Source organism: Acinetobacter sp. YH12205 (assembly GCF_013418125.1).
Taxonomy (GTDB): Bacteria; Pseudomonadota; Gammaproteobacteria; order Pseudomonadales; family Moraxellaceae; genus Acinetobacter; species Acinetobacter towneri.
The window spans coordinates 57,549-115,219 of sequence record NZ_VPCQ01000008.1 but is presented as its reverse complement, the minus strand read 5'-3'; the positions used below and the strand labels follow the sequence as shown (position 1 = coordinate 115,219).

Here is a 57,671-nt window from a genome sequence, read left to right as displayed (position 1 = left end):
CAAGTAATACACTGGAATACTGGCCTGCAAATGCACACCTGAACGATCCTTAAGTTCAACTTGCTCGGTATGCTGCATTTGTGGTGCTTTAATGGCTTTTGCTATACGCAAATAAGCAACAAGTTCTTCAAGCCCCGCTTGTAAAGGATGTTCATGTGTTAAGTGGGCAATACTCATCACCCCTTTCTGTGCGAGCGTTTGATATACTTTTTCAGCAACAGCACGAACCCGTACATTGTCTAAGTACTTCAGCATCTGATCACTAGGTTCAGTCTTGTTTTGTTGCTCTTCGACCTCACGTGTATCCATATGTTCTGTGGGACTTTTTAAAGCAAGACTTTCAGGCGAATTCAGCTGGATGGAACCCACGGCTAAATCCACTTGTACTTCTGTTTTTAAATCACACTCCGATTCCAACAATGCCACTGCATTTTTTTCTAATTCCGACAACAACTGATCAATCAAACGGTTTTCCAATGCTGCACCACTTTCAATATAAGCTCTCAAACCTTCTTCTGTACGACGTCGGACTTGGAAAACTCGGCTACTTTCGCGTCCTAACTCACGCATTAACTGACCTAAATATTTACGTTGAGATTCGCTTAATTGTTGTGCAATAGGATGATTCAAAATACTGCGTAACTGCTCTCTAAACTCAGTAGAACGATCTTGATCCTGAAGTAATTGACAAAACCCATCAAAAGCACTGCCTGCATCACTTTGGGCAAGCAACTGCTCTTTTTCCATTAAGCTCAGCAATACTTCTCCACGTGAATAAGCACCACTAATCATATCTAGACGCAACTCTTTATCTCGTAGACGAATCTCATCTTCGACCCGTCTAAAATCGCCTGTAAGAATGGAAGCAAGTTGATAAATTTCTCGTATTCTTTCTTTTTGTTCTGATTCTTCTAATTGTGTAACAACACCCGCCAACAAAGCATCTATTTCATTTTGAATCACTAATTTTTTTTGTTCGAGCAACTCCACTCGTTCTTCAATATTTTCACTCAATGCGACCACAAAATCACGAACCGCATCCTGCACAATTCTTAAATGTGATGCTGTGGTATGGGTTGCTCGCTCATCCAAGCCCTGACAAAAACGTAATACGGTTTCGCTAATATCCGTTTTACTCAGCTTGCCATCTATTTCTCTGAGCCAGCCTGAATGAATCCAATGATTTAAATAATGCGCTGCATTATTTTCTGTCTGCCAAATACCCTGCTCACGACTAGATTTAATCAACTCATCCAAGACATTTCTTGCACGGCCATAAGGGACTTCATTTTGTTCTGCAAATAAGTCAACAATGAACGCTAAAATATGTGGTGCGTTATCTGCTCTTAATAATTTCCAAATTGAGTTTTCATGATATAAACGCCGATACTTGGCCTGTAACCCTAGAATATTCATGCCATTCCACATCATCTGTATGATGGTTATTTATTCTACAGTTATTTTTTAATCACCCAAGCAAATTACCAAGCAAGACGACACGAGTTGTCGCATAAAGTAAGATAATATAAACAATCACCTTACTTCATCGAAAAAAATAAAAAACAAACCTTATCTAACTTCTTTGTGTACAGTGACAGCAACCTTAACCTACCTCTCCCCATACACCGTTGCAATCAAATGCTCCACCACTTGCGGCTCAGCCAAAGTAGATGTATCTCCTAAACTATCCAATTCATTCGCTGCAATTTTCCGCAAAATACGGCGCATAATTTTACCTGAACGGGTTTTGGGTAAAGCAGGTGCCCAATGCAGCGCATCAGGCGTTGCCACAGGTCCCAAAATTTTGCGAACCCAATTGACTAATTCTTCACGCAACTCCTCTGACTCAGGTGTACCAACTTGCAAGGTTACAAAGGTGCAAATCCCCTGTCCTTTAATCTCATGGGGCATACCCACCACTGCCGCTTCAGCCACAGCTTCATGTGCCACCAAGGCACTTTCAATTTCTGCGGTACCTAAACGGTGCCCCGAAATATTCAAGACATCATCCACACGCCCTGTAATCCAGTAATAGCCATCTTCATCACGGCGTGCACCATCTCCTGTAAAATACGCACCCGGATAGGTCGAAAAATACGCTTCAATAAAACGTGCAGGGTCGCCCCAAATACCGCGCATTTGCCCTGGCCATGAATCTTTCATAATTAAATTGCCTTCGGTCGCGCCTTCCAGTTCATTACCTTCGGCATCGACAATTGCGGGTTGTACCCCAAATAAAGGGCGCGTCGCCGAACCGGGTTTCAGTGGCGTTGCACCTGGCAATGCTGAAATTAATATGCCCCCTGTTTCGGTTTGCCACCATGTATCTACAATTGGGCAACGTCCTTCACCTACCACGTTGTAATACCAGTTCCATGCTTCAGGATTAATCGGCTCACCGACTGAACCGAGTAAACGCAAACTGCTACGGTCACTCTCACGTACAAAACGATCTCCCTCTCGCATCATGGCGCGAATGGCAGTCGGCGCGGTATATAGAATGGTGATGTTGTGTTTATCGACAATATGCCCTGTGCGCGCCCAACTTGGATAGTTCGGCACCCCTTCAAACATCACGGTTGATGTACCATTCGACAATGGCCCGTATAAGACATAAGAATGCCCTGTAATCCAGCCTACATCTGCGGTACACCAAAACACATCATCTTGTTTCAGATCAAAGACTTCTCGAAACGTGCTGTTCACATAGGTCAAATAACCGCCTGTGGTATGCAAAACGCCTTTGGGTTTTCCTGTCGAACCCGAAGTATATAAAATGAATAATGGGTCTTCGGCATTCATCGGCTCGGGTGGGCAGATGTCATTGACCGACATAATTTCCATGTGATACCACACGTCGCGTTCAGGTAACATCTCAATCGGATTTCCTGTACGGTGCACCACAATCACATTTTGCACACAGTCGGTACCTGCTACTTTTAGAGCAGCATCAACATTGGCTTTTAAATAAATTGGCTTGCCACCACGCATGGCCGAGTCTGCAGTGACAATTAACTTGGCCTGACAGTCTTCAATTCGGCTAGCCAAAGCATCGGGAGAAAAACCACCAAAAACCACACAATGCACTGCACCAATCCGCGCGCAGGCTAGCATGGCAATCGCAGCTTCGGAAACCATTGGCATGTACAGCACCACCCGATCACCTTTTTGCACCCCGTTCTTTTTCAGCACGTTGGCAAAACGACAGGTTTCATCATGCAAAGAAGCAAAAGAAACCACTTTATGCCGAGATGGATGATCTCCTTCCCAAATAATTGCAGGTTTATGCGGATGTTCTTTTAAATGACGGTCTAAGCAATTGGCACTGACATTCAGTTGCCCATCGGCAAACCATTCAATTTTAAAATGCTCGGGGTCAAAGTTGGTATTTTTGACTTGGGTAAAAGGTTTAATCCAATCTAAGCGTTGGGCCTGCTCTGCCCAATAAGTATCAGGGTCATCTATAGATTGTTGATAGCGTTGAAAATATTCTGCCTCAGTGGTGCGGGCAGTCTTTTTAAATTCATCTGGAACAGGATATACGTCTTTCATCTGCTACTTCCTTGATGTTCTTGCATCTCATCACGAGATGTATGCCACGTTATTGATTATTATTTCTGCATATTCACAGTATGAACTTTCTTTTTTATGGCTCACCATTCGGCTTTAGTCGCATAAATTTTATACAAACAATAGCATGCCAAAGCGTTGATCGAATGCCATATTCTTGCATTCATACTTTCAGGTTTACATTCCACTGTACTGCGCATTGCATTATTTTTAAAGAAAATATCGTCTAATAACCGTGAGTATTAACATTTTTTTACGCAGCCAATCATTCATACCTGCGACCCTGTCTTACAGATAAAACCACATACAACTCGCAGTTTAAATGCTACAAAATAGTACGCTCATCACTTCTATCCAAGTTGTCTAAAATACTGGCAAGTAAGCATTGCTCATTAACCAAATTGAGTTTTTCAGGCAAAATAGTCGCTTCATTTTGAATTCGGAATTATCGTGGCAGAATCCAAACCCTCACTCAGTGAAGTTTCTGAAAACACCAGTCAGCTGTTGCAGGAAGCCACTGAAAAAACCACGCAAACCGTGATCAATCATACGGCCAAGTACAATGACGCCTACTCCACCATCGACAAAATTATGGAAGGATTTTGGGAACGTGTGCCGTATTTGATGATTGCAGCCGTGGTGCTGATTCTGTTTTGGCTGCTTGCCCGACTGTTTAAATGGTTTATTCGCAAGACCCTGAACAATCGTTCCTATACCCGACAAAATTTGGTTTTGGTGCTGAATCGGGTCGGTAGCTCTGCAATTATTTTCTTTGGTTTTCTAATTGCGATGGTGATTGCAATTCCAGGTTTTACCCCAAGCCAACTGATGAGTGCTTTAGGTCTAGGCTCCGTGGCAATTGGTTTTGCTTTTAAAGATATTTTCCAGAATTTATTATCGGGTGTGCTCATTTTGATTGGAGAACCATTTAAAATTGGTGATGACATTATCGTAAATAATATGGAAGGTACGGTAGAAGATATTCAGATTCGTGCCACCTTCCTGCGCTCTCCCGATGGGCGTCGAATCGTGATTCCAAATGCTACGGTGTATACCAGTGCCGTAACGGTCAATACGGCTTATACCCGTCGTCGTTGCGAGTTTGTGGTCGGTATTGGTTATGAAGATGACGTACAAAAAGCCAAAGATATTATTTTGGCCATTTTAGACCGTGACATAAAAATCTTGAGCCAACCTGCATTTAGCGTCAATGTCACTGCCTTGGCCGATTTTTCGATTAATTTAAATGTGCGTTGGTGGGTAAATACGACGGAAACCACCACTTCAGCATCCATCAGTGAAGTGCAGGAACGGGTGATTGCCGCGTTTGCCGAACATCACATTTCGATTCCTTATCCTGTGCAGGAAGTGAAAGTTTATCGTGGTGATGCAGCAGTCAATGAAGATGATTCAGCCCGCACTAAACAAACGCCCTAAAACATAAGCAATCACAGTTTCAGTACGAATAATACGGTTGCCCAAGTGCCGCGCTTGGCAGCCGTTTTTTTCGAGCAAATCAATTTCGTAGGGAATAAATCCACCTTCTGGGCCAATCACAATACTGCATGGATGTTGGATGGCATGTGGCATAGCTTGATCGGTATAAGGATGCGCCACATAAGCAGAACAATCGGCAGAAATCAAACCGGGCAAAACATCTTCCACAAAGGGTTTAAAGCGTTTATAAAGTTGGATCTCAGGTGCAATGGTATCGCCTGCTTGCTCCAAACCCAACGTCACATATTGATCCAACTGCTGTAAAAAAGGCGTTTGCCAATAGCTTTTATCGACTCGATAGCTGTGCAGTAAAATAATTTTTTCCACACCTAGCGTCACGCTATCCATAATTAAACGACGTAATACTTTAGGGCGTGGTAAAGCCACAATCAGGGTCACAGGCAGTTTTTTCGGTACAGCTTCTTCATACAGGGCTTTGACTTGAATCCGCTGCTCACTAACGTCCACCACTTCGGTCAAATAACGCTTGCCACCGCGAATCCCGACTTTCAAGGTGTCACCGACTTGTACACCGACATGCGTGTGTAAATGCTGCACTTGGCGCTGGGCGCTAATAGACCACACTTCATTTGTGGTCTGCCGAGGGTCAAGCAAAACGATATTCATATTTAAAGATACTGATTAATCACGTGAATATGCTCAGTCAAAGAGCCACGATTTTTATACATAATCACTTGAGCATTTTGATTCAGCTGAGCACGCAACGCAGGTTCAAACAACAATTGCGTTAACGTATTTACAGCTTGTTCAGCATCTTCGACCACATACACGGCTTCTGCTGCAACAAACTCATCCACAATACTTTGAAAGTTAAAATAATTTTTGCCCAATACCGTGGCGACATTTAAGGCCAAAGGCTCTAAAATATTATGCCCACCGCCAGGTTCATTCAGCGAACCACCAACATAACAGGCCTGACTTAAGGCGTACCACAACCACATTTCACCCATGCTATCGGCTAAATACACTTGTGTTTCGGGTTGAATCGCTTCAGCCAAACTACGGCGCTGCATATTGAGTTGCAGTTTTTTCACCTGCACAGCCACTTCATCAAAACGCTCTGGATGGCGCGGCACAACAATACATAACAGTTCAGGATGCTGTGCGAAATAAGGTTTCAAAGCAGTCAATAATTGCTGTTCTTCAGGCGCATGGGTACTGGCAAGGGTGATAATTTTGCGATGTGCCAATTGCCATGTCTGTTGCAACTGCGCGGCTTGCTCTACAAAATCTTCTGGCGCAGTAATATCAAATTTAATATTACCCACCACGTTTGTACGCTCGGCAGGCATCCCCAATGCGATAAAACGCTGCTGTGTGGCAGAGTCTTGCGCCAAAAGTTGCTGCAAATTTTGCAACATGCCGCGAGTTAATCCTTTAACTTTGGCATAACCTTTGGCCGATTTTTCCGAAAGCCGCGCATTAATCAACAAACACGGGACTTGAAAATGCTGCGCCTGATCAATCAAATTAGGCCACAATTCTGTTTCGACCAGTGCCAATAATTTAGGCTGATATTTCTGATAAAACTCACGAATTAAATGCACCTGATCGGCAGGTAAATACACGGCTTGAAATAAATCTAAATACGGTGCTTTTAAAAATAATGATTTGGCGCGTGCCTGCCCCGTTTTGGTGGTATTGGTGACTAAAACGGGATGTCCCACTTTTAAATAATGTTCAATTAAAGGTTGTGCGGCATTAGTTTCCCCCACCGACACCACATGAAACCAAATGGCATGTAAATTTTTAGCAGGCTGAAATGGGCCAAAACGCTCAAGCAGTTCTTGTTGTAATTGCTCAGGATATTCGGCACGTTTACGAATACGTGACTGATAAATCGGTTTTAACAGCGCCAAGGCTGCGTTATACCAAAATGGAGTAGCCAAAAGATGCGCCCCAAAGAAAGATTATCGGCAAAATATAACAGAGCCACACGCGCATGTTAATTGCATGTGGCGCTATACTGGCTTTTATTCTACAGCGTGTTGTGTTTCCGCCAAAGTTGGATAATCGATATAGCCTTCTGCAACGGCTGTACCAATCATGTTTTCCAGCTTGAGTTCGTTTAAAGGTACATCTGCCAATAAACGCTCATACAAGTCTGGATTGGCAATATACGCCTTACCAAATGACACCGCATCGGCCTTGCCCGAAGCCAATAATTCCACGGCATCAGCACGACTTAAACGCATGTTCGCGATATATGGCACACCGCCTGAACGTACTTTCATTTCTTGGGAAATGCTGTCTTCGGCTAAATATTCGCGGGTAAAGAAAAAGGCGATTTTACGCTGCCCCAATTGCTGCATGACATAGCCAAAGGTTTCACGTGGATCATCATCTCCCATGTCGTGCTCATCGCCACGTGGTGCTAAATGCACACCGACTCGACCTGCGCCCCAGACTTCAATTAAGGCGTCCATCACTTCTAACAAGAAACGCGCACGATTTTCAACCGAACCACCGTATTCATCGTCACGTTGGTTGGTTTTGCTTTGCAGGAATTGATCAATCAAATAACCATTGGCTGCATGCAACTCTACCCCATCAAATCCTGCTTCTTTGGCACGGATGGCGGCTTGTTTATATTGCTCGGTAATGGTGTGGATTTCTGCAATTTCTAAGGCACGTGGCAACACATATTCACGTTTAGGACGCAACAAACTGACATAACCCGCTTGTTGTACCGCACTTGCCGATACTGGTGTTGCGCCATTGAGTAAATTTGGATGTGAAACACGACCTACATGCCACAGTTGCGCCACAATCAAACCACCTTTGGCATGCACGGCATCGGTAACGAGTTTCCAACCCTGCACTTGAGCATCGGTAAACAATCCTGGGGTATTTAAATAACCATTGGCTTCTTCAGAAATTACCGTTGCTTCTGAAAGAATCAAACCTGCACTGGCACGCTGTGCATAATATTCTGCCATCATTGGCGTTGGAACACGGTCATCGCTGGCGCGGCTACGGGTTAAAGGTGCCATCACCACACGGTTTTTTAGATGCAGATCACCCAAAACTAAAGGAGAGTCTAATTCAGCCATTTTTGCCTCTAATCTCACAGTTAAAGTGAGTGTTTTAAATATTCGACATATTGCTGAATGAGTGCTTCATTACGAGAAAAATACGACCATTGTCCATATTTTTCTGCACGAATAAGACCTGCCTGTTGCAGTACCGATAAATGATTTGACATGGTCGATTGCGACACGTTGCCCAAACGCTCAATGTGTCCTGCACATACGCCACGCTTAAAGTCGCCACACTCATCTACCGACAAAAATTGTTCTGGTGCTTTTAACCATTCTAAAATTTGCCGACGGGTAGGATTGGCTAAGGCTTTAAAGATTAAATCGACATCCATCATTCAGACACATATTCGTAAATATAAGCCCAATTCAGCAGCTGCTTTTAATATATCGTATTTTTTCGATATTAATATCGTTTTTTTACGATTTATATAATTTTTTAAGCAACTTCACTGAATTGGGCAGGCTCATTAGGATCTTACAGACCGTAACTTATAGACCCTGCTTTAAACTGGCTTCAATAAACTTGTCTAAATCACCATCTAAAACCGCACCTGTATTTGAAGTTTCCACGCCTGTACGCAAGTCTTTAATACGTGAATCATCCAATACATAAGAGCGAATTTGGCTGCCCCAACCAATATCAGACTTCGAGTCTTCTAAAGCTTGAGCCGCCTCATTACGTTTACTCATTTCCAGTTCATACAACTTAGCACGTAACTGTTTCCACGCATGGTCACGGTTGGCGTGTTGCGAACGCTGGTTCTGACATGCCACCACAATACCTGTAGGTGCGTGGGTTAAACGTACCGCAGAGTCAGTTTTGTTAATGTGCTGACCACCCGCACCTGAAGCACGGTAAGTATCGGTACGAACATCGGCAGGGTTAATATCAATTTCAATGTTGTCATCAACTTCTGGCGAAACAAACACCGCAGAGAATGACGTATGACGACGGTTACCTGAGTCAAATGGCGATTTACGCACTAAACGATGCACGCCCGATTCGGTACGCAACCAACCATACGCATATTCACCTTCAACGCGAATAGTCGCAGATTTAATCCCTGCTACATCACCATCCGACTCTTCCATCAATTCTGCTTTAAAGCCGTGACGTTCAATCCAACGCATATACATACGCAACAGCATCGATGCCCAGTCTTGTGCTTCTGTACCACCCGAACCTGCCTGAATTTCGACATAGCATGGGTTTGGATCCATTGGATTGCTGAACATACGGCGGAATTCTAATTTCGCCAGTTCTTCTTCTGCAGAAGTCAATTCAGACTGCACATCCACCAATAAATCTTCATCATCGGCTTCAACGGCTAAATCCAGCATGGCTTGGGCATCTTCTAACTGGGTCGCCAAACCTTCTAGAACATGAATCACGTTTTCAAGCTCGCCCTTTTCTTTGGCCATGGCTTGCGCACGACTTTGATCATTCCAGATTGCAGGATCTTCTAACTCGCGGAGAACCTCTTCTAAACGCTCTTTTTTCAGATCGTAGTCAAAGATACCCCCGTAGTGTTTGACTACGTTCGTTCAAGTCTTTTAATTGGTTTAGATAAGGATTAATTTCCACGTAAATTCTCTCAATTAACAATGAAGCTTATTAACTGATAATTGTAGCACAGACATGTTCTGGCATTTCTATCCTGCTGTAAATTCCAGCATAACTTTTCAGCTTTTATAAGTTGAATGCTAAATGTGGTTAAAAATAAAGATCGCTTTAAACTTTTAAAGTGAAAGCCTGATGATATCCAACCTAAAATAGCATGCACGATTAACACGGATATTTATCTTAATGGCCGATCTATCGCCCTGATTTTTTGCCTGACACATTCAGCTGAAAACATGCTTAAAAAGTGGTGTATGGTAATTGCTTCAACCCGCCAAAATAAAACAAAGATGAAACAAGTTTGATGATTTAATGATCAACTTTAGTAAAATTCACAAAATACACATAGTTTTAATAAAACAAAACATTTAATTATTTCATTTTTATTTCAATCACTTAAACTCAAAATATTACACAAATTTACGCTTGTAACAAAGCGGCAACTTTCCTGTGATTGACGCTGATTTTTTTTCGCCTAGACTGAAAGTTGTAACAAAAAGTTTAACTGTTAACCACATTTCGGAGGGGTACTTTCCATGAAAAAATTAGCAATCGCATCAGCCCTACTTTCAGCTTTGGCTATCACTGGTACTGCGAACGCATACCAAGCTGAAATTGGTGCATCAGCAGCTTATGTCGATCCAGACAATGGTAGCTCAGGCAACGCTTTTGGTGTAGATGGTACTTATTACTTTAACCCTGTACAAACCCGTAATGCGCCTTTGGCTGAAGCGGCTTATCTTGATCGTGCAAGCAATATTGGTGCATATGCAACTTTTGCAGACCGTGATAATATCGACAGCAATACTTACGGTGCTAATGTAGAAGTATTTGTACCTAATTCTGATTTTTATTTATCGGGTGGTGTGAGCCAAAATGAGCGCGAATATGTAAACCCACTTGGTCAAAAATATGATTGGGATACAACTTATTATCAAGCAGAAGTCGGTTATTTACCAGCACCAGGCTTACTAATTGCCGCAGGTCTTAAAGGCTATGATGATGACAACGACGATGGCGTAGACCCGACTTTACGTGCCAAATATGTAACTACACTTTCGAATGGTAAAGACATCAACCTTGAAGCAGGTGCTGCTTTTGGTGATCTCGATGAATACAATCTGGCAGCAGACTACTTCATTGATAAAACTCTAAGTGTAGGTGTGGATTATTACGACAATGATCTTCATGATACTAATGAATTTGGTATTAATGCACGTAAATTCTTTACCCCACAGGTTAGCCTAGAAGGCCGTGTAGGTTTTGGTGAAGATAGAGGTGTTGACTACAACAGCTTTGGCTTAGCGGCAAAATATCGCTTCTAATCCCTCACATTAAAAGCAAAAAAATCCGCTCAAATTTGAGCGGATTTTTTTATTTGGATTACTGCTCCAAATGCACAATCTGCAACTGCAAACTCACATTGCCATTAAACACATTGCGCTCTAACTCATAAACCAAACGCACATCATCCCGCATCGGGTTAAATTCAAATTTATCTTTAGCACCAAACGCAATCGCATCAACCACTTGTCCATTGTCCAATGCCAAACGCAATTTTAAATGAGCGTCCTTCAACCATCTAAAATCAACCACTTTAAACCGTCCCTCAAACACAGGCTGCGGAAACTTTTGTCCCCACGGCGCCAAATGCTGTAATAAATCTACCGTGTGTAAATCAAAAGCTTCTTGCGGCAATTCACCATCTGTCCATAGCACAGCATGAAATAAATCCGCATCCATTTGCGCAATGATCTGTTCAAAGACCTGTTTAAATTCTGCAAAGTGCACCTTTTTTATGGTCAAACCTGCCGCAGCCGCATGTCCACCAAAATGACTCACCAAATGTGGATATTGCTCTGCAACCAATTCAATGGTGTCACGTATGTGAATCCCCTCAATTGAACGGGCAGAGCCTTTAATATGCTCACCATCTTCATCGGCAGCAAATACAATCGCAGGGCGATGAAACTGTTCCTTTAAGCGTCCTGCAACAATTCCAATTACACCTTGGTGCCAATGTTCTTCAAACATGATCAAGGCATGCGGTAAATCGCTTTGATCTAACTGCAGCTTTTCCAACTCTGCCAGCGCATCCTGTTTAATTTGCCCTTCAACCTGACGGCGTTCCTGATTCAAAGCATTTAACTGACGCGCCAAAGCATAAGCACTTTGCATATCCGCTGCCAGTAAACACTCGATTCCAATGTCCATGGTTTCCATGCGCCCTGCAGCATTGATACGTGGCCCCAAGACAAAACCCAAATCCTGCGCTTTGAGCTGTGCGGGTTCACGTCCTGCCAAATCCAGCAATGCGCTAATCCCAGGACGACATAAATTCTGCTGTATCCGTTTCAAGCCTGCATCCACCAAAATACGGTTGTTATAATCCAGACTAGCGACATCGGCATAGGTGCCCAAAGCCACCAAATCTAAATATTGCGTTAAATTTGCAGCAGATTTACCCTGTTTTTTACGCTGACTGGATAAGTTGGCCAACACATAAAATGCCACGCCCACACCTGCCAAGGCTTTACTTGGGAAATCACAACCCAATTGATTCGGATTCACCACAGCCTCTGCATTTGGAGTGGCTTTTGTGGTGAGGTGGTGATCGGTAATGATGACCTGCATCCCCAAAGCTTGCGCACGCTCCACACCTTCATGACTGGAAATTCCGTTATCTACCGTAATTAATAAATCAGGTGCATAACGCTCAAAAGCCAAATCGGCAATGGCGGGGGTTAAGCCATAACCATATTTAAAACGGTCAGGTACTAAATACTGCACGTGTGCGCCCATTTCGCGCAATGCCAAAATCATAAGTGTGGTACTGGTCGCGCCATCGGCATCGTAATCGCCCACAATTACAATTTTTTTCTGCTGATCAATCGCCTGATCCATCAGCTGAATTGCTTCTGGTAGACCTTTCATGCTTGGAGCAAGCAAGTGCTTCAGTTTAAGTTCCAGCTCCTGCTCAGACGCAACGCCACGGCGCGCTAAAATTTGGGCAACAAATGTAGAGACGCCCTGAAAGTTTTCAGGGCGTGTAAGTAAAGGTCTTTGCTTTATTAGAATTTTTGACATAATTTCCAGTCATTTAAGGCATCAAGCGTTGTAGTTTCCAGTCACCTTCAATTTTTTCATAAGCTAAGCGGTCATGCAAACGGTTCGGACGGCCTTGCCAAAATTCGTAATAATCAGACTGCAAGCGGTAGCCACCCCAAAATACGGGTTTTTGCAATTCAGATTGATCACCCACTTGGGCATGCAAGTCTTGGAAACGCGCCTGTAGTTCTTCACGACTGGCAATCACACCACTTTGCGGAGTGCTAATATGCGCAGCGATCTGATTATCACGCGGGCGTTTGTGATAATACGCAGTCGATTCTTGCTCATCAATTTTTTCGACATAGCCACTGACACGAATCTGACGTTCCAGTTCAGGCCAGTAAAATAACAATTCAGCATAAGGATTGGCCGCTAAATCCAACCCTTTTTGACTGTCATAATTGGTATAAAAGTCATAGCCTGCTTCGGTGGCTCCACGCAGCAACACAGTACGCACATGCGGACGACCTTGCGCATTGGCAGTCGCCAATGACATCGCATACGGTTCATGCAGCTTGGCTTCTAAGGCATGGTTAAACCAATTCAAAAACTGAATATGCGGATTGGCACTGACCTGTGCTTCTAGCAATTCACCTTTTTGGTAACTTAAACGCAGCTCACTTAAATCTTTAATTAAATCACTCACGATTTACCCCCCTTTTAGACGGCATGACGACGTACAGCATCTGCTAAATCTTTCGCCATTGCCTTCACTTCAGCCAAATCATCACCTTCCACCATGACACGAATCACAGGTTCAGTGCCCGATTTACGAATCAATAAGCGTCCACGACCTTTCAGCTGTTCCGTAGCACGGTCAAACTCTTCCACCAAGGCAGGAACGGTATACGGATCAAACATATTTGCTAAGCGCACGTTTTCCAGCACATTTGGCAACAGTTTAAAATCTGCCACCAATTCATGTAGGGCTTTATTTTGTTCGACCATCACCGTTAACACTTGCAAGGCAGCAATAATTGCATCACCTGTGGTGCTCTTGTCCAAAGTCAAAATATGCCCCGATGGCTCACCACCAATAACCCAGCCATTTTCTTCCAGACCTTGTAGCACGTAACGGTCACCGACATTGGCACGGAGTAATGGTACTTGGGCTTTTTCTAACGCCAATTCCAGCGCCATATTGCTCATTAACGTCCCAACAATACCTGCAGGTTTTTTCGAGCCTTGTGTGGCAAGAATATATAAAATGTGGTCACCATCAATTTGCTTGCCTTGACTATCCACCAAAATCACACGGTCTGCATCACCATCAAATGCAACACCCAAGTCCGCCTGATGCTCAAGCACTGCTTTTTGCAAACTTTCAGGATGGGTTGAGCCGCAATTTTCGTTGATGTTTAAACCATTTGGCTCATTGTGAATGGCAATCACTTTCCCACCTAATTCACGGAATACCGCAGGGCCAACATTGTAGGCAGCACCATTGGCGCAATCGACCACAATGGTGAGGTCATTTAAATCTAAATGATATGGAAAGGTCGATTTACAAAACTCGATGTAACGCCCATTGGCATCTTTAACACGAACGCTTTTACCCAAGTTGGCCGTATCATCAATTTTTAATTCTTGCTGCAATTCTTGGTTAATTTCTTCTTGCAAGGCATCTGGCAGCTTTTTCCCTTCGCCCGAGAAAAATTTAATCCCGTTATCAAAATACGGATTATGCGATGCTGAAATCACAATGCCTAAACTGGCATGCAAAGCGCGGGTTAAGTGCGCAATAGCGGGCGTCGGCAATGGGCCGAGCAAATGCACATAGACACCTGCGGCATTTAAACCCGCTTGTAATGCTGCTTCTAAAATATAGCCTGAAAGACGTGTATCTTTACCTAATACCACAATAGGTTTATTTTTTTTGGTGTGTTTTTTTAAAACTTTACCTGCTGCAAAACCTAGTTTTAATGCAAAATCAGGTGTAATTGGTAACTCTCCAAACTTCCCTCGAATGCCGTCTGTACCAAAATAACTCATATTGTTCTCACTTCTTAGGGGTGATCTTTATCATCACTTTTTTACTGCGAGTTACTTTACACCAAAAATGAAAAAGCCGTCACATTGATGACGGCTTTTATTTGAAAATGCTACTAAATATCAACCAACGCGATAGTTCATATTAACCAACGCGATAGTTCGGCGCTTCTTTAGTAATCGTCACATCATGCACGTGAGATTCCTGCATACCTGCTGCAGTAATTTTCACGAATTTAGCATTTTGGCGTAGATCTTCAATGGTTGAAGAACCTGTATAACCCATAGATGAACGTAAACCACCCATCATCTGATGCACGATGTTGCCCATTGGGCCTTTGTACGGTACACGACCTTCAATACCTTCTGGTACAAGTTTTTCTGCACCTGCTTTCGAGTCTTGGAAATAACGGTCTGCAGAACCTGTTGCACCCGCCATTGCACCCAATGAACCCATACCACGGTATGCTTTGTAGTAACGACCTTGGAAGAATTCAACTTCGCCCGGTGCTTCTTCAGTACCAGCAAGCAATGAACCCACCATAATGGTACTTGCACCTGCACCAATCGCTTTGGCCATATCACCAGAGAAGCGAATACCACCATCGGCAATTAATGGAATCTGTTCTTTCAATGCATTGGCAACAGCGTCAATTGCAGAGATTTGCGGCATACCAATACCTGCCACAATACGTGTGGTACAGATTGAACCTGGGCCAATCCCCACTTTCACTGCGTCTGCGCCTGCATCTAACAATGCCAAAGCAGCATCGCCAGTTGCAATGTTACCGCCAATTACTTGAACTTGTGGATAGTTAGCTTTTACCCAACGTACACGCTCAATTACGCCTGCAGAGTGACCGTGTGCAGTATCAACCACAATCGCATCGACACCTGCTTCAACCAATGCTTCTACACGGCTTGGTGTTTCTGCGCCTGTACCCACTGCAGCACCCACGCGTAAACGACCTAAGTCATCTTTACAGCTGTTTGGATACAATTCTGCTTTACGGAAATCAGTGACCGTAATTAAGCCTTTTAATTCCTGCTGGTCATTCACCACCAAGACTTTTTCAATACGATGCTGTTGCAATAAAGCTTGAATGTTTTCTTTAGATTCGTCTTCGCGTACTGTCACTAAACGATCTTGACCTGTCATGATATTGCTGACAGGTTGTTCAAGGTTGGTTTCAAAACGTGTATCACGTCCTGTCACAATACCGACAACTTTGCCATCTTTTACTACAGGTACACCGCTAATATTATTGGCTTGAGTCAGCGCAATCAATTCACGTACTGTAGTTTCTGGCGTTACGGTAATCGGGTCTTTCACCATACCCGCTTCAAATTTTTTCACACGGCGCACTTCGGCTGCTTGCGCAACGATGTCCATGTTTTTATGCAAAATACCAATACCACCGTTTTGCGCCATCGCAATTGCCATACGAGATTCAGTCACCGTATCCATTGCTGCTGAAACCAAAGGAATATTCAGGTCAATGCCGCGCGTAAAACGTGTCTTTAAGGAGACATCTTTTGGGAGAACAGTAGAATAGGCAGGGAGTAATAAGACATCATCGAAGGTTAACGCTTCTTGAACGATGGTCAGCATAACAGTCTCACTGGTAATTTCCGTGAGCCATTATAAACAAATCTGGGCACAAATTTCATTTGTTCTCTAAGAAATATTTTTTATTCTGCCCTTCTGGGGGATGCAGCATGAAAAAATCGGTAATTTTCATCTAAAAATTGAGGTTTTCACTCCTAGTTTGCTTTTTAGCCACGCAAGTTTAAAACTTGCGAGGTTTCATTTTTCAGGCAGATAAAGCCGCTTCAATCTGAATCATGATTTGGCTATCTACCCAAAATTGAGCCACAAAAAAAGCAAAGCCGCAGCTTTGCTTTTCCAATCTGGATTGCGATCAACAACTTAAAGCACCATTAAACCACTTGATCGAAGTCATCATCATTCACAGAAATGGCTGGATCGACTTGCACAAATGGAATCATGTTATGCGCACGACGTGCTTTATTGCATTGATCATCGGCAATTTGCACTTCTTTACAAGAGCTGCTGCGTAATTCATAAATCCCGCAGCTCACTTGCTGTCCAACTTCACCTTCTAAAGCGACACAACGCGGCTGACTCTGATTGGTACCACACATGCATGAATAGACTGCTGTTACTGGTTCCGTGTAGTGCTCAGGCATATTCATGCCTTCAGCCCAATAAAATGAAACACGGAAATAAGCGCAACACGCGCCGCAGCTTAAGCAGGCATCGGCTGTAGGTACTTGAGACAACATTCGTTAAGTTCTCGTCATCAAAAAAATCGTTTTTGGGCGAAAATCTTAAAAAAAGTTGTTTTTGCACTCAAGTTTTTTTTACAGTTTTTTCAGCTTTTTTGTCGCTTATTCAGGGCAGCTAAAAACGTGTTCATCCATCAAATCGACGCCACATTCCAATGTTTCAATCCAGTCTAGGAATTGGTTCACCTGTTCTTTGCCCACAAATGGCGTACCGTGTTGCGGCACAATCATTTCAACGTCCATGGTGCGTACCATATTCACCCATAGGCGAATCACTTTATTGGAACACATATAGCGCTGATGGAAACCTTTCATCGCAGGAATATGCGCAGCAAAATCAGTCAATGGAATTGAAGCATCTTCCACCATTGACGCACCCATATCACCAGAAAATAAAATTTTGGCGATAGGATCATAAAACTGGAAATTACCAACAGAGTGTAAGAAATGCGCAGGCACAGCAATAATTTTAGACTCGCCCAAAGGAATTGCCTGACCTTCATCTGGCAGTTCCACCAAACGATCTAACCAGTTGCCTTTCATACGGTCGCTCATAAAAGATGAGCTTAAGTGCGGCAAGAAACGCGCCCACAATTTTGATGCTACGATTTTTGCTTCGGTATAGACCAACCAACGCGGCATTGAAGTGATGATGTCTGGGTCTTGGTGCGATGCCATGACATAGTCAAGATTGGTCAAACGGGTATATTTGTTTAATTCCATGGTCAGTGGTACATAGGTCAGGTCGCCACCTGGGTCTAGCACTGCGGCACGGTTATTATCAATGATCAGAAATTGGTTGGCCTGAACACCTTCACCTTTGACCAAACTGGTAAAACTAATACATTTATGTGTCCCATTATCAAATAAGACCTGCGATGTTGTACGGTCAAATGCCATAACCAATCCCCAATTTTTTCATTTTAAAAATAGATTTTCTATCATTGAATAACATATAGCTATTTATGGAAAGTTACAATAAATAAAATGGCTCAGATTATCTGAAATATCAGTGAATTGCAGTACCATTCACATAAATAAATCCCGAGCAGTTTGCTCAGGATTTATGCATTTTAATGAATAATTTAGAATAAATAATGTTGCGCCAAAGTCGACACACCAATAATTAGGAAAATCAGTGCACCAATTTTATGAATTAAAGCAATTGGCAATCGGGTCGCTAATTTATTGCCAATAAATACCGCAGGTGCATTGGCCAGCATCATCCCCAAAGTGGTTCCAAGCATGACCCAAAACACGCTGTCATAACGTGCGGCTAAAGCCACTGTGGCAATTTGAGTTTTATCGCCAATTTCTGCCAAAAAGAACAATACAAAGGTCGCGCCAAATACACCGTATTTTTGCCACTTGTTGATGCTTTCAGTTTCATCATCTAGCTGGTCTGGAATAAGCATCCAAATCGCCATGCCAATAAAACCTAAAGACAAAATCCACAATAAAATTTCTGGGCTAAGTACCGTGGTAATCCACTGCCCTAAAACTGCAGAAAGTCCGTGGTTAATGAGTGTTGCCAGTAAAATAGCAACCAAGATTGGAGCAGGTTTACGAAAACGTGCCGCGAGTAATAAAGCCAATAGTTGGGTTTTATCACCCATTTCGGCTAAGGCGACAATGGCAGTCGAGATGAGGAATTCATACATGATGTTTTTCTCTGGCTAGCACACATACCAATGACCTATCCCTCCTGCTAGCCAAAATCTGCAGAGTGATAAATCAAAGGTCTTGCCAACAAAAGAAAGCTTGAAAAAGCAGACTTGGTTCTTTGCTATGATGACCATGTTCTGTGGAACAAATATGTTGACCATCACCTTTTTACTGCATTCAGTTGAAACAGAAATTAGTAAAAAGCGGCTACTCCCCAATGAAGTACAGCTATTCTAAACGGAATACTGCGGTTAAGCAAATTTAGCCGAATAACGGCAGTGACAAAAAACCCTGCCGCAGCAGGGTTTTATAAAGCTTTTCTGAGTTTAGAGCAGCAAGCTACGAATATCTGCCAACAACTGGGTCAGTTTATGGGTAAAACGTGCTGCATCTGCGCCATTAATTACCCGATGGTCATACGACAATGACAATGGCAACATCAAGCGCGGATCAAAGCCTTCACCATTCCAGACAGGCTGCATGGTCGCTGGTGAAATACCCAAAATCGCAACCTGCGGCCAGTTCACCAACGGCGTAAATGCCGTACCGCCAATCGAACCTAAACTGGTGATGGTAAAGTTTGCACCTTGTAAATCTTTAGGCGACAACTTTTTATCACGCGCTTTTTGGCTCAACTCGCCCAGTTCGATCGCAATTTGTTTAATCGATTTCTGATCTGGATTGCGTAGCACAGGCACGGTTAAACCATCAGGGGTTGCCACCGCAATGCCCATGTGGATTTCTTTACGCAGCAGCACAGACTTTTGATCATCTGCCAGATGCGCAGCGAAATATGGCTCATCTTTCAGCAAATGCGCTACTGCTTTGGCAATGAACGCCAAAATGGTCAGGCTGACACCTTCTTTTTTGAAGTTGGCTTTCAATTCACCGCGCCACGCTTCTAGCTCGGTAATATCGGCCAAATCAAATTGCGTGACTTGTGGGATGTAATTGTTCAGGGACAATTGCGGAATTGACACTTGTTGTAAGCGCGTCAAATCTTTTTCTTCCACACCACCAAATGCACTAAAGTCAGGTAGCTTTGGCAAACCTGTAACTTGCTGTGTTGTAGCAGCGACAGGAACAGTCTGCGGCGCAGTAAGACGCGCTTTGACATAAGCCTTCAAGTCTTCTTTGAGTACACGCGCATGTGGGCCAGTGGCGTTTACATCTGCTAAAACAACACCCAACTCACGTGCCAGTTTACGCACAGCAGGGCCTGCATACACTTTTGCATTGGCTTCATGTTGCGCCTTACTCAATTTGTCTACATTCGTATGCGCGCTTGCTGCAACTGTCGTGCTTTGTGCTGTAGATGCAGCACTGACTGCTGGCGATGTACTTGGTGCAGAGGCAACTTGAGCTGCTGCAACTGCTGTTGGTGCAGCTGCGCTTGCAGTTACTATCGTCACTAATGCATTGCCCTGCGCAACACTTTGTCCTAATTCTACATGAATCGCTTGAATCACGCCTGCAGTAGTACTTGGCACTTCTACCGTAGCCTTGTCTGATTCCACCACAATCAAACTTTGGTCAGCAGCAACCGTATCGCCCACTTGTACCAAAATTTCTGCCACTGTGGCTTTATCGACCCCTAAATCAGGCACTGCGACTTCAACCTGTGCTGATGCTGTTGTTTGTGGTGCCGATGCAGTTGCTGCGCTCGCTGTTGCAGCAGCCGCTTCTGCTGATGCCACTTGAGGTGTTTCCACCTGTGTGACTGCAGCAGCGGCGGTTTTCACTTTCAGAATCACCACACCTTCTTTTACGGTATCACCCGTATTGATTTGGATAGCGGTAACTGTACCCGACACCGTACTCGGCACTTCTACTGTGGCTTTGTCCGACTCCACCACAATAATGCTTTGATCAACATCAATCGCATCGCCGACTTGTACTAAAATTTCCCCAACAACGGCTTTTTCCACGCCAATGTCAGGTACTTGTACATCTACTTCTTGCGCAGTGTTTGATGTCGCTGAGCTTGGTTCTGCAGCGATCACTGGTTCAGCATCTTGCTTCGGTGCAGCATCTACTTGGGCTTGCGGTGCAGCAACTTCTGTAGCAGCTGCCGTTTGAGCTTCAGTTTCCAACTCAATCAGCACCGCACCTTCAGTCACTTCATCGCCTTGTTGTACCAAAATACTTTTCACCACCCCTGCAACGGTGCTGGGTACTTCAACAGAGGCTTTGTCTGATTCCAATAGGACAATGCTGTCATCAACTGCAATCGTGTCGCCAACTTTGACAAGAATATCTGCAACAGTGGCTTTATCGACACCAATATCAGGCGTTTGAATTTGCATGATCAGTGCTCCTCTTTGTAGTCAGCAACCGCTTGTACTTCAGGAACCGCTTGCGGTGCCCACGCGACAGGACGATCTGTATCTAACTCAAATGTCGAGATTGCATCTTTGACCAAACGCGCATCGACTTCGCCTTCATCAGCCAGTTTTTTCAAGGTGGCTACCACAATGTGTGCAGCATCGACCCCAAAGTAGCTACGCAAGTTACCGCGGGTATCGGAACGACCATAACCATCGGTACCTAAGGCAACAAATGGACGATTGTCTGGCAAGTAACCGCGAATTTGCTCGCTATAGGCGCGCATGTGATCGGTAGCAGACACGACAATGCCATCTTTGCCACGTAACTGTTGTGAGATCCACGGCTCTTTGCTTTCTTCAGCCAATGGATGCAAACGGTTGTATTCTTCACACGCCATACCATCACGCGCCAATTCATTAAAACTGGTCACACTGTAGACATTCGAGTGGATTTGATACTCTTCACGCAAGATTTTCGCCGCTTTGATGACTTCACGCAAAATCACACCTGAACCTAGCAATTGAACCGTGGCTTTTTCATCTTCCTGCAGTAAATACATGCCGCGCTTAATGCCTTCTTCCACACCTTGTGGCATTTCAGGATGCTCGTAGTTTTCATTCATTACGGTGAGGTAATAGAACACGCGCTCCTGATTGACATACATGCGTTGCAAACCATCATGCACAATCACGGCAAGCTCATAACCAAAGCATGGGTCATAGGACACACAGTTTGGAATAGTATTGGCTAAAATATGCGAGTGACCATCTTGGTGTTGCAAGCCTTCACCATTGAGTGTGGTACGTCCTGCAGTGGCACCCAACAAGAAACCTTGCGCCTGTGCATCACCTGCCGCCCATGCAATATCCCCAATACGTTGGAAACCAAACATGGAGTAATACATATACATTGGGATCATTGGTAAGTTATTGGTCGAATAACTGGTACCCAAAGCTGCCCAAGCACTCATTGCACCTGCTTCGTTAATGCCTTCTTGCAGCATGTGACCGTCTTTGGCTTCACGATAATGCATCAATTGTTCTTGGTCTTCAGGGGTGTATTTTTGCCCATGTGCGGCATAAATACCCAGTTGACGGAACATGCCTTCTAAACCGAAAGTACGTGCTTCATCGGGTACAATGGGTACCACACGGTCTTTAATGGCTTTTTCTTTGAGCAGGGCAGAAATCAAACGCACCATCACCATAGTGGTCGATTGTTCTTTGCCACCTGAACCTGCCAAGACTGAATCGAAAACTGATAATTCAGGAATTTGTAAAGCTTCGCTGTCTTTACGACGCGCAGGCAAATAACCACCCAACGCTTCGCGACGCGCTTTCATATATTTCAATTCAGGCGAATTTTCACTTGGACGATAGAACGGCACTTCTTCAAGTTGCTCATCGCTAAATGGCAAGTTGAAGCGGTCACGTACATATTTTAAAGAATCCAACTGCATTTTTTTGATTTGGTGGGTTTTGTTCACCGCTTCAATTTCATCAGACAAACCATAACCTTTGACAGTTTTGGCTAAAATGACCGTTGGCTGACCTTTGGCCTTACATGCTTCAGCATACGCCGCAAATACTTTGTACGGATCGTGACCACCACGGTTCAGGTTATCAATATCTTCATCGCTTAAATCTTTGACCAATTCTTTGGCTTCAGGATATTTACCAAAGAATTTCTCACGAGCGTATGCACCACCTTTCACTTGCAAGCGCTGATAATCACCATCCACCGCTTCTTCCATGATGGCTCTTAATGCACCTGTGTCGTCTTTGTCCAATAAAGCATCCCAATGACGCCCCCAGACCACTTTAATCACGCGCCAACCTGCGCCACGGAATAACGACTCAAGTTCTTGAATGATTTTACCGTTACCGCGTACAGGGCCATCTAAACGCTGTAAGTTACAGTTCACCACCCAAATCAGGTTATCTAGCTTTTCACGACCTGCCAGTGAAATTGCACCCAAACTTTCTGGCTCATCCATTTCACCATCGCCTAGATATGCCCAGACTTTACGGTCTTCTTCTTTAATTAAACCGCGGTTCATTAAATATTTTTGAATATGTGCCTGATAAATTGACATGATTGGACCCAGACCCATCGATACCGTTGGGAACTGCCAATAGTCAGGCATTAAATAAGGATGTGGATAGCTAGGTAAACCGTTACCGCCCACTTCACGGCGGAAATTATTCAATTGATCTTCGGTTAAACGCCCTTCTAAAAATGAACGGGCATAAATACCGGGTGCACAGTGACCTTGGTAGTAGATCATATCACCGCCAAAATGATCACTATTGGCACGGAAGAAATGGTTAAAACCAACATCATATAATGTGGCTGAAGATGCGAAACTTGCAAGGTGACCACCTAAATCATCACCTGTTTTATTGGCACGCAATACCATTGCCAACGCATTCCAGCGAATCAGGGCGCGAATACGACGCTCCATATCCTGATCGCCCGGCATGGCAGGTTGTTCTTCCACTGAAATGGTATTGAGGTAAGGAGTATTTAATCGCTGAATGGGTACATGCTTTGCAATTGCACGTTGGTACAGTTTTTCGAGTAAAAATGCTGCCCGTTCAGTACCCATATGTTGTAACACAGCATCAAAGGCGTCTTGCCATTCTTGGGTTTCTTGTGAGTCCGTATCACCGTAAAACGCCATAATTCACTATTCCTAAGCCTAATCGTATGCTTTATATGTATCATAATTTAGACTTTAGTAGATATGGCTAATCTTAAATGCATATCCTGCATACTATTTAGAAAATAAATAGTGATTGACATACTCTTACAGCAAATAACAAAAAACCGCCAATTTAGGCGGTTTTTTATACAATAAAGCAGATACTGCGTGTTATTATTTTTTTAGGTGATAAGTTGATGTCTGAAATGTCTCACTAGATTTTGCTAAAAGCTAAAACGTGAGTACAAAGAAAAGCGACCTTTGCCGCTTTAATTTCATGTTTTAATTTGTAGTTCACGTGTAGTTTACAGTGAGTGTGGCTAGAGCATGAATTTCTAGCCAAAACATTACGGCAACATTGCTAAATAGGTAGAAGGGTTCTTACGTTGACCATCTTTCACTACTTCATAATGTAAGTGAGGACCTGTACAACGACCTGTACAACCCACGTTGGCAATATGTTCGCCTGCATCTACACGGTCACCCACACGTGCAATTAAACGTGAAGCGTGTGCGTAGCGCGTGATATAACCATTACCGTGGTTAATTTCTACATATTGACCATAACCTGTGCCCCAGCCTGACTTGGTCACAATACCTGGGCCAGTCGCATAAATTGGAGTACCGCTTGGTGCAGCAAGGTCTAAGCCTGAATGGTTTTCAGCACGACCACTCATGACACGACCGCCATAGTTCGAGCTAATACGTGCATTTGGTAATGGATGTGACACTAACCAAGCATAAGGATTTGAAGAAGCAAAACGGGTGCTGGTATTGGTACCGTATTTTTTTGCTAAAGACGCATTGTTTAATTCTGTAGTCTTTTCACGAAGCTTAACGGTCATCTGCGTTTGTGCAGGAACATCAATGTCTTGTGTTTCTGTATAAGAACCTTGTGACAAGGTGCGGGTTAATTGCTCAATACGATCAGTCGATGAATTTTGAGAATCTAACTCAACTAAATCAGCAAATGCGACAGATGCTGCCGAAGCTGCCAGTGAAAACGCTAATAAAATACGGCGCGAATGCATAAAAAAACCTCTTAACTGTTCTTACTTGAAGTTCCTTGTGATCTCTTCCTTGATATCTACTGAAAGGAGCGCATAAGATTAGGGCATAAACATGAAGGAATGATGTATGTCCGAACCTGTGAATCTCTTTCAACAAACAAGAAAACACATAAAAACAGGAAACCTAACGTTTCTCTCAACCCAAGTTGCTGCATGGCAGAAACTTGGCAAACTTATTCAACCTTTACTGCCGCAACCAGAGCAATGGCAGGTGGTTTGTTATCAACAAGGTGTCTTAACCATTACTGGAACGAATCAAGCGATGGTCAGTCAACTTGCTTATTTGCAAAAGCAATACATTACTCAACTGTCACAACTGCATGAACTGAAAGACATACAAAAAATTCAAGTTCGTTTAAGAGTTGAATCTCAAACGCCCCCAAAAAGCGAAAAGCCTTTAAGAACACTTAGTCCAGAAACTCAAGATATGTTACGAGGTGCTGCTGACTTTGTGAGCGACCCTAAGCTTAGCCAAGCTTTGTTACGTTTGGCAAGCAATAAAAAATAATTGTTTGCAGAAAACACCAAAAACTCGTGCTCAAATTTGTGATGAAATTCACATATTATTGTTGTTACATTATAACGTAGTAAGAAAAGACAATGACTTATGTCACATGCACAAAAGTGATCGGGCAAGAATTTATGTCATCAAATGTTACAATTTCATAACTGCTTGGATCGCTCTGAACATTGCGTAATAACTGATTATTTAAGGCATGTCCTGATTTATAACCATCAAACTTGGCAATAATTTGATGTCCAAGCAAGTACAAATCCCCCACAGCATCTAAAATTTTATGCCGTACAAACTCGTCCGAGAAGCGCAAACCTTCTTCATTGACCACGCCTGTATCATCTACCCCAATGGCATTATCTAAACTCGCACCCAAAGCCAAATTATTGGCTTTTAAATAGTCCAAATCTTTCATAAAGCCAAAAGTACGTGCGCCACTGACTTCATAGACAAAGGTTTCTGTAGAAAAATCGATGGTGGCAGACTGATATTCTTTTTTAAAGGCAGGATGATCAAAGTCGATGGTGAAATTGAGCTGAAAACCTTCATGCGGACTGAACACCGCACGTTTATCGTCAATTAAAGCTTCTACAGGTTTTAAAATTTTGATGAACTTTTTCGCAGCATCCTGTTCTTTTAAACCACCCTGCATCAACAAATAAATAAAAGGCCCTGCACTGCCGTCCATAATGGGCACTTCAGAGGCAGACACTTCAATAATCAAGTTATCAATGCCCAACCCTGCAATTGCACTCATAACATGCTCAATAGTGCCAACTTTGGCATTATCCTGAACCAAATTCGAGCACATAAATGCTTCCTGAATCAGCATGGCATTGGCTGGAATATCCACAGGTGGGTTTAAATCGATACGACGAAACACAATTCCCCCATCGGCATGATGCGGCACAAAGTTGATCAAAACTTTTTGACCACTGTGCAGACCAATACCGCTCGCCTTGACGACACGTTGTAGGGTACGTTGTTTCAGCATGTTCTCAATTCATCTAAATTTTAAAACCGCTATACGTTAGCATATTTAGCCATTGATAAAAAACAAAAAAGGCAGTTTAAAACTGCCTTTTCCCGATCATACAATTAAATTGATGATCTTGGCTTATTTACGCTGCTGATTTTTCAAATAGTCTTGAATACTCATTGGCGTTGGGCGTGCAGCACCCGAAGTACTGGTTGCGCTGATCGGCGCAGCATCTGCTTGTTGGCGCTGAATGGCAGGCACATCATCTTCTTCTACTGCTGCGGCAGGAGCTGCAGCCGCAGTTTGAGTCACAGTGCGTTTCGCTGGCTCTGGCGTATCGCCTGTATTACGAGCCAAACCTGTAGCAATCACAGTCACGCTAATTTCGTCACGCGCTTCAGGATCAAATACCGTACCGTAGAATACTTGGGTTTGTTCGGTATCTGAAAGTTGATGAATCACGTCCATGATCTCTTCGATTTCACCGAAGGTCACATCATCACCACCCGTTACGTTAATCAACAAGCCTTTGGCATTGGCAATGGTTACGCTATCGAGCAATGGGCTACGAATCGCTTGTTCAGCCGCTTGACGCGCACGGTTTTCACCACGACCTGAACCAACACCCATCATCGCATAACCGCGCGTACTCATCGCAGTTTTCAAGTCAGCAAAGTCTAGGTTGATGTGACCTGGACGTACCACCAAATCAAAAATACTGCGTACACCGTTCAACAAAACGTCATCGGCTTTTTTATACGCATCTTTCATTGAAATGTCGCGGTAAACTTTCATTAAACGCTGGTTTGGAATAATGATTAAAGAGTCTACATGCTGTTCTAATGCCGCAATCCCTTTTTCCGCAGAAAGTAAGCGACGCTTACCCTCAAAGTTAAATGGCGTAGTCACCACACCAACAGTCAAAATGCCCATTTCTTTGGCAATTTCAGCCACAACTGGCGCAGCACCTGTACCTGTACCACCGCCCATCCCTGCAGTCACGAACACCATGTCTGTGCCTTCAAGTTGCTGACAGATCAGCTCGCGGCTTTCTTCCGCTGCAGTTTGACCCACTTGAGGATCACCGCCCGCGCCTAAACCACGTGTGCTTTGCTCACCTAGCTGGATTTTGAATTGCGAATTCATGCGATCCAATGCTTGTTTGTCCGTATTGGCACAAACAAATTTTACACCCTGAATATCCGACTCAAGCATGTGCTGCACAGCGTTACCACCTGCACCACCCACACCAAACACAGTGAAACGGGCTTGACCGTTGCTATCGGTTTGATCATCTATAAATTCAAATGAGGCCATGACCTTTAGATTTCCTAATACGTTATTGGCAGTCACTTAAGCCCGTATACTGCCTTGATCTTCATAAAAATTATTTTTAAGAATGCTGTTCAACTTCTGGCTTGTCAAGTACCAGTGATGATCCGTACAACTTCCTAACAATATTCCCAAAAAACTCAACTAAAAAATAGATTTTAACTTTTCGTTCAAGCCAGACCATGCCCGTCCGACACGCCCCCAAACCGATAAGGTTTCAGGGTCTTCATGTTCTACAATCGTGTCTTGAGTATAGTTTTGACTATAAAGCAATAAGCCTGAAGCTGTTGCATATTGTGAACGGCGTAAGGCGGCCTGATGCGGTTCATCGGCATAAACTTGTGAAGGATGATTCCCCAAGTGTGCCGAAACACCCAACATACGACGTACCAAGCTGATCATGCCTTCAATTTGTGAGGCATCACCCGCCAAAACCACACCATGATATAAACCATGAATGGCACCGCTCTTTTCGAGTTCCTGACGAATTTGTGCAAAAATTTCTTCATAACGCGCAATAATAATTTCCGCCAGTTCAATACGGCTAATGGTTTGCGGCCCATCAATGCCCTGAATCTGAATCATGTGATCAGGTTTGACCACTTTCATATCTACACAGCCATACAATAGCTTAATCCGTTCAGCTTCTTCAGTTGTGGTTTGTAACACCGCTGCAATATCGCGGGTGACATGCTCACCACCACGCTGCAAAGTGTGTGCCAAGGCCAAACGTCCATCTAAATAAACTGCAATACTGGTCGTACCTGCGCCAATATCTACCAGACACACACCGTATTCTTTTTCATCTTTAAGCAGACTGGCTTCTGCAGTGGCTAAATTTGACACCACCATTTTTTCGACACCAATATTGGCACCTTTTAAAGCACGGTCTAAATTCTGCATGGTGCTAATAGGCAACATCATCAATTGATAATGCCCCGTCATGCTATGTGCTGACATACGAATTGGGTTTTGTACCCATTCACCCGAATCATCTAAATCGAAACCGAGTGGTACTGCACTCACCAAATAATGGTCTGAGGTGAGGTGACTGGCTTTGGCCAAGTCCAAGGCGCGTACCACTTCACTGGTGGTAATGGTGTGATCACTACTTTCAATAGGTGTGCGACCTGAAGCATAAAAGCTTTTTAGCTCTGCACTAGGAATAGAAATCCATGCCGAATGCACACGGCATTCCGCCATATCTTCCGCTTCTTGCACGGCATTTTTAATTGCAGTAATCACTTTATCGAGACTGACAATTTTTCCCTTACTCATGCCTCGATTACGTGCGGTGGCCATACCAATGACTTGGATATTGTCTGGCGCATGGACCTTAGCAATCAAAACTGAAACTTTGTGCGTCCCAATGTCAATCGCAACAACCGAGGGAACAGCTTCACTCATTTATTCACTACCATTACCAGTATGTTTAATTTATGGCTTAATGCCTCTATTTTTTTAAAGCCCAATATTATGGCTTTGCTCTTATTCCCTCTGCAATGCTTGTGTCATCAATCGTTACAACAAAGTGACCATTTGCAATTTTTGGCGGAATTGAGTTTTTCCATTGAATGGCTAAACCATTGCGATAACGCAAATCGATGGCGGATATTTTAGACCATACAGGTTTCAAATCACTTTGTGCAAGATGCCCCAAGCGCTGCAGCTTACTCATGGTTTGATCTTTATCTACAATAACACGTAGACCTGAATCAAACTGCATAAACCACGTCATACGTTCTGTTAAATATAGTTCTTTTAAACGATCGTTGACGGGTAAGAATAATTGGTTAATTTCATTATAACGACGCATCATCATTTTAGATTGATGCGTTGGCCCGTGTAATAACGGTAAATGTTGATTATTTTGTGGCGTGACCTCGGTAAAGACTTCACCGCTGTCACTGAGCAAACGACCTGTCCCCCAACGTGCAATTGGATGACGCGGCATAACCCGCACACGAATAGCATTCGGCCACGCACGTGAAACCACCACTCGATCTACCCAAGACAACTCCAAAGCGGTATCGCGGATTTGCTCTAGGTCAGAGGTGAAATAGTTCTTGGTCATTACAGGGTTCACATGCGTCATCACTTGGCGGTGTTCCGCATCTGAACGTGTACCCACTACATCTAGCTTGGCAATTTGTGCATCGGTCATGACTTTGTATAGCCCGTACGCACCCACTGCCAACACGAGCACCGCAACGCACAGCATTACCCAACCGCCAAAATGAATCAGCTTTTCTTTGGCTGTTGGCGGTTTGTCATGAATCGAGGTAATCGCTGCCCGTTTACGGCGCAAGGATGCAGGAAGTTGAGCCATATTTAGTGTGCTTCACCTGTAAGGGTTTGTGCCAAAATTGCCACACACAGCTCATCAAAACTATAGCCAACTGCATTTGCCGCTTTTGGAACTAAAGAGTGGCTGGTCATTCCCGGCACGGTATTCACTTCCAATAGCCAGAAATTGCCGTTCTCATCTTGCATGGCATCAATACGACCCCAGCCACTTGCACCCACGGCTTGGAAGGCACGTAATGCCAAAGCTTGTAACTGTTGCTCTTCGGCAGTGCTTAAACCACACGGAATACCGTATTGCACATCATTACGTTGATATTTGGCTTCATAATCATAGAACGCCACATCTTTCGGTGGTTCTAAACGAATAATCGGTAAAGCCTGACCATTTAACAGCACGATGGTAAATTCACGTCCTGTAATCCATTTTTCAGCCATAACAATAGCGTCATGTGCAGTTGCTTTCGCTACAGCATCGGCAAAGTCTTCTACTTTTTCGACTTTGCTCATGCCAATACTTGAACCTTCATGTACAGGCTTGATGATGAGTGGTAAACCCAATTCGGCAACCACGTCTTCAATATTGGAATCTTTGCTAACAATACGATATGGCGCAGTTGGCAAGTCAGAACCTTGCCAAATTTGCTTGGTCTTCACTTTGTCCATGCCAATGGCTGAACCTTGCACGCCCGTACCCGTGTATGGAATATTCAACCATTCCAAAACACCTTGAATTTGACCATCTTCACCACCGCGCCCGTGTAACACAATAAAGGCACGATCATAATTGACCAATTCGGTCACGCTACGTGTTTGTGGATCAAATGCTTCTGCATTGACCCCAGAACGTAGCAGTGCTTCGAGTACTGCTTGACCGCTGTCTAGAGAAACCTCACGCTCAGCAGATTTTCCACCCAATAACACGGCAACTTTGCCGAACTTTGAAGCATTTGACACGTTTATATCCTTAAACTTTAAACTGGTCGATCAAATTCAAACATCACAGGTTGTGATTATTTTAAATATAAATGGTTTTGTGCAAGCTCGATTGAAATCGCCCCCACATTACCTGCACCTTGGGTCAATAACAAGTCATTGGCCTGTAACACTTGTTTCACAATATTCGGTAGGTTGCCGTCATTTGGATCGACCAAAATTGGCTCAACCTGACCACGCAAACGAATACTGCGTGCCAAAGTACGGCTATCTGCGCCAACAATTGGTTTTTCACCCGCAGGATAAACATCGAGCAATAACAATTGATCGACTTGTGACAACACTTCCACAAAGTCATCAAAACAGTCACGGGTGCGACTAAAACGGTGTGGCTGGAACAACATCACCAAACGGCGATCAGGATGACTTTGACGCGCAGCTTTAATGGTGGCTTCCACTTCTTTCGGGTGATGTCCGTAGTCATCTACCAATTTCACATTGCCGTCTGCTACCGCAAACTCACCTTGTACTTGGAAACGACGACCGACACCGCTAAAGCCTTCTAAAGCACGGCAAATTGCACCATCAGAAACGCCTTCATCGGTGGCAATTCCAATTGCAGCCAAGGCATTCAATACGTTATGCAGCCCCGGTTGATTCACCGTCACGCGTAACGGTTCGCGGTCTTTACGCAGTACAGTAAAGTGTGTGCGCATACCGTCTTGATCAACATCAACGGCACGAATATCGTTGTCTTCATTAAAACCATAGGTCAATACAGGGCGCCCGATACGCGGCATGATTTCACGAATATTGGCATCATCACCACACACCACAGCCAAACCGTAGAATGGCAGTTTGTGCAAAAATTGAATAAAGGTATCTTTTAAGGTATCGAAACTACCACCATAGGTGTCCATGTGGTCGGCATCAATATTGGTCACCACAGCCGCCATTGGCTCTAGGAATAAGAACGATGCATCAGATTCATCGGCTTCTGCCACGATATAACGGCTAGCACCCAATGCTGCATTGACCCCAGTACGGTTTAGCAAACCACCAATCACGTAAGTTGGATCCATGTTTTCTTCGGCCAACATACAGGTGATTAAACTGGTAGTGGTGGTTTTACCATGTGTACCCGCGACTGCAATACCATGACGGTAACGCATCAACTCGCCCAGCATTTCAGCACGACGCACCACAGGAATACGGGTGTCAATTGCTGTTTTAATTTCTGGGTTTTCTGGGTCAATTGCAGTAGACACCACCAACACATTGGCGCCTTTAATATTCTCTGCCGCATGCCCAATATAAACCTTGATGCCGTTTTCTTCTAATTGCGCTGTGGTTTTTGAAGCTTTGATGTCTGAACCCGACACTTTATAGCCTTGGTTTTTCAAGACTTCGGCAATACCACACATCCCCGCGCCACCAATACCCACAAAATGAATGTGTTTGATACGGCGCATTTCAGGCACTTTGATTAATTTTTTCGCTTGATCAGCGGGTGTAGATGGAGACATATTTTACTCGAACAATGCTTGAATAAGACGAACCACGTGTTGAGTTGCATCAGGCTGCGCCTGCTGACGGGCTTTGACCGCCATTTCAGACAACAATTGACGATTCATTAACGGGGTTAATAATGTTGTTAAACTTTCAGGTGTCATGCTGGCTTGCGGACAGATTTTTGCTGCACCAAGATCGGCTAAAAACTTGGCATTGGCAGTTTGGTGATCATCCACCGCACTAGGCAATGGTACAAATACTGCTGCAACACCTGCAGTCGCGACCTCGGTTACCGTGAGTGCGCCCGCACGACAAATAATTAAATCGGCATCACTATAGGCTTTGGCCATATCTTCAATAAAAGGCTGTACCTCAACCTGTAAATGGTCAGGCTTGTGTGCATAACGTGCCTGCGTCGCTTCGGCATGGTTTTGCCCACATTGATGATAAACATCTAAAGCGACATTTAGTTGCTTTAACGTTTCAGGTACACATTCATTTAAGGCTTGTGCACCTAGTGAACCACCCACAATTAAAATACGAATTGGCAAGCCTGCTTTTTCACGTTCCTGATAGCGCCATGCAGGGCTTAAGGTCGCAGTGATTTCTTCACGAACAGGGTTGCCTGTGGTGACAATTTTGTTACTGTTTGGAAAGGTATTTGGGAAAGCCTGACACACGGTTTTTGCCACACGTGACAATTGAGTGTTGGTAAAACCCGCAACTGCATTTTGTTCGTGAATCAGCACAGGAATACCCAAAGCACGTGCTGCCAAGCCACCCGGCCCTGCCACATAACCACCAAAACCTGCAACAGCATCAACTTTTAATTGCTTCATGTAACGCACAGCACTGAGCGTTGCGCCTAAAATTTTAAATGGTGCAGCCAGTTTACGGATCAAACCGTTGCCACGTACACCTTGAATATTAATTTGGTAAATTGGGATATTATGATTTTTAAGCAGACGATTTTCCATGCCCGTTGGGGTCGCCAACCATGACACTTGAATCCCTTGTTGCTGTAATTGTTTTGCGACGGCCAAAGCGGGAAAAACATGTCCACCTGTACCTGCGGCCATCATCATGACATGTTTAGGCTGTTGTTGCTGTGCGTCAGTCACGGTTTAATTCTTCAACTCAAAATAAGGCAAATAAAAATCTTGTATAAGCTATCAATTGTAATCACAAACGCATGGGCTTTAAAGGTTATTTACTTTTTTTCACCAAGTGCTTGATTGTTTTTTTCTACAGATTTTCAAGTTTAAACTAGTTTTATTATTAATCTACGGAAAATGTTAAGTTTTATTCAATTTTACCTGCTTTGATTGATCTATTTTGCAAAGTGTTTAAGTTGTTTTTTGTATCCACGTCTCTAAAAACAAGGCCGCTTTCAAATAGAAAACGGCTTTTGTATTGATACAGTGAGCATAAAGCCCAAACTTAGTTGGGACGACCTGCTTCAAGTACGGTAAATAAATCATCGGCAATGGATGTACCAAACTGTGCATCAATTTCACGAATACACGTTGGACTGGTCACGTTGATTTCAGTGACATAGTTGCCAATCACATCTAATCCGACAAAAACCAAGCCTTTTTCACGTAAAAATGGCCCGACTTTGGCGGCAATGGCTTTGTCATTTTCAGTCAATGGACGTGCTTCGCCTAAACCACCTGCAGCTAAGTTGCCACGCACTTCGCCATTTTGTGGAATTCGTGCCAAACAATAAGGCACAGGCTCACCATTAACCATGAGGATGCGTTTATCACCATCTACAATTTCTGGAATATAGCGCTGCGCCATGATTGGCTGAGTGCCGTTGTTGGTCAGAATTTCAATGGTTGAGCCAATATTGACCCCATCTTGGTACAAACGGAAAATTCCCATGCCGCCCATGCCATCGAGCGGTTTAACGATCACATCACCATGTTGCTGAATAAATTCACGAATCAGGCTTTGTTGTGACGTGACCAATGTCGGAACTTGTAGTTCTGGGAATTGAGTCGCAAACAGCTTTTCATTACAGTCACGCAGGCTTTGCGGCTTGTTGATGATCCATGCGCCTTCGCGTTCAGCTTGCTCTAAAATATATGTGGTATAAACGAAATTCATGTCAAAAGGCGGGTCTTTACGCATGAGAATGACATCATAATCAGCTAAGGATTCTTTGCGTTTTTCGCCCAATTCGTAATAATGGTTATAATCTTCAAAGACTTTGAGCGATGCAATCAGACCAAATGCCTTGCCCTGATCAATATATAAGTCTTGCTGTAATGCATAGCCCAAGGTATGCCCACGACGGCTTGCCGCCCATAACATCGCCATGGTTGAGTCTTTTTTCAAATTGACACTTTCGATGGGATCCATCACAACAAGTACGCGCATATTTCGGTGCTCTTTTGAAGAATTGAATAAGCAAAAGTATAGCGGAGTTTGGCTTTGGTTTTGCTGCAATTTTCGTAACGCTTTATCCACGATCATCATGCACTTAGGAGTATGCGATGCAACAAGCGATTATTGGTTTTCATTTAGATGAAGAAAATGATTGGGTCGCAGATTTGGCCTGCGGTCATGGGCAGCATGTGCGGCATAATCCACCGTGGCAAAACCGCCCGTGGGTAATCACAGAGCAAGGGCGCAAGGAAAAGTTGGGGGTGATGCTGGAGTGTAAGAAGTGTGAGGAGGAATTGGAGTGGGTTTTGGATAAGAGATTTTAGGTTAAAAAGATAATCAAACGACCCATGAAGCGGGGCTTTCGTATAACGACCACGATTATGTTAAATCGAAAATTTAAGTATATTTTCTTAGATGATAATTGTGCTGACACCGTCAAATTAAAGATAGTATGGGCGCCCCAAACTCATCTACAAGTTCAATATCAGCAGCTTTTAAACGATCTAATGGATCCCCTGTTTTTAAACACCATCCATCAGGCATTTTGTTTTTTAAGCCACATGTCTTGGAATCTAATTTTTTTTGCTCGTCATGAGTAATATAAGCTATGCCTAAATTTCGTTTGAGAATCGTTGATAATTCTTGATTTGATAATTGATCGGTTTTTATTAAACCCCATAAACCATTGAAAAGATAAGACATAGGTACGATGTGTTCTTTTCTTGCAGGAATAGAGCCCACAGGTAAATTTTGAAAAACAGGATTAGAGTATCCCTTAAAAATTAATTCATCTTCTGGATGAACTAATCTCTCTATAAATCTGGAGTGATATCCCCAAGACTTTTGAATATTAGCTTGAAATACCATTATATTTTTAAGGTGTTGAATGACAAGATCACAAGTATTATCTAAATACTGATTAATATATTCTTTATTTTTCATTGAAAGACATCGCTCATAATATTTTTAAGAATAAGCTATTCTAAAATCGACATCATACACCTTTAACACATCACGAAAATTATTCCACATAATTCAGTCCACTGCATACAAAAAAAGCCCAAACCTACAGATCTGGGCTTTTTATAAACTTGTTACGTTCCGCGCTAAATTATTAATCAACGCTCAATATTATCATTAAAGAGAATTGATAAGACTTAAATCCCATACTTCACACGGTACGCTTCCATTTTCGCCAAGGCATCTTTTTCACCTTTAGCATCCAAATAATTCATTAAATCTTTCATGGTAATTAAAGCATGCACAGGAATTTCCAACTCTTTTTGCACTTCCTGAATAGCAGACAAATCGCCCTGACCTTTTTCTTGACGGTCTAAAGCCACCAATACGCCCGCAATTTGTGCGCCTGCATTTTTCAAAATAGTCACCACTTCACGAATAGCCGTACCCGCAGTAATCACATCATCAATAATCCAAACTTTTTTGCCCTCAACCGCAGCACCCACCAACACACCGCCTTCGCCATGATCTTTGGCTTCTTTACGGTTAAACCCCCACGGCACACTTACGCCATGATTTTGTGATAAAGCCACTGCTGTAGCTGCCACAAATGGAATACCTTTATAGGCAGGCCCGAAAATAACATCTACATTTTTGCATTGCATGAGTTGATCTGCATAGCCCGAAGCCAATAGCGATAAAGCTTCGCCATCATTCAACAAACCTGCGTTAAAAAAATAAGGACTCACACGACCCGATTTTAAAGTAAACTCACCAAATTTAAGCACACCACGTGATAAGGCGAGTTCGATAAAAGCTTGCGGGTTAAATTGAGCTGGCGATGTCATGAGGTGCTCCAAATTAATACATTGAGGTAAGACCTGAGCATGATACCAAAGAGTAGCTATCCGAGTGATCAAAAAATTCTTCGAGTGGTTTCAATTAACGTCAATGGGTTGCGTTCATCGGTAAGCAAAGGCTTACTCGAATGGTTGGAAAAGTCTGAAGCAGACGTGATTTGCATGCAGGAAAGCCGCATCACACACGCCCAATGGACCGATAAATTTAAGCCAGAAGGCTGGCACACGCATCTTTTCCCTGCAGAACGCGCAGGCTACGCAGGGACAGCTATTTATAGCCGTTTGCCGTTTGTTTCTGTGCAAAATGGTTTAGGCTTTGAATTGGCCGATTCTCAGGGTCGCTTTATCAGTGCTGAATTTGATGTAGGACTGGATCACCCAATTTACATCTGTTCACTGTATTTGCCTTCTGGCTCTTCAGGTGAAGAAGCCCAAATGCGGAAAGATCACTTTTTAGAAGAGTATCAAAAAATTCTAAAACAGTGGCGTGAAGACAATAAATCGATCATTGTCTGTGGCGATTACAACATCGTGCATAAGCGCATTGATATTAAAAACTGGTCGGGCAACCAAAAGTCTTCAGGTTGTTTGCCGCATGAACGTGCATGGTTAGATCATATTTACAATGATTTGGGCTATGTTGATACCTTCCGTGAAGTGCGCCATGAAGCGGAGCTGTATTCTTGGTGGTCAAATCGCGGGCAAGCCCGTGCCAAGAACGTTGGTTGGCGGATTGATTATCATGCTTGCTCACCCGACTGGAAAGCACGCACTGTCAATGCTTGGGTGTATAAAGACGAATGGTTTAGTGACCATGCCCCTGTGATTATTGATTATAAGATCTAATATTCACACAAATTTCACAGCCTATATGAGTGAACAATTGTTCACTCAACTGAGGTTCAATTCGCACATAATCTGTCGACTTTGTGTATTTATCTTCAAGTCGATTCAGCGCATTATTGCATAACGGCAAAGGGACAGTCAGGATGACACAAAAGGATTGGAAGCCGAAGGATGGAAAATAAACTAACTGGTTTTGGTTAGTTTCAAGGATGTAACAATGGACGTTAAAATGAGACCCGCATAATCAGGATGATTAAATGCGGGTTTTCTCTTTTTATCATCTTATTTTCTGTTTTGCGCTGTTACTGTTGTTCTTCACTGTATTTTTTATTTTCACTAGAGTCTGTTCTTATCAAGTTTTTCATTTTTTTCTGTTTATGCGTCCCATTTTAGAGCGATCAAGTGTCAATTTAGTGACATCGGTATGACGTATTGATGACACATACCATTTAAACAGCCAATCATTGTTCACTGCAAGTTTCTAGCACTTAGCGCTGTTTTGGGCTAGGCTATAGCCAGTTTGATGATATTAACGTGAAAAAAATATGTTAAAAATTTATGGGATTAAGAACTGCAATTCAATGAAAAAAGCCTTCGATTTACTCAATGAATTGGGGCTAAGTTATGAGTTTCACGATTATAAAAAACAAGGGATCGATGCCGACACTGTCAAAAGTTGGTTAGATGCGCTTGGGCAAGATGTAGTACTGAATAAAAAAGGCACCACTTGGCGCAAACTCAGCGAAGCAGAACAGCAAGCTGCTTTGGCCAGTGAAGCCAACTTAATTGAAGCACTTTGCACTCACACCAGTTTAATTAAACGTCCTGTCTTAAAAACTGAATCAGGCTTTATTGCGGGTTTTGATGAAGCGGCTTATCGTGCTTTAGGTTAAGTTTAAAAAAATACCAATAAAAAACCTGCTCACATGGAGCAGGTTTTTTTATATCCTGTGCAATATGATTTCAACTGCACAGGTGGAATACATGCTTAGTTCGCACGAATCCATGTTTGGTTACGACCCAATGCCGCTACACCAATGAAACCACGCAATTCCAGTTTCTTACCACCATCGGCAAGTTTACCTTTTAGCTTGTAGGTTTTACCTGTTTGCGGGTCAAGAATTGAACCACCATCGTAGCTCGTGCCGCCTGTATTTTTCAGACCGCGAACAATGGTCAAACCTTTGAGTGATTTGTTGTGATACGGACCTTCACATTTTGTACAGGCATTTTCTTCACCAAGCGTTAAAATTGACTGAATGCTTGCGGTTAAAGTTCCATTTTTTTGCTCAGTAAATCTTACCGTGGCTTTGGGTTGTTTGGTTTTGTCGTCAATTGTTTTCCAAACTGTGCCGTTAAGCGGATCTGCAGCATTGGCCAAAGCGCTTAAACCTAACAGCCCGAATGCAAGTGCAATTTTTTTCATTGTTTTGTTTCCCTGGTCTACTATCAGACAACTTTATTATTAAAAAGTCACAACAAATTTGCAATTTTTGAATGTGACCGTTTAGTGTACCCTTGTAAATTATGTTGGTAAATACACAAATATCCGATCAAATAAAGAACAAGATGGAAAAATCATGAAGATTAACCCCATGTGGAAACAAATTATTACAGAGCAGTTTTTAAAAACCACCATTCGCAAACCAAGCCAATTTAATTTACCCCCCAATTCTGTACGTTTTGCACTAGAACAAATGTGCCGTTTATTTCCCATGCAAAAGTCGGTGCAGGTACGCGCGCTGCGTTTAGCAGGTCTGCATGCCGAAGAATTAAAACCACAGAATGCTGCAACACAGCTCATTTTTCATATTCATGGCGGGGCTTTTTTTCTGGGTTCGTTAAATACCCATCGAGCATTTTTGAGTCAAGTTGCGGCACGCACCCAAATGCAAGTGATTCATGTCGATTATCCGCTTGCACCTGAGCATCCTTTTCCACATGCTTTGGAAGCCGTGTTTGATGTCTATCAAAGTCTGTTGGCGCAAGGTATACACGCCAAAGATATTATTTTGTCAGGAGATTCTTGCGGTGCAAATTTAGCGTTGGCGCTAGCTTTAAAAATACGTGATGAGCAATTGCCGCAAGTGAGTGGCTTAATGCTGCTGTCACCATTTTTAGATTTAACCCTCACCAGTGAATCCTTGCGTTATAACAGCAAGCATGATGCCCTGCTGTCAATTGAAACGCTGGAAACAGGCATTGATTACTATGTACCGCCTGAACTTGATCGGGCAGACCCGCAAATTTCGCCATTGTTTGATGATTTACATGAATTACCACCAGTTTTAGTACAAATTGGCTCTAAAGAAATTTTGCTGGATGATGCAACACGTTTTAAAGAAAAAGCCGAACAGGCAGGCGTAGAAGTGCATTACAAACTCTACACGGGTATGTGGCACAATTTTCAAATGTTTTCACCGTGGTTTGAAGAAGCCAAACGTGCATTGGCAGATTTAGCAGAGTTTGCACATCGGCAAGATCAGAGCTAAGTTCAACCATAACAAGGCTTTGCTAACCAACCCTTTTAGCCGATCCATCTATATAAAAAAAGCTCAGCACCCTCAAGGCACTGAGCTTTTTTATTGAAATAGTGGGTTAAATCGCCTGAATTTTTTGCATCGCATTGGCAACAGCTTGGTCTTTAAATTCCGACATACTCACCCCTTCAGCGCGAATAATTTCTACATCATTCACCCCTGTAAAGTTGAAGATGGTTTTCAAGAAATCTTCCTGAAAATCGGCAGGGCTGTTATCACCATACACACCGCCACGGCTACTGGCGATATAGGCTTTTTTCTCACCCGCCAAGCCTACAGGCCCTTGCTCGGTATATTTAAAGGTTTTACCTGCCACGCTGATGCGATCAATCCATGCTTTTAAAGTTGAAGTCAAACCAAAGTTATACATGGCTGCACCCACCACCACGACATCGGCATCAATATATTGTTGGATGATTTTTTCACCCAAAGCCGCTTGTTCTGCATCCTGCCCCATTAAAATTTCGGCAGTTAAGTGCGGAATCGGCTGTTGTGCCAAATCTAAATAATCGACCTGTGCATTGCTATTTTTTGCAGTCAATTGTTGCACAATCGCTTGGCTTAACTGACGTGAAACTGAGTTTTCACCTAAAATACTCGAGTCGATGTGTAAAATTTTCATGGGGATGTTCCAATCTTGTATTCATTTAATAACGCTATTTTAATCGTGCAGCGTAAATAGAATAATTGGGAAAACTAAGACACTATGTTTTATTTTTGGAACAAAAAAGACCACTTTACCGCACAAAAACTTCCGCAGTATTTTTCCTAATCCTGCTTTTTCCAAGTCATTTTGCTGGTTTTTGATAAGGCTCTAAATAATTGACCCACATTGCTTCTTGTGATGCGGCGTGTACCCAAGCGCGCATAGCAGGATGCTGCATCACCCGCTGCATATAGTGTTGGCTGTTGGCACTTACAGGCAAGGCATAAGTCATAAAACGCGTCACCACAGGAGCATAAAACGCATCGGCAATGCTAAATTCACCACACAAGAAACCATCTACAGCAGGACGTTCCACCCAAATGTGTTCAATGCGTGCCACATCCTGTCTTAAACCCGAATGTTCTTGCCATAATTTTGTACCCACTTCTGCTAAATTGGCGCGAATATTCATGCCACATAAACTGCGTAAATCGGTAAAACCACTGTGCATTTCTGCGCTGATGCTACGCGCCCAAGCGCGTTGCTGTACATCACGCGGCCAAAGTGCCTGTTCAGGATATTGCTCTGCCAAGTATTCACAAATGGCGAGAGAATCCCAAATCAACATGCCCTGATCTAACAAGGCAGGCACTTTACCATTGGGGTTAATTTCTAGGACACGTTGTTTAAAATCGCCCTCACCACGCTCGCATGGAAAGTTCAGTTGTATTTCTTCAAAAGCCAAATCAAACGCCTTCAGTACCAACCACGGGCGCATCGACCAGCTCGAATAATTTTTATTGGCAATATACAGCTGCATCATGGCGATGACTCCTGTGTGGTTTGAAGTTGCTGCAGTTGATTTAACAAGGTGCTTTCGTTAAACGCACCCGTTAAACGCAGACTGCGAATTTCTTGTTGTTGTGCATCCAAAAATAAAAAGGTAGGTGGCCCTAAAATTTCCCATTTATTCAGCAAAGCTTGATGACTGGCATCGTAATGGCTTAAATCGAGTTTAATTAAATAAAATTCTGCAAGTGCCTGTTTTACAGTGGAAGATGTCAATACCTGTTGCTCAATCGGACGGCACGCCACACACCAATCGGCATAGACATCTATAATCATGCGCTGATTTTTCGGAGCTTGGGCAAGTAACTGTTGTAATTCCGTTGCAGTCGTTGCACGGTGCCATTCTAAAACCGCATCGTTTTCCTGCTGCCAAAAACGCTGGCTGTGTTGATATTGGTTATAAATCAGATACGGCACCACCACCAATAACGCACTCAGATAAATCGCCCGCAGCGTACCATGATAGCCACTCAAACGATGCAGCACATAGCCGACAAAACCCACTCCAAGTGCCAAACTAAGCCATTGCATCCATGCTTCACCCAATAACGGACGAATAAAATACAATGCCAATGCCAACATAATAAAGGCAAACAGCACTTTGACTTGATGCATCCACAAACCTGCGCGTGGCAAAGCTTTTGCCCCAAGCACACTGGCCAACAATAACGGCGAACCCATGCCAAACCCGAGCGTAAATAGCAGCAACGCCCCCTGCATCTGACTTTGGGTTTGTGAAATAAACAATAACGCCCCTGCCAATGGCGCAGTCATGCATGGGCCGACCAAAAGTGCCGACAACATGCCCATGAGTGCAGCACCTGCCAAATTGCCGCCTTTTTGCATAGATTGCACCTGATCGAGTCGATTGACCCAAGCACGTGGTAACTTGATCTCAAACAGTCCAAACAAATTTAAGGCAAACAACACAAACAGTAAACTAAAGGCAATTAAAGTAGCAGGTTGTTGTAACCAACGCTGAAAATTCAAACCTGCGGATGACGCAATTAAACCCAATATGGCATAAACCATTGCCATGCTACAGACAAAAACCAGAGTAATCGTCCACGCTTTGACACCTTTATGTTCACGCACCAACAAGGAGGTCAAAATGGGCAACATCGGCAAAGAACATGGAGTAAAGGCCAATAAAACCCCTAAACCAAAAAACAGTAGCAAGCCATAAGCAAATGAACTCTGTGCCAGTTTTTCTGACCACATTTGATCTTGTGCAGTGATGGGTTGCGCTGTCGCAACACTTGTTGAGGATGCTAGCGTGGAGTTGGCAGGTGTTGTCGAAAACACATTCTGGGTTGGGTTACTGTGTCCACCCCACAGATTTTTTTGTGCTGCGCTTTGATTGTCTAAAATCACCAAACCAGTGCTGTCTGTCTGAAATTCAATGCGCTGTGGTGGATAACAAAGTCGATCTTGCGCACAACCTTGCCAGCTCACTTGATAGCGCTGTACAGCCTGCGTGGGAATTTTAAAACTGACTTGTTGATAATAAACCTGAGTATGTCCATAGTTTTCATCATAAACATCTTCTGCGGGAGGCAACTCTAAAGCCAGTATTTGCTGTCCATGCTCAACCTTAAATTGATGCTGATACAAATAATACTGTTCAGGCATGTTCCAGCGCAGTTCGGCTTGTTGGGGATTGACCGATTCAACGCTAAACTGAAAGGCTTGTTCGGGTGGGAGTAAAGGTGCTTCTGCGTGTAGGCTTAGCGAACACAATAAAAGTAGACTTGCGAGCAGACAAGATAAGCCCCTATTCATATAGCGAAAAATATCAGCCATTAGATCAACAGCAGCTTGCCAAAAGGTCTGAAATAAGGACTGCTTCATGTTCTGCTCGCCTCGGCATGAACTTTATTAGGATGAAAACGAATCTGCAGCAAGCTTGATGAGTTTAGCCTGCTGCAACATACAACGTATTTTAAAGCTTTAAATGGTTTAAATGGCTTAGAACAAGAACGCCATACCTAAACCTGCATGGTAACTTTTATCTGCACCGTCTAAATCTACACCGACACTGGCATCCAGCTGAGTGCGTTCATTCAGTGCGTAAATCACCCCCGAAGTTAAGCCATATTCATTGTCCTGACTTTCTGCTTTACGATAGACCAATTCTGAAAAACCTGACCATTGATCGCTTAAACGATACTGAATATTGGGAATTGCTGTAACCGCCCAATCGCTATTTTGTACATCGTAACGCATGTTGATGCCTGTTTTTAACAGCTCACTGTATTGATAGCTGACTGCCGTACCCAAGCTATAAATATCATCTTCTTCGCTAAAGCCATCATTGCCTGTGGCAATTAGCGCTTGCAACAACACGGCCATAGAAAGTTTGTCATCATTTAAGTCAATGGCTTGTTTTAAACCAATGCTGACATCACCCAAACCATCATCTTCAACCGATTGACCTGCAGTTTTGCTTTTGCTCCATGCAGGCCCTTGCCAGCCCAGCTGTAACTCTAAATCTTGCGCCAAACCTGTACGTAACAGCATGTCAGCATTAAGGCGAGTAGTTTTAACTTTTTCGCCCGAAGCATCGTTACTTTCTTGATAACTTGCACTTGGCAAAGCCTGTTCCCAAGCCAGTTTCCCTACAGGTGTAATACCCGTACTCATTCCTGCACCAGGACGATCAAACTCAAAATCTGCCGCGCTCACCTGCATGCTGATGCCTGCCGCCACGATTAACCCAACTGTTTTTAATGCTGACATATTTTTATCTCTGCTCTTAGGCCAATTCTTTGCTCATTTTTGCGCCATAACGACGCAACAATTCTAAAGTCTGCTGTTCTTCTAGCAAAGCATCCGACCACTGAATTTCATCAAAATCACAATCAAACAATAAATCACTAATTGAAGATAAAATCGTTAAACCATCTTCATCTTTGCTGTTCGGATCGACTTTTTCATCTAATAAACGCTGTACCGCAGGAACACATGCTGCAGAAGCCGCATCCCACAATGGGCCGTAAATTTCTTCGGCATCCCATAAATGCAAATTCACTTTGGCTTGAATCAAGGCCTCTAAAATATCTAAATGCACTTGCAAATCTTGCTGTTTTTGCTGCTCTGTGAGTGGCTGACCTGCTTCATATGCTTCGCAGACTTTTTCCCACCATTGAAATAAACCATCTGACCAGATTGAAATTACAGGGCCTTTTTCGGCATCCATAAAGTTAGGGTCTAAACCGTCTGCCAATAGGCGTTGCACTTGGGCAAGGTCTAATTCTTCTATTGCTTGCACCAAGACTTGTTGTTGCGCAGTTAACATGCAGAGAGCTCTCTTATTCAATGTTTAATTTAGAACTATTATGCCCAATAAAGCGACATTTGTATGAGATAAATGTCAGCAAATCGTGAATTTAGTGCATTGGCTGCATGCAAACACAAAAAAGCCCCGCAAAATTTGCGAGGCTCTTGGAATCTGTCTGATCCTTATTCGTCGTCGCCACCAACATCTGTATCTACAAATTCTGGGCGAGCACCACGAGGATTTTCATTTTTCTCAAACGCATGTTCTAGGCTGCGTTTTAAACGGTCAATCGCACCGTGAATGGCTGTATCAATATTATGACCACGATGATTCACAACTACTGGTTTTAAACCTGCTGGACGTGCTTCAATCATACAACGAATGTCGTCATCACCGCCTTTTTCACCATTTTCATCACTAAAATGCACTGAAAAATGGGTAATACGCTCACTGTGGCGTTGGAATTCATTATTCAGTTCTTCACGAACGTAACTAATTAATCGATCACTGTTTTGAATGTTTTTATCGGTACGGATTTCAATGTTCATGATTTCATCCTCTTGCGTTCGTTATTTCTGAATCTTGTTGTGCCAAAATCTTACACATAATTTTATATATACGTTTTGGCGTGTTTATAATGTGCTGTTTTTACAGCATAAAGTACATCTTCAACTTAGTTTGGAATCACTTCCTCCTACGTGAATGATGAACACTTTTAATTCTGCAGAACCGTGTCCCTATACCTTGAATATCGGGCCTATCTGAAAAATATGCAAGCGATATTTATAGAAAAGCAGCAAAAGAATAACCCTTTTATCACCAATTTCAGCTTAGATGTTCAATAAGCGATCAATTTGGATAGCACTACGTTGTTCAATCTATTGCCAATGAGAAACTTGATGCTTTTAAAGGGTTTAGTCACACCTGCAATATTCACCTTTACATTTTGACCATTGGTTTTAAATCGTTTAAAAAGTATTCAACCCAAAAGCTGATAGAAAACACCCCAAAATGACCCGTCAATAATCGAATTTTGCTTTATTTTTGCTAAAGAATCTGTATCCTTGAAACGCTTTTATTGGGGTCTATTTTTATGAAACTTACACATATTGCTGCGCTGTGCGCAATCTCCACTGCTGCAACTTTTACGCAAGCTGCACCGATTTGGCAAGATTTTAGCGTGACAGGTTTATACGGTGAAAATTACAAATCACCTTTTTTAACTGGCGATCAAGAGATTGAACAAAGCACTGTAACTTTTGAATACGCTGCTGGTTTTAAATATGGTGATTTTTTTGCCTTTGCTGACCGTTCAAACAATGATGTAGATGGCAATGACACTTACTTTGAAGTATCACCACGCTTAAGCTTAGGCGCTGTTTCTGGTCAAAAACTTGCCTTTGGTCCAATTAAAGATGTTTTAATTGCAACCACTTGGGAAGGTGGCGAAGGCTTTAACAATTACCTATACGGTATTGGTTTTGATCTTGAGCTTCCATATTTCAAATATGCGCAATTGAACTTCTACAAAGCAGATAATGATAAAGATATCTCTCAAGATGATTATCAAATGACGTTTGCTTACGGTCTTCCATTTAAAGTCGGTGCTGAAGACTTTTTAGTAGATGGTTTCCTTGATTGGTCTACTGCAGAAGATGACCACGCTAGCGAACTCAACTGGACTACACAATATAAATGGAATGCAGGCAAACACATTTCGCCAAATACACGTTTATATGTCGGTATCGAACACTCTGTTTGGAACAACAAATACGGTAATAAATCAGGCATCAATCAAAACGATGTCAGCGCATTGGTCAAATACCATTTCTAAGCTGTATTTTTCTCTGTTCAAAAAAGCAAGACTTCGGTCTTGCTTTTTTATTGGTCATTAAAATAGTTTCCAATAAATATGCATTGCTCTCCACCACGCAACCCATTTGTACTTAGCTCAAAACTCCGCTACATTGAGTTAAATTTCAAATAAAAAGCACTGTGAAGCCCACATGCAAAAAACCGATTTCATTATTCTGCTGTTTTGTGCGATTGCTGCAATTTTGCATGGCATGAGCGGTTTTGGTTTTCCTATGCTCAGTACGGCTGCGGTGGCGATGTTATATCCACTCAGTACTGCGGTTGCTTTGGTTCTGATTCCCTGTTTGCTTCTCAATATCTACATGCTGCGGGGCGATGCCACACAATCTATATTCAGCAGTTTATATGGCTACTGCAAAAAATATTGGGGTTTAATCTTCAGTGCGCTGATTGGCAGCTATTTGGGCGTCAGTTTGCTGCTCATTCTGAACGAAGGTTATTTAAAATTGGCAATGGGCGTACTGATTTTATTGTACGTGGCCGATCAATTTCGACAACGTCCTTTGCAAATTTCTGCCTCACTCAAAAATATGCTGATTTTTGGTTTGCTGGCAGGTGTGATTGGTGGTGCGACCAATGCCATGGCACCATTTCTAATGATGTATTTACTCAGCACTCAACACAGCAAAACCGATATTGTGGTGATTAGCAACTTAAACTTTATTATTTCCAAACTCATTCAATTGGCAGTTTTATATCCAGTAATTCAACAGTTTAGCCACATACAATTAAAAGTTTTAGCCCTGATTTGTATCATCTCTATGCTGATGGTGTATATCGGCAGTCTGATTCGTAAACAAATTTCCCAGACATTATTTAAGCAGATTGTATTTACGTTATTGGGTTTTATGGCACTTTACGCGATTGCTCAAGGATTATTCATCATCCAAACATCACCTGCTTTATTGATATAAATCAGACCAATAAACATAACAAATGGAAAATTATTTAGATTTTTTTTGGCTTAAATAATTATTTACACATATAATTAAGACCAGCTTAAAAAACAGTCTATTCAGACTGCTTCGGTCGTTTGCATCGACCAATCTTCCCTCTTTTCTTTTAATTCCTTTTGACGGAGTGAACTTCTATGGAAAATAACCATATAGAAGTGCCAGCCAATATTAAGCGAAAAGAACTGATCAAGACCTGGGTGATTGTTGCAATTGCAGCCCTGCTCTCTTTCGGTTTATACAATGTCTTGCCCTATGATGAAAATGCAAATAAGGGTCTAAGTCTGTTGCTTTTTATTGGTATTTTATGGCTCACCGAAGCTGTACACATTACCATTACCGCGCTTTTGGTGCCGGTGCTTGCCGTAATTTTGGGCATGCCTGTAGAAAATGCCAGCAAAGTGCTTGAGCCAATTAGCACCAGCAAGGCATTGGCGACTTTTGCCGATCCTGTTATTTTCCTGTTCTTTGGTGGTTTTGCTTTAGCGACTGCACTGCACATTCAGAAACTGGATCGTAAAATTGCGATGTGGATTATTTCCATGTCGGGCGGTCACTTGGGGATTTCGGTTTTATCTATTTTTATTGTCACTGCTGCGTTGTCGATGTGGATTTCCAACACAGCCACGGCGGCGATGATGTTACCGTTGGCGCTGGGTTTGTTATCACACCTCGATGCCACTAAAGAGCGTAAAACCTTCGTTTTCATTTTATTGGGGATTGCCTACTCTGCCAGTTTAGGTGGTTTGGGTACGTTGGTAGGTTCGCCACCAAACGCTATTGCAGCCAAAGCGTTAGACTATGACTTTGCTGACTGGATGAAAATTGGTTTACCAATGATGCTGATTTTGCTACCAGCAATGTTGGTCAGCTTATATTTGGTATTGCGTCCAAATTTAAATCAAAAAATTCATTTTGAAACTGAAATAATTCCTTGGACCAAAACCCGTGTTGCAACGATGATTTTATTCGTATGTACTGCAGTGGCGTGGATTTTCGGCAAGAAACTTAGCGAAACCTTTGGTATTAGCCAACCCGATACATGGACTGCATTAGCTGCTGCATGTTTGGTAGTCATGCTAGGTACTGCATCTTGGAAGCAAGTAGCTGAAAATACCGATTGGGGCGTGTTATTACTGTTCGGTGGTGGTTTAACCCTCAGTGCGATCTTAAAAGATTCAGGCGCATCTTTGGTATTGGGTCAAACCCTTGCCAATACCTTTGGTGATACTTCGCCATTGGTAGTGATTTTTGCGGTGACCATCTTCATTATTTTCTTAACTGAATTTACCAGTAATACAGCGTCTGCTGCGTTATTGGTTCCTGTATTTGCTGCAATTGCAGACCAAATGGGTATTCCAAAAGAAATTTTAGTGGTGATTATTGGTATTGGTGCATCGTGTGCCTTTATGTTACCTGTGGCAACGCCACCAAATGCGATTGTATTTGGTACAGGTCAAATTAAACAAAGTGAAATGATGAGTGTGGGCATGGTGTTGAACGTCATGTGCGTATTTATTATTTCATTATTTGTATATTGGTTCTTTAGTTAAGGATCAATAAAAAATGGAGCACAAGATGCTCCATTTTTTTCGCCTCAATTTTAGAATATTTTTAATCATCAAATCATTACCTAAATAAATTCGCTATACTCAGGACATAATAATTTAGACACAATGAGGAGGGTTAAATGGCTAAGTTTTTAAATACGAGCGCGACCAATTTTTTCTTAGAAGAACTGATAAAAAATGCCAAAGAAAGGTTAATTTTAATTAGCCCATATTTACGTTTAAATGACCGTATTAAAGAGTTACTTGAAGATAAAGATCGACTCAAAATTGATATTCGAATCGTTTATGGAAAAAGTGATTTACATCCTGATGAAATAAAATGGATGCAAAAACTTGATTTTGTTCGGCTCAGTTTTTGTAAAAACTTACATGCTAAATGCTATCTCAATGAATCTGAATGTATTATTTCTAGTCTAAATCTTTATGAATTTAGCCAAATTAATAATAACGAAATGGGCATTTTGATTCGCAAATATGAAGATCAAGATGTCTTTAAAGATGCTTATGAAGAAGCGCAACGTATTATTCGTATTAGTGATGAAGTTAGAATTAGTTTAGATGAAGTGAAAGCCGAACCAACAAATGAATCTGTTGAAGAAACCAATGACAATAATGTTGGTAAATTAACATCATCTAAACTTGCAGCAAAACATAAAATGAAAACCAATGAATTGTTGGCTCATTTTACCGAAAAAGGCTTATTAAATATCAATGATGCTGGAAAGCACATACTCACTCAACAAGGCAAAGACGTAGGTGCAGAATTTAAAACCAGTCAATATGGTGGATATTTTTTATGGCCTGAAAATATTGAATTATAAACACCAATCAAAATTACAATAAAAAGCATCCATTACTTTTTTGAAATAATGGATGCTTTTTCTAAATTAAATCAGCTTAAACCGCCAAATCGGCTAAATTACCTTTTTGCTCTAACCACACTTTACGGTCTGCAGAGCGTTTTTTAGCCAGCAATTTATCCAATAAACCTGCGGTAAAATGACTATCATCCAAATCGAGTTGCACCAAACGGCGTGTATTTGGATCCATCGTGGTTTCACGTAACTGACTGGCATTCATTTCACCCAAACCTTTAAATCGGGTAATTTGCGGATTTTTGGTTTTGGCTTTTTTCAGCGTATTTTCTAGCTCATCTTCATCTAGCGCATAATGCACATCTTTACCGTCATCAATACGGAATAATGGCGGCATGGCGACATATAAATGCCCATCTTCCACCAAGCTTGGGAAATGCTTCACGAACAAGGCACACAGCAAAGTGGCAATGTGTAAACCATCCGAGTCGGCATCAGCCAAAATACAAACCTTACCATAACGCAATTCAGATAAATCATCACTGCCCGGGTCAACCCCAATCGCAATTGCAATATCGTGTACTTCCTGCGAACCCAAAACCTCGTCCGAAGATACTTCCCACGTATTTAAAATTTTTCCGCGAATTGGCATGATCGCCTGAAAGTTTTTATCACGTGCTTGTTTGGCAGAACCACCTGCGGAATCACCTTCGACAATAAACAGTTCCGATTCTTCACGGGTTTGTCCCACGCAATCTGCCAATTTACCCGGCAAGGCTGGGCCTGAAACAATTTTTTTACGTTCTACTTTTTTCGCTGCTTTTAAACGACGACCTGCTTTGGAAATTGCCATTTCTGCCAATTGCATGGCAATGTCAGAATTTTGGTTCAACCACAAGGCAAAAGCATCTTTGGCGATATTCTGCATAATGCTTGCCGCTTCACGGCTCGATAAACGCTCCTTGGTCTGCCCTGAAAACTGCGGTTCTTGGAACTTTAACGATAAAATGTAGTTGACCCCATCCCAAACATCTTCGGCAGATAGCTTTAAATTACGCGGCAATAAATTGCGTAATTCACAGAACTCACGTAACGCATCGGTCACACCAGAACGTAGTCCATTGACATGCGTACCGCCTTGCGCAGTCGGAATCAAGTTGACATAACTTTCTTGAATTTGCTCGCCGCCTTCTACATTCCAGCAAATTGCAAACTCTGCACTGGCACGCTCTGCCTCACCTGTCGCCACAAAAGCAGGGGCAGGTACAATCTCTCGATCTTCCAGCTCATCCATCAAATAGTCGACTAGACCATTTTCAAACTGCCAGACAATTTTTTCATCGTTAATTTCATCAATGTAATGAATTTCTAAACCTGCAGCTAGTACCGCTTTGGCTTTTAAATTGTGTTTTAAGGCTTTTAGTGCAAATTTAGGTGAATCGAAATATTTAGCTTCAGGCCAGAAATGTACCAACGTACCCGAAGCACGTTTTGGGGCTTTGCCTTCCAAGACTTCTAAAGGTGCAGCAGCTTCGCCCTGATCAAAAGCCATTTTATACAGGTTGCCCTGACGCTGTACGGTCACTTCAACCCGACTGGACAAGGCATTCACTACAGAAATACCGACCCCGTGCAAACCGCCCGAAAATTGGTAGTTGTCGGTGCTGAACTTACCGCCTGCATGCAGCTTGGTCAGAATAATTTCAATCCCGCTTTGCCCGTATTCTGGGTGAATATCGACAGGCATACCACGGCCATTGTCTTCTACCGACAAAGAGCCATCTTTATAGACTTTTACGGTAATTTTATTGGCATGCCCTGCAAGTGCTTCATCCACCGCATTATCAATAACTTCTTGCGCCAAATGGTTTGGACGTGTGGTGTCGGTATACATGCCCGGACGACGACGTACTGGATCTAAACCAGATAAAACTTCAAGAGATTGAGCGGTATATTGAGACACGTTGTACTGTTTCCTTAAGCTAGGGAATCCGATAAAAATTGCAGTAACATCGGAATTTTGTCTGCAAAATTATCCATGGCATGATTGCCGTGCGCTTCAGTCATGATCATGGCCGAAGGTGAGGCAGCACTATAATAACGCTGCGCTTCACGATAATCCAAAACTTCATCGCCTTGTTGCAATAACACCAATATTTTGTCTGCATCTTGCGCAACTGGCAACGCAATGTCTGCTAAGTCATCCAATTGCGCTGCAGTTAAGCTCCAGTTCGGATGTACCACATAGGGCAGCACATCGCCAAACAAGTCCTGAAACAATTGCCATGGTCGCATAGCAGGGTTAATCACAACAGCAGGCACATGATGCTGTACGACCAGTTGTGTCGCATAAAAGCCGCCTAGACTGCTGCCCACCAATGCCACATTGGGCAAACGTTGAATCAATGCCGATACGTTTGCCAAAACCTCTAAAGGTGGAGCATTTAAATCGGGCAAATGCATCTGAATACCAGGGCGATGCTGCTGCACATAGGCATACAATAGCTGCCCTTTCATGGACAAAGGACTACTTTGAAAACCATGTAAATAAATTAAATTCATGCGCGACATTTCTTAGTAACACCATTCAATTTTTGGCTGATACAGCACTTATTTTGCGTTTTTAATTTAATTTTCATGGAAAAATGCAATTGTTAGACAAAAAGATGCGAACATCTTGGCAGTCATCGGTATTTTACAAGTAGTTCAAGATGAACACGATAAAATAAAAGTATCGGGTTTGGTGACAATTCATCTAAAAATTTGCAGTTCTGTAAATTCATGAAATGCCAGCAGACCCTTGAGTTTATACCGCGAACCCAAGTAAAAATAAAGCGTTCGGTATATGGGAACACAAGGGGCAACACAGTATGCCAAGTTTAACACCGCTGCATGAAACGTATTGTAGATGGGATCGTACACCTCCAAGTCAGGCCGATATCCTAGAAGGCTTGGCACAGTTGGTCAGCACGCGCCTGAATGCCGTGATGAGCGAAGTGATTCAAACCATTCAGCGTGAAGTTTTGCTCAGCGTATTTGGCATGAGCGAACAACGCTCGCAAAAGTTTCAAAAAACCGCAACTTTTCAAAAGTTGTATAAGTTTGCCTTCCACAGCTTACAACAATACGGCTATCACTTTGTTGCACCAGGTTTACGTCAAATCATTGCGCAATTTCCCAACTTACATGACAAAGCACTCACGCCAAGCCTGCATTTTTTAGTCGGTGTACTGAATGGCGTACTGGGAGATTATCTACTCGAACAGCAAAATCCGCTCGCCTTACCTATGGTGCTCTATGACCATTATGGCGAAGTCCAACAAGGCGATTTGTCTGGACGTGTGGTAATTTTTGTGCACGGTTTATGCCGCAATCACCTCGATTGGACTACACACCAATTTGGTGGTTTTGGTGAAAAATTACTGGCACAACGTGACCATAACACCATGTTATATCTGAATTACAATACAGGGCGTCGCATTTCTGCCAATGGCCGCAGTCTTGCCAATACCTTAGATGATTTAATTCAGCGTCATCCTAAAATTACCAGTATTGATTTAATTGGGCACAGCATGGGTGGCTTGGTGTCGCGCAGTGCGCTGTTTTACGGCAAGCAAAATTTGCAGCACTGGATTCACTTGGTCGAAAATCTGGTCTGTTTAGGCTCACCACATCACGGAGCAGTGTTGGAGCGTTTTGGTTTCCATTTACAGGAAAAATTAGGTCGCTTTCCCATTGTGAAAATTGTCGGGCATCTGGTCAATATTCGCAGCAACGGCATTTTAGATTTGCGCTATGGCAGTGTGCGAGATGATGACTGGGAACATAATCAGGCACGAATTGGACAGGTCGATGACAACCGCAAACCCGCACCTTTGCCGACCCATATTAATGCTTATTTCGTGGCAGGCAGCATTGAGTTTGAGAAAAAGCAGAACCTGACTCGCAAAGTCATTGGCGATTATTTAGTCAGTATAAAAAGTGCTTTGGGGGAACATCCTAACCCACGTTTTCAATTAAAACTGCCTGAATCGCACAAAGCTGTGTTCTATGGTCTGAACCACTTTCAGTTACAATATCATCCAAGTGTGGCAGAGCAATTGGTGAAATGGTTTTATCCTGCGCATGAAGAAGTGCCAGAGCAGCAAATTCATGAATTTATTGGCGATTGGTCAAGTTTAGAAGGCATTGCGCTCACCTAACATAGTCTAAACAGTTCAAAATACGCTACAACACGATGATTTTTAGATGGATTTTCAACAGCCCCTAAATACACAAATAAAAAAGCGCCATCTACATTGAGATGGCGCTTTTTTATCAATTCAGTGAGCAAGTAGCCCGAATTTATTTTTTCTTCACTTTGCCAAATGTAGTCGATGCCACAAACGGATAGTTACGCAGCAATTGCCATAAACTGATGAGTGCCAACACGCTAAAGAACAGCAATGACCACACGGGTAAAGACTGCCCCAAGAACGTCCAGTCAATCACAGCACATTCACCTGAACCCGACAGTACTTGTTGCAATACGGCTTTCATGGGTAAGGCATCTACCAAATAATCTAGCCCTGGACCGCAGCTTGGCACTTGATCGGGCGGTAAGTTTTGCAGCCACACATGCCGTGCTGCCACACCCACTGACCATAAAATTCCAATACTGCCGAACAGCGCGTAAATACGCTTAACCACGTTAGATTTAGGGTTATGCACAAAAGCAATCAGTGAAACCAAACCCAATGCAATTAAGCCCACCCGCTGAAAAACGCACAGTGGACACGGCGCTAAACCTTGCACATGCTCTAAATACAATGCAAATGTCATCCCAATGACACTGGCTAAAAATAAAACACCACTTAGCAGACGATAACTCAATTGCATGTTTAAATCTCTGAGCTGTTATCTATATTGTGCGACATAGTCTGCAAAACTCAGACCCTGTGCTTGTTCAAGTTGTTGTTGTTGCTGAATAGATTGCACTGCAATTTCATCAAAATATGTTTGTGTTTCAGGACGCAGCGCATGTTGCTCATACGCATGTGCATGTTGCTGCGCCATATAACTGCCAAAGCCCCACGTACCACCATGACGAATAGTATCGGCAATCATGTGTGCCGACAGAGTTTCATCGACTTCATGCAAACGCACCATCATGCGTTCTAAAGCTTGAGAATACAGCTGCGTCGCATAACTTTGGTCGAGTAAAGCAGCCAAAGGTTGCATGGCGGTGACATACTGCTGTCCCCACGCTTCAATTGGGGTTTTAACATCGCTCTCTTGAATGTGCGCATTTGGCGCACGCCCACGATTGACCACTTCGGCCTGATTTTTTTCGATGATACTTTGTTCCGCATCTAACAAGGCTGGGCTGTCTTGCAACAAACAATACAATGCTAAGACTTCCAAAAAGCCTGCGGTATGTTCATCTATCCCAATTGGGCTATACGGATTAACATCTACCGCGCGTAATTCGACATAACCAATACCTCGATTGGCAAGTGCTTGAGATGGGGTTTCACCCTCTTGTGGCACTTGTTTTGGGCGCACTAAACTATAGTACTCATTTTCAATTTGCAGCACATGGTCATTAATTTGAATTGGCTCACCCGTGGCATCATCTAAACCTAAGCGGCTAAATGGCAAGTACGGGGTTTTTACGGCTTTTTGCAAACCATCCAAATAACCCGTTAAATCATTGTAATGAATACCAAGTTTTTTCTGCGCCGAGTTTTGATAGCCAAAGTTACCCATACGCAATGCAGTCGCATACGGTAAATACAACGTGCCTCTTAACAACGGCAGCAAATGATGTTCACGCCCCGTCATAAAACACTGACAAACCGATGGACTTGCACCGACTAAAAACATCACCAATGGTGTTAAACGAATAAAGTTACGAATTAAACCTAAATAACGATGACTACGATAATCTTGCAAACTCAGTGCTTTGAGCTGCTCATCACTTTCATGTTGTTGCAAGGCGGCAAATAAATGTTCAGGGAAGGATAAATTATAATGCACCCCTGAAATGGTCTGCATACGGCGACCATAGCGCACACCTAAACCACGGCGATACAAAGTTTTAAAGCGCCCAATATTGGAGCTGCCATATTGCGCCAGTGGAATACCGTCATCGGTTTCATCGAGCATACACGGCATCGACAGCGGCCAAAGTTTTTCACCTTCGCCTAAGTGTTGATGCACCACGCTATGAATATCTCGCAAATAATCAAGCGCGTGTTGAATGCTGCTTTGCGGTGGAGTAATGAACTCCATCAACGCTTCGGAATAGTCCGTAGTAATATGCGGATGTGTGAGTGCCGAACCCAAGGCTTGAGGATGTGCTTGCTGCGACAAGAAGCCATCGCTTTGCATACGCAGACTTTCGCGTTCAATCCCGCGCAACATCCCTTGAAGCAACGCAGCGTCTACCCATGTTGGTAGAACATCTTGCGCATTTGGTTCGGGTTGACTCATTACACTCTCGCTTAATCCAATACACTACAAATACGACATAAACCACAGGCTGATTTTGGGTCGGTGGCAATTTTCTCTATCATGCAGATGATCTGAGATGAAATTGCTACCGTTCAAGTATAACTTGATTGGCATCAGCACATGCGCTTGGGCTGTTTTTTCTAACAAAATGATGATTTTGGGGCATGCTGACATTTTATAAAGTGGTCAACGTCAATAAATTTTAATTTGGCAATTTTTTATCACAAAGTTGCACTATAAGACATGCTAAATTTGTGATTTTATAATCAAAAGAACAGAGGTAAATAATAAAGCGTATGAATTATCAAGATTTTTTAGATTTTTGGTTTTCTCCTGCTGCAGAACCGAACTGGTTTGTCAAAAGCGCAGAATTTGATGCCCTGCTCGCAGAAAAATTTACCGATGTACTGCAACAAGCGGCACAAGGAGAATTATGGACATGGCGCGAAACACCTGCAGGTCGTTTGGCTGAAATCATTGTTTTAGATCAATTATCACGTAATTTATACCGTAATGACCCGCGTGCCTTTGCCCAAGATGGAATAGCCTTGGTGTTGGCACAGGAAATGATTCACTTAAAATTGGATCAGGACTTAAACCCAACCGAACGCCGTTTTTTATATATGCCGTTTATGCACAGTGAATCCAAACGTATTCACGAAGTCGCATTGACGCTGTTTGAAAGTTTGAATGACCCCACCGTGTTGGGCTATGAACTGAAACATAAAGTGATTATTGACCGTTTTGGACGTTATCCACATCGGAATCAGGTGTTGGGACGTCCTTCGAGTGCAGAAGAACTTGAGTTTTTAACCCAACCCAATAGCAGTTTCTAACTGGCGAGCTTGTCTTGGCTGGTTGATGTGTACAGGAGCTTTCACATGAAATATTCCCTACTCGGTCTTGCCCTTGCCAGCAGTTTGCTGTTTACAGGCTGTGCCACGACACCCTCTAAACCGCTCAGCTTTGAACAGTTGGGGCAATACAGCACCACACCGCTCAATGCGCAAACCTATCGGATTAGTTTTTTAGCGGGTCATAACATGAGTTTTGGCACAGCAGAAGAAATTACTTTGGTGAAAG

The 57,671-nt window shown here is 42.9% G+C and carries 52 protein-coding genes and 1 riboswitch (2 of these 53 cut by a window edge); of the genes, 14 read left to right on the top strand and 38 right to left on the bottom strand.

Annotation, left to right across the window (positions count from 1 at the left end; translation table 11 throughout):
* Positions 1-1,416, bottom strand: partial view of a DUF3375 domain-containing protein gene (locus FTU92_RS11605; protein ID WP_070155917.1) — the 5' portion only. It extends 45 nt beyond the left edge of the window; the window shows 1,416 of its 1,461 coding nt (coding positions 1-1,416); the start codon lies at positions 1,414-1,416; its stop codon lies off the left edge, out of view.
* A 192-nt stretch (positions 1,417-1,608) separates the two neighbouring features.
* Entirely contained in the window at positions 1,609-3,552 is a 1,944-nt protein-coding gene (acs, locus tag FTU92_RS11600) for an acetate--CoA ligase (RefSeq protein WP_131261198.1), read from the bottom strand.
* A gap of 468 nt (positions 3,553-4,020) precedes the next feature.
* On the opposite strand from acs, the gene FTU92_RS11595 reads away from it, so the two are divergent.
* Positions 4,021-5,007 carry a mechanosensitive ion channel family protein gene (locus tag FTU92_RS11595; RefSeq protein WP_131261199.1) on the top strand — a complete coding sequence of 329 codons (987 nt, stop codon included), beginning with the start codon at positions 4,021-4,023 and terminating at the stop codon, positions 5,005-5,007.
* Here FTU92_RS11595 and FTU92_RS11590 read toward each other — a convergent pair.
* From FTU92_RS11590 to prfB, 5 genes are all read right to left on the bottom strand, one after another.
* On the bottom strand, positions 4,981-5,694 hold the full coding sequence (locus tag FTU92_RS11590; RefSeq protein ID WP_154320190.1) for a 16S rRNA (uracil(1498)-N(3))-methyltransferase: 714 nt from the start codon (positions 5,692-5,694) through the stop codon (positions 4,981-4,983). The genes FTU92_RS11595 and FTU92_RS11590 overlap by 27 nt on opposite strands.
* A gap of 2 nt (positions 5,695-5,696) precedes the next feature.
* A complete protein-coding gene (locus tag FTU92_RS11585; protein ID WP_179990252.1) occupies positions 5,697-6,977 on the bottom strand; it encodes a 3-deoxy-D-manno-octulosonic acid transferase in 1,281 nt (426 codons plus the stop codon).
* Between the two features lie 84 nt (positions 6,978-7,061).
* A complete protein-coding gene (locus tag FTU92_RS11580) occupies positions 7,062-8,141 on the bottom strand; it encodes an alkene reductase (RefSeq protein WP_131261202.1) in 1,080 nt (359 codons plus the stop codon).
* Between the two features lie 20 nt (positions 8,142-8,161).
* Positions 8,162-8,461 carry a helix-turn-helix transcriptional regulator gene (locus FTU92_RS11575; protein WP_019837093.1) on the bottom strand — a complete coding sequence of 100 codons (300 nt, stop codon included), beginning with the start codon at positions 8,459-8,461 and terminating at the stop codon, positions 8,162-8,164.
* A 157-nt stretch (positions 8,462-8,618) separates the two neighbouring features.
* A protein-coding gene (gene prfB, locus FTU92_RS11570) for a peptide chain release factor 2 (protein WP_096901669.1) occupies positions 8,619-9,714 on the bottom strand; the annotation gives its coding sequence in 2 pieces (ribosomal slippage) (positions 8,619-9,641 and positions 9,643-9,714; 1,095 coding nt in all).
* Between the two features lie 572 nt (positions 9,715-10,286).
* Between prfB and FTU92_RS11565 the strand changes: the two genes are divergently transcribed.
* Positions 10,287-11,075 (top strand): putative porin, encoded by a 789-nt coding sequence (locus tag FTU92_RS11565; protein ID WP_180096284.1) that lies wholly within the window; start codon positions 10,287-10,289, stop codon positions 11,073-11,075.
* A 58-nt stretch (positions 11,076-11,133) separates the two neighbouring features.
* Here the strand turns inward: FTU92_RS11565 and recJ are convergent, their stop codons facing one another.
* From recJ to FTU92_RS11515, 10 genes are all read right to left on the bottom strand, one after another.
* On the bottom strand, positions 11,134-12,837 hold the full coding sequence (gene recJ, locus FTU92_RS11560) for a single-stranded-DNA-specific exonuclease RecJ (RefSeq protein WP_131261205.1): 1,704 nt from the start codon (positions 12,835-12,837) through the stop codon (positions 11,134-11,136).
* Between the two features lie 13 nt (positions 12,838-12,850).
* Positions 12,851-13,507 (bottom strand): pyridoxamine 5'-phosphate oxidase, encoded by a 657-nt coding sequence (gene pdxH, locus FTU92_RS11555; protein ID WP_179988749.1) that lies wholly within the window; start codon positions 13,505-13,507, stop codon positions 12,851-12,853.
* Between the two features lie 14 nt (positions 13,508-13,521).
* Entirely contained in the window at positions 13,522-14,853 is a 1,332-nt protein-coding gene (gene glmM / locus FTU92_RS11550) for a phosphoglucosamine mutase (protein ID WP_179988750.1), read from the bottom strand.
* A 142-nt stretch (positions 14,854-14,995) separates the two neighbouring features.
* Positions 14,996-16,462 (bottom strand): IMP dehydrogenase, encoded by a 1,467-nt coding sequence (guaB, locus tag FTU92_RS11545; RefSeq protein ID WP_004974257.1) that lies wholly within the window; start codon positions 16,460-16,462, stop codon positions 14,996-14,998.
* A 329-nt stretch (positions 16,463-16,791) separates the two neighbouring features.
* Entirely contained in the window at positions 16,792-17,157 is a 366-nt protein-coding gene (locus FTU92_RS11540) for a YkgJ family cysteine cluster protein (protein ID WP_004974255.1), read from the bottom strand.
* 105 nt (positions 17,158-17,262) lie between these two features.
* Positions 17,263-18,060, bottom strand: coding sequence for an MBL fold metallo-hydrolase (locus FTU92_RS11535; protein WP_004974253.1), 798 nt, complete (start codon positions 18,058-18,060; stop codon positions 17,263-17,265).
* Positions 18,061-18,245: 185 nt separating this feature from the next.
* Entirely contained in the window at positions 18,246-18,821 is a 576-nt protein-coding gene (locus tag FTU92_RS11530; protein ID WP_004974251.1) for a TMEM165/GDT1 family protein, read from the bottom strand.
* A 72-nt stretch (positions 18,822-18,893) separates the two neighbouring features.
* A riboswitch (yybP-ykoY riboswitch) is annotated at positions 18,894-19,053 on the bottom strand.
* A gap of 98 nt (positions 19,054-19,151) precedes the next feature.
* Complete coding sequence (locus FTU92_RS11525) at positions 19,152-21,131, bottom strand: 2-oxo acid dehydrogenase subunit E2 (protein ID WP_179988751.1); 1,980 nt, start codon at positions 21,129-21,131, stop codon at positions 19,152-19,154.
* Positions 21,132-21,133: 2 nt separating this feature from the next.
* Complete coding sequence (gene aceE / locus FTU92_RS11520) at positions 21,134-23,836, bottom strand: pyruvate dehydrogenase (acetyl-transferring), homodimeric type (RefSeq protein ID WP_096901655.1); 2,703 nt, start codon at positions 23,834-23,836, stop codon at positions 21,134-21,136.
* 368 nt (positions 23,837-24,204) lie between these two features.
* On the bottom strand, positions 24,205-24,888 hold the full coding sequence (locus tag FTU92_RS11515; protein ID WP_004974246.1) for a M23 family metallopeptidase: 684 nt from the start codon (positions 24,886-24,888) through the stop codon (positions 24,205-24,207).
* A gap of 106 nt (positions 24,889-24,994) precedes the next feature.
* On the opposite strand from FTU92_RS11515, the gene FTU92_RS11510 reads away from it, so the two are divergent.
* Positions 24,995-25,435 carry a DciA family protein gene (locus FTU92_RS11510; protein ID WP_004974242.1) on the top strand — a complete coding sequence of 147 codons (441 nt, stop codon included), beginning with the start codon at positions 24,995-24,997 and terminating at the stop codon, positions 25,433-25,435.
* A gap of 97 nt (positions 25,436-25,532) precedes the next feature.
* Here the strand turns inward: FTU92_RS11510 and lpxC are convergent, their stop codons facing one another.
* The 8 genes from lpxC to gshB all read right to left on the bottom strand — a co-directional run bounded on the left by lpxC (position 25,533) and on the right by gshB (position 34,889).
* On the bottom strand, positions 25,533-26,435 hold the full coding sequence (gene lpxC / locus FTU92_RS11505; protein ID WP_179988752.1) for a UDP-3-O-acyl-N-acetylglucosamine deacetylase: 903 nt from the start codon (positions 26,433-26,435) through the stop codon (positions 25,533-25,535).
* 123 nt (positions 26,436-26,558) lie between these two features.
* A complete protein-coding gene (gene ftsZ / locus FTU92_RS11500; protein ID WP_179988753.1) occupies positions 26,559-27,737 on the bottom strand; it encodes a cell division protein FtsZ in 1,179 nt (392 codons plus the stop codon).
* 159 nt (positions 27,738-27,896) lie between these two features.
* A complete protein-coding gene (gene ftsA, locus FTU92_RS11495; RefSeq protein ID WP_004974236.1) occupies positions 27,897-29,159 on the bottom strand; it encodes a cell division protein FtsA in 1,263 nt (420 codons plus the stop codon).
* A 67-nt stretch (positions 29,160-29,226) separates the two neighbouring features.
* Positions 29,227-30,081, bottom strand: a complete 855-nt coding sequence (locus tag FTU92_RS11490) for a cell division protein FtsQ/DivIB (protein ID WP_004974235.1) — start codon at positions 30,079-30,081, stop codon at positions 29,227-29,229.
* Between the two features lie 2 nt (positions 30,082-30,083).
* On the bottom strand, positions 30,084-31,013 hold the full coding sequence (locus FTU92_RS11485; RefSeq protein WP_004974232.1) for a D-alanine--D-alanine ligase: 930 nt from the start codon (positions 31,011-31,013) through the stop codon (positions 30,084-30,086).
* Positions 31,014-31,069: 56 nt separating this feature from the next.
* Complete coding sequence (gene murC, locus FTU92_RS11480; protein WP_096901645.1) at positions 31,070-32,518, bottom strand: UDP-N-acetylmuramate--L-alanine ligase; 1,449 nt, start codon at positions 32,516-32,518, stop codon at positions 31,070-31,072.
* A gap of 3 nt (positions 32,519-32,521) precedes the next feature.
* On the bottom strand, positions 32,522-33,625 hold the full coding sequence (murG, locus tag FTU92_RS11475; RefSeq protein ID WP_096901644.1) for an undecaprenyldiphospho-muramoylpentapeptide beta-N-acetylglucosaminyltransferase: 1,104 nt from the start codon (positions 33,623-33,625) through the stop codon (positions 32,522-32,524).
* A 319-nt stretch (positions 33,626-33,944) separates the two neighbouring features.
* Positions 33,945-34,889 carry a glutathione synthase gene (gene gshB, locus FTU92_RS11470; RefSeq protein WP_004974228.1) on the bottom strand — a complete coding sequence of 315 codons (945 nt, stop codon included), beginning with the start codon at positions 34,887-34,889 and terminating at the stop codon, positions 33,945-33,947.
* Between the two features lie 116 nt (positions 34,890-35,005).
* Here gshB and FTU92_RS11465 point away from each other — a divergent pair, with 116 nt between their 5' ends.
* Entirely contained in the window at positions 35,006-35,221 is a 216-nt protein-coding gene (locus FTU92_RS11465; protein WP_096901642.1) for a DUF3565 domain-containing protein, read from the top strand.
* A 112-nt stretch (positions 35,222-35,333) separates the two neighbouring features.
* Here FTU92_RS11465 and FTU92_RS11460 read toward each other — a convergent pair whose 3' ends face one another.
* On the bottom strand, positions 35,334-35,840 hold the full coding sequence (locus tag FTU92_RS11460; protein ID WP_096901639.1) for a hypothetical protein: 507 nt from the start codon (positions 35,838-35,840) through the stop codon (positions 35,334-35,336).
* A 215-nt stretch (positions 35,841-36,055) separates the two neighbouring features.
* Positions 36,056-36,706, bottom strand: a complete 651-nt coding sequence (gene pyrE / locus FTU92_RS11455; protein ID WP_096901637.1) for an orotate phosphoribosyltransferase — start codon at positions 36,704-36,706, stop codon at positions 36,056-36,058.
* 39 nt (positions 36,707-36,745) lie between these two features.
* Here pyrE and FTU92_RS11450 point away from each other — a divergent pair, with 39 nt between their 5' ends.
* Both FTU92_RS11450 and FTU92_RS11445 read left to right on the top strand, forming a co-directional pair.
* Positions 36,746-37,564, top strand: a complete 819-nt coding sequence (locus FTU92_RS11450; RefSeq protein WP_179988755.1) for an exodeoxyribonuclease III — start codon at positions 36,746-36,748, stop codon at positions 37,562-37,564.
* Between the two features lie 545 nt (positions 37,565-38,109).
* On the top strand, positions 38,110-38,457 hold the full coding sequence (locus tag FTU92_RS11445) for a Spx/MgsR family RNA polymerase-binding regulatory protein (RefSeq protein ID WP_026438350.1): 348 nt from the start codon (positions 38,110-38,112) through the stop codon (positions 38,455-38,457).
* A 95-nt stretch (positions 38,458-38,552) separates the two neighbouring features.
* On the opposite strand, the gene FTU92_RS11440 is transcribed toward FTU92_RS11445, so the two are convergent.
* Positions 38,553-38,990, bottom strand: a complete 438-nt coding sequence (locus FTU92_RS11440; protein WP_180096282.1) for a DUF2147 domain-containing protein — start codon at positions 38,988-38,990, stop codon at positions 38,553-38,555.
* Between the two features lie 154 nt (positions 38,991-39,144).
* Between FTU92_RS11440 and FTU92_RS11435 the strand changes: the two genes are divergently transcribed.
* Complete coding sequence (locus tag FTU92_RS11435) at positions 39,145-40,056, top strand: alpha/beta hydrolase (RefSeq protein ID WP_004974206.1); 912 nt, start codon at positions 39,145-39,147, stop codon at positions 40,054-40,056.
* Positions 40,057-40,162: 106 nt separating this feature from the next.
* On the opposite strand, the gene FTU92_RS11430 is transcribed toward FTU92_RS11435, so the two are convergent.
* The 6 genes from FTU92_RS11430 to FTU92_RS11405 form a co-directional block, all read right to left on the bottom strand.
* Positions 40,163-40,726: an FMN-dependent NADH-azoreductase gene (locus FTU92_RS11430; RefSeq protein ID WP_004974205.1), complete on the bottom strand. Its 564-nt coding sequence runs from the start codon at positions 40,724-40,726 to the stop codon at positions 40,163-40,165.
* Positions 40,727-40,892: 166 nt separating this feature from the next.
* A complete protein-coding gene (locus FTU92_RS11425) occupies positions 40,893-41,573 on the bottom strand; it encodes a glutathione S-transferase family protein (RefSeq protein ID WP_180096280.1) in 681 nt (226 codons plus the stop codon).
* Positions 41,570-43,402 carry a protein-disulfide reductase DsbD gene (dsbD, locus tag FTU92_RS11420; RefSeq protein WP_180096288.1) on the bottom strand — a complete coding sequence of 611 codons (1,833 nt, stop codon included), beginning with the start codon at positions 43,400-43,402 and terminating at the stop codon, positions 41,570-41,572. The genes FTU92_RS11425 and dsbD overlap by 4 nt, the downstream gene beginning before the upstream one ends.
* A 165-nt stretch (positions 43,403-43,567) precedes the next feature.
* On the bottom strand, positions 43,568-44,338 hold the full coding sequence (locus FTU92_RS11415) for a transporter (RefSeq protein WP_104852730.1): 771 nt from the start codon (positions 44,336-44,338) through the stop codon (positions 43,568-43,570).
* 16 nt (positions 44,339-44,354) lie between these two features.
* Positions 44,355-44,897 carry an ankyrin repeat domain-containing protein gene (locus FTU92_RS11410; RefSeq protein WP_096901627.1) on the bottom strand — a complete coding sequence of 181 codons (543 nt, stop codon included), beginning with the start codon at positions 44,895-44,897 and terminating at the stop codon, positions 44,355-44,357.
* A gap of 164 nt (positions 44,898-45,061) precedes the next feature.
* Positions 45,062-45,427 (bottom strand): HPF/RaiA family ribosome-associated protein, encoded by a 366-nt coding sequence (locus FTU92_RS11405; protein WP_004974190.1) that lies wholly within the window; start codon positions 45,425-45,427, stop codon positions 45,062-45,064.
* A 545-nt stretch (positions 45,428-45,972) separates the two neighbouring features.
* Between FTU92_RS11405 and FTU92_RS11400 the strand changes: the two genes are divergently transcribed.
* The 4 genes from FTU92_RS11400 to FTU92_RS11385 all read left to right on the top strand — a co-directional run bounded on the left by FTU92_RS11400 (position 45,973) and on the right by FTU92_RS11385 (position 50,099).
* A complete protein-coding gene (locus tag FTU92_RS11400; protein WP_070155832.1) occupies positions 45,973-46,713 on the top strand; it encodes an outer membrane protein OmpK in 741 nt (246 codons plus the stop codon).
* A 172-nt stretch (positions 46,714-46,885) separates the two neighbouring features.
* Positions 46,886-47,668 (top strand): sulfite exporter TauE/SafE family protein, encoded by a 783-nt coding sequence (locus FTU92_RS11395; RefSeq protein WP_004974188.1) that lies wholly within the window; start codon positions 46,886-46,888, stop codon positions 47,666-47,668.
* Between the two features lie 176 nt (positions 47,669-47,844).
* Positions 47,845-49,260, top strand: coding sequence for a DASS family sodium-coupled anion symporter (locus tag FTU92_RS11390; RefSeq protein ID WP_180096278.1), 1,416 nt, complete (start codon positions 47,845-47,847; stop codon positions 49,258-49,260).
* Positions 49,261-49,397: 137 nt separating this feature from the next.
* Positions 49,398-50,099: a phospholipase D family protein gene (locus tag FTU92_RS11385; protein WP_004974184.1), complete on the top strand. Its 702-nt coding sequence runs from the start codon at positions 49,398-49,400 to the stop codon at positions 50,097-50,099.
* A gap of 76 nt (positions 50,100-50,175) precedes the next feature.
* Here FTU92_RS11385 and parE read toward each other — a convergent pair whose 3' ends face one another.
* Together parE and FTU92_RS11375 are read right to left on the bottom strand one after the other, a co-directional pair.
* Entirely contained in the window at positions 50,176-52,056 is a 1,881-nt protein-coding gene (gene parE, locus FTU92_RS11380) for a DNA topoisomerase IV subunit B (RefSeq protein ID WP_004974183.1), read from the bottom strand.
* A 14-nt stretch (positions 52,057-52,070) separates the two neighbouring features.
* Entirely contained in the window at positions 52,071-52,655 is a 585-nt protein-coding gene (locus FTU92_RS11375; RefSeq protein ID WP_131261220.1) for a YqiA/YcfP family alpha/beta fold hydrolase, read from the bottom strand.
* Positions 52,656-52,963: 308 nt separating this feature from the next.
* Here FTU92_RS11375 and FTU92_RS11370 point away from each other — a divergent pair, with 308 nt between their 5' ends.
* Positions 52,964-54,295, top strand: a complete 1,332-nt coding sequence (locus tag FTU92_RS11370; protein ID WP_178318907.1) for an alpha/beta fold hydrolase — start codon at positions 52,964-52,966, stop codon at positions 54,293-54,295.
* 142 nt (positions 54,296-54,437) lie between these two features.
* Here the strand turns inward: FTU92_RS11370 and FTU92_RS11365 are convergent, their stop codons facing one another.
* Together FTU92_RS11365 and gshA are read right to left on the bottom strand one after the other, a co-directional pair.
* On the bottom strand, positions 54,438-54,971 hold the full coding sequence (locus tag FTU92_RS11365) for a disulfide bond formation protein B (protein WP_004974176.1): 534 nt from the start codon (positions 54,969-54,971) through the stop codon (positions 54,438-54,440).
* A gap of 18 nt (positions 54,972-54,989) precedes the next feature.
* A complete protein-coding gene (gshA, locus tag FTU92_RS11360; protein ID WP_180043508.1) occupies positions 54,990-56,567 on the bottom strand; it encodes a glutamate--cysteine ligase in 1,578 nt (525 codons plus the stop codon).
* A 317-nt stretch (positions 56,568-56,884) separates the two neighbouring features.
* On the opposite strand from gshA, the gene FTU92_RS11355 reads away from it, so the two are divergent.
* Positions 56,885-57,424, top strand: coding sequence for a DUF924 family protein (locus tag FTU92_RS11355; RefSeq protein WP_131261222.1), 540 nt, complete (start codon positions 56,885-56,887; stop codon positions 57,422-57,424).
* Positions 57,425-57,469: 45 nt separating this feature from the next.
* Positions 57,470-57,671, top strand: the start of a protein-coding gene (locus tag FTU92_RS11350; protein WP_179995475.1) for a hypothetical protein. The gene runs 374 nt beyond the window's last position; only the first 202 of its 576 coding nucleotides appear in the window; its start codon is at positions 57,470-57,472; the stop codon falls past the right edge of the window.

Excerpts from the sequence above, each read along its gene's own strand:
- acs (WP_131261198.1), bottom strand. The coding sequence starts at position 3,552 with ATGAAAGACGTATATCCTGTTCCAGATGAATTTAAAAAGACTGCCCGC.
- FTU92_RS11590 (WP_154320190.1), bottom strand. The coding sequence starts at position 5,694 with ATGAATATCGTTTTGCTTGACCCTCGGCAGACCACAAATGAAGTGTGG.
- FTU92_RS11580 (WP_131261202.1), bottom strand. The coding sequence starts at position 8,141 with ATGGCTGAATTAGACTCTCCTTTAGTTTTGGGTGATCTGCATCTAAAA.
- FTU92_RS11575 (WP_019837093.1), bottom strand. The coding sequence starts at position 8,461 with ATGGATGTCGATTTAATCTTTAAAGCCTTAGCCAATCCTACCCGTCGG.
- FTU92_RS11565 (WP_180096284.1), top strand. The coding sequence starts at position 10,287 with ATGAAAAAATTAGCAATCGCATCAGCCCTACTTTCAGCTTTGGCTATC.
- recJ (WP_131261205.1), bottom strand. The coding sequence starts at position 12,837 with ATGTCAAAAATTCTAATAAAGCAAAGACCTTTACTTACACGCCCTGAA.
- glmM (WP_179988750.1), bottom strand. The coding sequence starts at position 14,853 with ATGAGTTATTTTGGTACAGACGGCATTCGAGGGAAGTTTGGAGAGTTA.
- guaB (WP_004974257.1), bottom strand. The coding sequence starts at position 16,462 with ATGCTGACCATCGTTCAAGAAGCGTTAACCTTCGATGATGTCTTATTA.
- FTU92_RS11540 (WP_004974255.1), bottom strand. The coding sequence starts at position 17,157 with ATGTTGTCTCAAGTACCTACAGCCGATGCCTGCTTAAGCTGCGGCGCG.
- FTU92_RS11535 (WP_004974253.1), bottom strand. The coding sequence starts at position 18,060 with ATGGCATTTGACCGTACAACATCGCAGGTCTTATTTGATAATGGGACA.
- FTU92_RS11530 (WP_004974251.1), bottom strand. The coding sequence starts at position 18,821 with ATGTATGAATTCCTCATCTCGACTGCCATTGTCGCCTTAGCCGAAATG.
- FTU92_RS11525 (WP_179988751.1), bottom strand. The coding sequence starts at position 21,131 with ATGCAAATTCAAACGCCTGATATTGGTGTCGATAAAGCCACTGTTGCA.
- aceE (WP_096901655.1), bottom strand. The coding sequence starts at position 23,836 with ATGGCGTTTTACGGTGATACGGACTCACAAGAAACCCAAGAATGGCAA.
- FTU92_RS11515 (WP_004974246.1), bottom strand. The coding sequence starts at position 24,888 with ATGCATTCGCGCCGTATTTTATTAGCGTTTTCACTGGCAGCTTCGGCA.
- FTU92_RS11510 (WP_004974242.1), top strand. The coding sequence starts at position 24,995 with ATGTCCGAACCTGTGAATCTCTTTCAACAAACAAGAAAACACATAAAA.
- lpxC (WP_179988752.1), bottom strand. The coding sequence starts at position 26,435 with ATGCTGAAACAACGTACCCTACAACGTGTCGTCAAGGCGAGCGGTATT.
- ftsZ (WP_179988753.1), bottom strand. The coding sequence starts at position 27,737 with ATGGCCTCATTTGAATTTATAGATGATCAAACCGATAGCAACGGTCAA.
- ftsA (WP_004974236.1), bottom strand. The coding sequence starts at position 29,159 with ATGAGTGAAGCTGTTCCCTCGGTTGTTGCGATTGACATTGGGACGCAC.
- FTU92_RS11490 (WP_004974235.1), bottom strand. The coding sequence starts at position 30,081 with ATGGCTCAACTTCCTGCATCCTTGCGCCGTAAACGGGCAGCGATTACC.
- murC (WP_096901645.1), bottom strand. The coding sequence starts at position 32,518 with ATGTCTCCATCTACACCCGCTGATCAAGCGAAAAAATTAATCAAAGTG.
- gshB (WP_004974228.1), bottom strand. The coding sequence starts at position 34,889 with ATGCGCGTACTTGTTGTGATGGATCCCATCGAAAGTGTCAATTTGAAA.
- FTU92_RS11465 (WP_096901642.1), top strand. The coding sequence starts at position 35,006 with ATGCAACAAGCGATTATTGGTTTTCATTTAGATGAAGAAAATGATTGG.
- FTU92_RS11460 (WP_096901639.1), bottom strand. The coding sequence starts at position 35,840 with ATGAAAAATAAAGAATATATTAATCAGTATTTAGATAATACTTGTGAT.
- pyrE (WP_096901637.1), bottom strand. The coding sequence starts at position 36,706 with ATGACATCGCCAGCTCAATTTAACCCGCAAGCTTTTATCGAACTCGCC.
- FTU92_RS11450 (WP_179988755.1), top strand. The coding sequence starts at position 36,746 with ATGATACCAAAGAGTAGCTATCCGAGTGATCAAAAAATTCTTCGAGTG.
- FTU92_RS11445 (WP_026438350.1), top strand. The coding sequence starts at position 38,110 with ATGTTAAAAATTTATGGGATTAAGAACTGCAATTCAATGAAAAAAGCC.
- FTU92_RS11440 (WP_180096282.1), bottom strand. The coding sequence starts at position 38,990 with ATGAAAAAAATTGCACTTGCATTCGGGCTGTTAGGTTTAAGCGCTTTG.
- FTU92_RS11435 (WP_004974206.1), top strand. The coding sequence starts at position 39,145 with ATGAAGATTAACCCCATGTGGAAACAAATTATTACAGAGCAGTTTTTA.
- FTU92_RS11430 (WP_004974205.1), bottom strand. The coding sequence starts at position 40,726 with ATGAAAATTTTACACATCGACTCGAGTATTTTAGGTGAAAACTCAGTT.
- FTU92_RS11425 (WP_180096280.1), bottom strand. The coding sequence starts at position 41,573 with ATGATGCAGCTGTATATTGCCAATAAAAATTATTCGAGCTGGTCGATG.
- dsbD (WP_180096288.1), bottom strand. The coding sequence starts at position 43,402 with ATGGCTGATATTTTTCGCTATATGAATAGGGGCTTATCTTGTCTGCTC.
- FTU92_RS11415 (WP_104852730.1), bottom strand. The coding sequence starts at position 44,338 with ATGTCAGCATTAAAAACAGTTGGGTTAATCGTGGCGGCAGGCATCAGC.
- FTU92_RS11410 (WP_096901627.1), bottom strand. The coding sequence starts at position 44,897 with ATGTTAACTGCGCAACAACAAGTCTTGGTGCAAGCAATAGAAGAATTA.
- FTU92_RS11405 (WP_004974190.1), bottom strand. The coding sequence starts at position 45,427 with ATGAACATTGAAATCCGTACCGATAAAAACATTCAAAACAGTGATCGA.
- FTU92_RS11400 (WP_070155832.1), top strand. The coding sequence starts at position 45,973 with ATGAAACTTACACATATTGCTGCGCTGTGCGCAATCTCCACTGCTGCA.
- FTU92_RS11395 (WP_004974188.1), top strand. The coding sequence starts at position 46,886 with ATGCAAAAAACCGATTTCATTATTCTGCTGTTTTGTGCGATTGCTGCA.
- FTU92_RS11390 (WP_180096278.1), top strand. The coding sequence starts at position 47,845 with ATGGAAAATAACCATATAGAAGTGCCAGCCAATATTAAGCGAAAAGAA.
- FTU92_RS11385 (WP_004974184.1), top strand. The coding sequence starts at position 49,398 with ATGGCTAAGTTTTTAAATACGAGCGCGACCAATTTTTTCTTAGAAGAA.
- FTU92_RS11375 (WP_131261220.1), bottom strand. The coding sequence starts at position 52,655 with ATGAATTTAATTTATTTACATGGTTTTCAAAGTAGTCCTTTGTCCATG.
- FTU92_RS11370 (WP_178318907.1), top strand. The coding sequence starts at position 52,964 with ATGCCAAGTTTAACACCGCTGCATGAAACGTATTGTAGATGGGATCGT.
- FTU92_RS11365 (WP_004974176.1), bottom strand. The coding sequence starts at position 54,971 with ATGCAATTGAGTTATCGTCTGCTAAGTGGTGTTTTATTTTTAGCCAGT.
- gshA (WP_180043508.1), bottom strand. The coding sequence starts at position 56,567 with ATGAGTCAACCCGAACCAAATGCGCAAGATGTTCTACCAACATGGGTA.
- FTU92_RS11355 (WP_131261222.1), top strand. The coding sequence starts at position 56,885 with ATGAATTATCAAGATTTTTTAGATTTTTGGTTTTCTCCTGCTGCAGAA.